Source organism: [Flexibacter] sp. ATCC 35208, from assembly GCF_001975825.1.
Lineage (GTDB): Bacteria > Bacteroidota > Bacteroidia > Chitinophagales > Chitinophagaceae > Chitinophaga.
In genome coordinates this window covers 1-57,671 of sequence record NZ_MTKN01000006.1, presented here as the reverse complement: position 1 = coordinate 57,671, position 57,671 = coordinate 1, and the positions used below count along the sequence as shown (strand labels likewise).

43 protein-coding genes (1 of these 43 running past the window's edge) are annotated in these 57,671 nt (G+C 39.7%); 28 read left to right on the top strand and 15 right to left on the bottom strand.

Annotated elements, in window-relative coordinates; translation table 11 throughout:
* Positions 1-1,058, top strand: the 3' end of a protein-coding gene (locus BW716_RS06070; protein ID WP_083721638.1) for a glycoside hydrolase family 2 protein. Its footprint begins 1,342 nt before the window's first position; only the last 1,058 of its 2,400 coding nucleotides appear in the window; its start codon lies beyond the left edge, outside the window; it ends in the stop codon at positions 1,056-1,058.
* Between the two features lie 696 nt (positions 1,059-1,754).
* On the opposite strand, the gene BW716_RS06065 is transcribed toward BW716_RS06070, so the two are convergent.
* The gene (locus tag BW716_RS06065; RefSeq protein WP_179091009.1) at positions 1,755-2,918 is read right to left on the bottom strand and encodes a FecR family protein; all 1,164 of its coding nucleotides are present in this window, start codon (positions 2,916-2,918) and stop codon (positions 1,755-1,757) included.
* Positions 2,919-3,026: 108 nt separating this feature from the next.
* The gene (locus BW716_RS06060; protein WP_179091008.1) at positions 3,027-3,554 is read right to left on the bottom strand and encodes an RNA polymerase sigma factor; all 528 of its coding nucleotides are present in this window, start codon (positions 3,552-3,554) and stop codon (positions 3,027-3,029) included.
* A gap of 884 nt (positions 3,555-4,438) precedes the next feature.
* Between BW716_RS06060 and BW716_RS06055 the strand changes: the two genes are divergently transcribed.
* The 3 genes from BW716_RS06055 (at position 4,439) to BW716_RS06045 (ending at position 7,409) form a co-directional block, all read left to right on the top strand.
* Positions 4,439-5,290, top strand: coding sequence for a helix-turn-helix transcriptional regulator (locus BW716_RS06055; RefSeq protein ID WP_179091007.1), 852 nt, complete (start codon positions 4,439-4,441; stop codon positions 5,288-5,290).
* Positions 5,291-5,587: 297 nt separating this feature from the next.
* Positions 5,588-6,031 carry a MauE/DoxX family redox-associated membrane protein gene (locus BW716_RS06050; protein ID WP_083721634.1) on the top strand — a complete coding sequence of 148 codons (444 nt, stop codon included), beginning with the start codon at positions 5,588-5,590 and terminating at the stop codon, positions 6,029-6,031.
* Positions 6,032-6,362: 331 nt separating this feature from the next.
* A complete protein-coding gene (locus BW716_RS06045; RefSeq protein WP_083721633.1) occupies positions 6,363-7,409 on the top strand; it encodes a hypothetical protein in 1,047 nt (348 codons plus the stop codon).
* A 38-nt stretch (positions 7,410-7,447) separates the two neighbouring features.
* Here the strand turns inward: BW716_RS06045 and BW716_RS06040 are convergent, their stop codons facing one another.
* Both BW716_RS06040 and BW716_RS06035 read right to left on the bottom strand, forming a co-directional pair.
* Positions 7,448-8,821 carry a RagB/SusD family nutrient uptake outer membrane protein gene (locus tag BW716_RS06040; protein ID WP_083721632.1) on the bottom strand — a complete coding sequence of 458 codons (1,374 nt, stop codon included), beginning with the start codon at positions 8,819-8,821 and terminating at the stop codon, positions 7,448-7,450.
* Positions 8,822-8,836: 15 nt separating this feature from the next.
* Positions 8,837-12,127, bottom strand: a complete 3,291-nt coding sequence (locus tag BW716_RS06035; RefSeq protein WP_083721631.1) for a SusC/RagA family TonB-linked outer membrane protein — start codon at positions 12,125-12,127, stop codon at positions 8,837-8,839.
* 593 nt (positions 12,128-12,720) lie between these two features.
* Between BW716_RS06035 and BW716_RS06030 the strand changes: the two genes are divergently transcribed.
* The 4 genes from BW716_RS06030 (at position 12,721) to BW716_RS06015 (ending at position 20,829) form a co-directional block, all read left to right on the top strand.
* Positions 12,721-13,164, top strand: a complete 444-nt coding sequence (locus tag BW716_RS06030) for a hypothetical protein (protein ID WP_083721630.1) — start codon at positions 12,721-12,723, stop codon at positions 13,162-13,164.
* Between the two features lie 10 nt (positions 13,165-13,174).
* Entirely contained in the window at positions 13,175-18,745 is a 5,571-nt protein-coding gene (locus BW716_RS06025; RefSeq protein WP_083721629.1) for a DEAD/DEAH box helicase family protein, read from the top strand.
* 456 nt (positions 18,746-19,201) lie between these two features.
* A complete protein-coding gene (locus BW716_RS06020) occupies positions 19,202-19,801 on the top strand; it encodes a DUF6088 family protein (protein WP_143708739.1) in 600 nt (199 codons plus the stop codon).
* Positions 19,756-20,829, top strand: a complete 1,074-nt coding sequence (locus tag BW716_RS06015; protein ID WP_083721627.1) for a nucleotidyl transferase AbiEii/AbiGii toxin family protein — start codon at positions 19,756-19,758, stop codon at positions 20,827-20,829. Before BW716_RS06020 ends, BW716_RS06015 begins: the two co-directional genes overlap by 46 nt.
* A 77-nt stretch (positions 20,830-20,906) precedes the next feature.
* Here the strand turns inward: BW716_RS06015 and BW716_RS06010 are convergent, their stop codons facing one another.
* The 3 genes from BW716_RS06010 to BW716_RS06000 form a co-directional block, all read right to left on the bottom strand.
* The gene (locus tag BW716_RS06010; RefSeq protein WP_083721626.1) at positions 20,907-21,299 is read right to left on the bottom strand and encodes a hypothetical protein; all 393 of its coding nucleotides are present in this window, start codon (positions 21,297-21,299) and stop codon (positions 20,907-20,909) included.
* 501 nt (positions 21,300-21,800) lie between these two features.
* Positions 21,801-23,636: a C1 family peptidase gene (locus tag BW716_RS06005; protein WP_143708738.1), complete on the bottom strand. Its 1,836-nt coding sequence runs from the start codon at positions 23,634-23,636 to the stop codon at positions 21,801-21,803.
* A 182-nt stretch (positions 23,637-23,818) separates the two neighbouring features.
* On the bottom strand, positions 23,819-24,700 hold the full coding sequence (locus BW716_RS06000) for a hypothetical protein (RefSeq protein ID WP_143708737.1): 882 nt from the start codon (positions 24,698-24,700) through the stop codon (positions 23,819-23,821).
* A 420-nt stretch (positions 24,701-25,120) separates the two neighbouring features.
* Here BW716_RS06000 and BW716_RS05995 point away from each other — a divergent pair, with 420 nt between their 5' ends.
* From BW716_RS05995 to BW716_RS05980, 4 genes are all read left to right on the top strand, one after another.
* Positions 25,121-25,960 (top strand): hypothetical protein, encoded by an 840-nt coding sequence (locus BW716_RS05995; protein WP_083721623.1) that lies wholly within the window; start codon positions 25,121-25,123, stop codon positions 25,958-25,960.
* A gap of 70 nt (positions 25,961-26,030) precedes the next feature.
* Positions 26,031-26,879, top strand: a complete 849-nt coding sequence (locus BW716_RS05990; protein ID WP_083721622.1) for a hypothetical protein — start codon at positions 26,031-26,033, stop codon at positions 26,877-26,879.
* 34 nt (positions 26,880-26,913) lie between these two features.
* On the top strand, positions 26,914-27,756 hold the full coding sequence (locus BW716_RS05985; protein ID WP_083721621.1) for a hypothetical protein: 843 nt from the start codon (positions 26,914-26,916) through the stop codon (positions 27,754-27,756).
* A gap of 45 nt (positions 27,757-27,801) precedes the next feature.
* Positions 27,802-28,653, top strand: coding sequence for a hypothetical protein (locus BW716_RS05980; protein WP_083721620.1), 852 nt, complete (start codon positions 27,802-27,804; stop codon positions 28,651-28,653).
* On the opposite strand, the gene BW716_RS05975 is transcribed toward BW716_RS05980, so the two are convergent.
* Positions 28,613-28,897: a hypothetical protein gene (locus BW716_RS05975; protein WP_143708736.1), complete on the bottom strand. Its 285-nt coding sequence runs from the start codon at positions 28,895-28,897 to the stop codon at positions 28,613-28,615. The two genes, BW716_RS05980 and BW716_RS05975, sit on opposite strands and share 41 nt — an antisense overlap.
* A gap of 314 nt (positions 28,898-29,211) precedes the next feature.
* Here BW716_RS05975 and BW716_RS05970 point away from each other — a divergent pair, with 314 nt between their 5' ends.
* The 10 genes from BW716_RS05970 (at position 29,212) to BW716_RS05925 (ending at position 39,902) form a co-directional block, all read left to right on the top strand.
* Positions 29,212-29,904: a hypothetical protein gene (locus BW716_RS05970; protein WP_143708735.1), complete on the top strand. Its 693-nt coding sequence runs from the start codon at positions 29,212-29,214 to the stop codon at positions 29,902-29,904.
* 1,158 nt (positions 29,905-31,062) lie between these two features.
* A complete protein-coding gene (locus tag BW716_RS05965; protein WP_143708734.1) occupies positions 31,063-32,277 on the top strand; it encodes a hypothetical protein in 1,215 nt (404 codons plus the stop codon).
* A gap of 12 nt (positions 32,278-32,289) precedes the next feature.
* Positions 32,290-33,642: a hypothetical protein gene (locus tag BW716_RS05960; RefSeq protein ID WP_083721616.1), complete on the top strand. Its 1,353-nt coding sequence runs from the start codon at positions 32,290-32,292 to the stop codon at positions 33,640-33,642.
* A gap of 36 nt (positions 33,643-33,678) precedes the next feature.
* A complete protein-coding gene (locus BW716_RS05955; RefSeq protein WP_083721615.1) occupies positions 33,679-34,275 on the top strand; it encodes a hypothetical protein in 597 nt (198 codons plus the stop codon).
* A 183-nt stretch (positions 34,276-34,458) separates the two neighbouring features.
* Positions 34,459-35,169 (top strand): hypothetical protein, encoded by a 711-nt coding sequence (locus BW716_RS05950; RefSeq protein WP_143708733.1) that lies wholly within the window; start codon positions 34,459-34,461, stop codon positions 35,167-35,169.
* Positions 35,170-35,214: 45 nt separating this feature from the next.
* Entirely contained in the window at positions 35,215-35,769 is a 555-nt protein-coding gene (locus BW716_RS05945; protein ID WP_083721613.1) for a hypothetical protein, read from the top strand.
* 40 nt (positions 35,770-35,809) lie between these two features.
* Positions 35,810-37,480 (top strand): DEAD/DEAH box helicase, encoded by a 1,671-nt coding sequence (locus BW716_RS05940; protein WP_083721612.1) that lies wholly within the window; start codon positions 35,810-35,812, stop codon positions 37,478-37,480.
* 46 nt (positions 37,481-37,526) lie between these two features.
* Positions 37,527-37,949: a hypothetical protein gene (locus BW716_RS05935; protein WP_083721611.1), complete on the top strand. Its 423-nt coding sequence runs from the start codon at positions 37,527-37,529 to the stop codon at positions 37,947-37,949.
* Positions 37,933-39,243, top strand: a complete 1,311-nt coding sequence (locus tag BW716_RS05930) for a DUF3440 domain-containing protein (RefSeq protein ID WP_083721610.1) — start codon at positions 37,933-37,935, stop codon at positions 39,241-39,243. The genes BW716_RS05935 and BW716_RS05930 overlap by 17 nt, the downstream gene beginning before the upstream one ends.
* Positions 39,240-39,902 carry a ParB N-terminal domain-containing protein gene (locus BW716_RS05925; protein WP_083721609.1) on the top strand — a complete coding sequence of 221 codons (663 nt, stop codon included), beginning with the start codon at positions 39,240-39,242 and terminating at the stop codon, positions 39,900-39,902. The genes BW716_RS05930 and BW716_RS05925 overlap by 4 nt, the downstream gene beginning before the upstream one ends.
* Positions 39,903-40,192: 290 nt before the next feature.
* On the opposite strand, the gene BW716_RS05920 is transcribed toward BW716_RS05925, so the two are convergent.
* Entirely contained in the window at positions 40,193-40,636 is a 444-nt protein-coding gene (locus BW716_RS05920) for a hypothetical protein (protein WP_083721608.1), read from the bottom strand.
* Between the two features lie 1,230 nt (positions 40,637-41,866).
* On the opposite strand from BW716_RS05920, the gene BW716_RS05910 reads away from it, so the two are divergent.
* A complete protein-coding gene (locus BW716_RS05910) occupies positions 41,867-43,204 on the top strand; it encodes a HAMP domain-containing sensor histidine kinase (protein ID WP_083721606.1) in 1,338 nt (445 codons plus the stop codon).
* On the opposite strand, the gene BW716_RS05905 is transcribed toward BW716_RS05910, so the two are convergent.
* The gene (locus BW716_RS05905; RefSeq protein ID WP_083721605.1) at positions 43,197-44,312 is read right to left on the bottom strand and encodes a terpene synthase family protein; all 1,116 of its coding nucleotides are present in this window, start codon (positions 44,310-44,312) and stop codon (positions 43,197-43,199) included. The genes BW716_RS05910 and BW716_RS05905 overlap by 8 nt on opposite strands.
* Positions 44,313-44,454: 142 nt before the next feature.
* On the opposite strand from BW716_RS05905, the gene BW716_RS05900 reads away from it, so the two are divergent.
* Positions 44,455-45,051: a response regulator transcription factor gene (locus BW716_RS05900; RefSeq protein WP_083721604.1), complete on the top strand. Its 597-nt coding sequence runs from the start codon at positions 44,455-44,457 to the stop codon at positions 45,049-45,051.
* 551 nt (positions 45,052-45,602) lie between these two features.
* On the opposite strand, the gene BW716_RS05895 is transcribed toward BW716_RS05900, so the two are convergent.
* Together BW716_RS05895 and BW716_RS38930 are read right to left on the bottom strand one after the other, a co-directional pair.
* Positions 45,603-46,868: an MFS transporter gene (locus tag BW716_RS05895; RefSeq protein ID WP_083721603.1), complete on the bottom strand. Its 1,266-nt coding sequence runs from the start codon at positions 46,866-46,868 to the stop codon at positions 45,603-45,605.
* Between the two features lie 303 nt (positions 46,869-47,171).
* Positions 47,172-47,297: a DNA cytosine methyltransferase gene (locus BW716_RS38930; RefSeq protein ID WP_143708732.1), complete on the bottom strand. Its 126-nt coding sequence runs from the start codon at positions 47,295-47,297 to the stop codon at positions 47,172-47,174.
* A 580-nt stretch (positions 47,298-47,877) separates the two neighbouring features.
* Between BW716_RS38930 and BW716_RS05885 the strand changes: the two genes are divergently transcribed.
* The 3 genes from BW716_RS05885 to BW716_RS05875 all read left to right on the top strand — a co-directional run bounded on the left by BW716_RS05885 (position 47,878) and on the right by BW716_RS05875 (position 50,509).
* Positions 47,878-48,729 carry a hypothetical protein gene (locus BW716_RS05885; protein WP_083721601.1) on the top strand — a complete coding sequence of 284 codons (852 nt, stop codon included), beginning with the start codon at positions 47,878-47,880 and terminating at the stop codon, positions 48,727-48,729.
* Positions 48,730-49,067: 338 nt separating this feature from the next.
* A complete protein-coding gene (locus tag BW716_RS05880) occupies positions 49,068-49,883 on the top strand; it encodes a DNA adenine methylase (RefSeq protein ID WP_220388717.1) in 816 nt (271 codons plus the stop codon).
* A 227-nt stretch (positions 49,884-50,110) separates the two neighbouring features.
* Complete coding sequence (locus BW716_RS05875; RefSeq protein WP_083721599.1) at positions 50,111-50,509, top strand: hypothetical protein; 399 nt, start codon at positions 50,111-50,113, stop codon at positions 50,507-50,509.
* A gap of 411 nt (positions 50,510-50,920) precedes the next feature.
* On the opposite strand, the gene BW716_RS05870 is transcribed toward BW716_RS05875, so the two are convergent.
* On the bottom strand, positions 50,921-51,613 hold the full coding sequence (locus BW716_RS05870) for a hypothetical protein (protein ID WP_083721598.1): 693 nt from the start codon (positions 51,611-51,613) through the stop codon (positions 50,921-50,923).
* 590 nt (positions 51,614-52,203) lie between these two features.
* On the opposite strand from BW716_RS05870, the gene BW716_RS05865 reads away from it, so the two are divergent.
* Positions 52,204-53,049, top strand: coding sequence for a phage integrase SAM-like domain-containing protein (locus BW716_RS05865; RefSeq protein ID WP_083721597.1), 846 nt, complete (start codon positions 52,204-52,206; stop codon positions 53,047-53,049).
* Positions 53,050-53,291: 242 nt separating this feature from the next.
* Here BW716_RS05865 and BW716_RS05860 read toward each other — a convergent pair whose 3' ends face one another.
* Both BW716_RS05860 and BW716_RS05855 read right to left on the bottom strand, forming a co-directional pair.
* Positions 53,292-53,618, bottom strand: a complete 327-nt coding sequence (locus tag BW716_RS05860; protein WP_083721596.1) for a hypothetical protein — start codon at positions 53,616-53,618, stop codon at positions 53,292-53,294.
* Positions 53,618-57,671 (bottom strand): RHS repeat-associated core domain-containing protein (locus tag BW716_RS05855; RefSeq protein WP_143708731.1); only part of this gene is annotated, 4,054 nt, incomplete at its 5' end. The genes BW716_RS05860 and BW716_RS05855, both read right to left, overlap by 1 nt.

Below are 57,671 nucleotides of genomic sequence, written 5' to 3'. Positions count from 1 at the left end.
CATATGATCCTACCCGCCTGGTCAATGCCCACTCTGGTGAATACATTTTCATAGACGGCAAGGAAACTAAAACCGGTAAAGAAAACTGGGTCAGTAGCGATATTGCCGATGTACACTCATATCCTGATCCAATGAACGCTCCTGGTGACGGTGGTAAAGTCCGTATCCTGGGAGAGTTTGGTGGTATTGGCGTATCCATACCCGGTCATCAGTGGAACGAGCTTCAGGGTTGGGGCTATGTACAGGCGACACCTGCACAGCTCAAAACGAAATATAAGATCATGTACCAGCATGTAAAGATGCTGGAAACCGAAGGACTTGCTGGTTCAATTTACACGGAGCCATTCGATGTGGAAGGCGAAGAAAACGGGCTGATGACCTACGACCGAGAAATCATTAAGATTCCATTTGCCGATCTTCGCGCCATACATGCTGAGCTGGTGCCTACCTCCACAGCCCTTCCTACAGTATCAGCTAACACGCCTGATCTTTCCGATCCAGCAGAATCATATAGCCTGGACCTGGAGCGCTACAAGCAGGGAGAACGCAATCCTGCCTTCCTGCGTGCGCTGTCCATTACAGCCCTCCGGGTTGGAGATAAAGCCGGGGCTGCCAGGATCTCCAACGCCTACATAGCATCACTACATCCGCCTTATTCCAAAGAACTGTTTGACTATGTTTTTCAGTTTACCAATGGGGTGCGTGATAGTGCAGGTTATGCTCTTATCACCAGTCAGGTGCCGGCAATTAATGCCCTTTATGGTATACGGTATGGAGAGAATAAAATATTTAACCTCCTGTATAACGAACATGTAGCACCTGCTTTCGCACGCCGGGATAATACACCGGATTGGAATTTAATTGAACGACGCTTACAGCCTTTTGGTGAAACCGGGCAGGAAGTTTACCTGCGTTCTAAGGTTATCTACCTTTTCAATAAAAAGAACTGGAAGGAGTATAAGCCACTTGCATCAACCTACCTCGATAAATATGGCGCTCATTTAAGCGGCGATGATCGTAAAACACTCACAGAGGCGTTAAAAAATGTTACGGAGTAGGAACACTTTATTCAATGGGGCTGATTAACTTCTTCCCCATTGATTTTTACAACAAGTACCTTGCCCACGCCGTGGTGGACTTAACCCAAATGCTTCAGATTCCTGTTTGAAATTAATTCCAGTCCTCGCCCACTCCTTCGTGACCATAACTATTTATATCCGCAAAAAATCGAAGAGTACATAATTCAAGGATAAGCGCTGTCAACGGTTGTTAACATCGGCCTTCTCCTTTAAAACCGAGTACAGAAATGACCTTATTCATTTCCTCCATAACCTTTAAAAGCGCTCACTACTCCCACTGCAGATAGCACTTTTAAAAGTGCGTGCACCTGAAGTGGTGCACGCGAGGAAGCAAGAGGCGAGGGCTTCTCCCGTTAACTATTAAGACCATCTAATATTGACGACCTTACCATTTTGGCCCCCTGCGGATCCGAAATAAAAGATCAAAAACACATCTGAACCTAGAATTTATATTATCCGATAACATTTAAATTGATTTGACATGCTTATGTAAACCCATTAAACCAAGGACCTACTTTACGCATTTGTTAAGATTAAAGAAGCACCTTAGTTTAAATGCAATTTCTTTAACTGGCTTTACAAACTTTTTAAACAACAATAATTCAAAAGCTTTAAGGCAGCAGAGAATCAGGCTCACCTAATAGACGTTTTCATAGGATAGCGGATATTAACCAGTTAATCATAGAATACCACTTTCTTTCCCTCCTGTCGGCACCTAATTCCCCCTTCTCTTAAAATCTGAAGGACAGTCGCAATATCATAGGACCTTGAAATTTTTCCGGAAAAAGTTCTATTAAATCTTGGAGGTATCTCATAGGAGATCTCATACCATCTGGCAAGTTCCGGCATAATACTTCGCAGGTTTGCTTTACGAAAATCAAAAAGTTGTTGCCGCCAGGCGACTACCTGGGATGTATCCACTCCATTGAGTACCCGCCAACGGGCACCTTCTATTAATAGCGCCTGGCCAGGTAAAAGCAGATGTTGTTGTCTATCACCTTCCACTTTCAATTTTCCACGCAGTAAAGTGGTGTGAACAGACCGCTCGCCATTATAAGCCCGTACATTGAATCGTGTGCCTACTACTGCTATGGTGAGTTTCTCTACAACAACAAGGAATGGCTTATCGGACTCTGCCACATCAAAATAGCCCTCTCCACTTAAGCCAACACCTCGCCTTTCTTCGCTAAAGTGAGACGGAAACTGCAATCGGGAGTACGCATTTAACCAGATAACTGAACCATCGGCCAGTGCGACGCTGTATTGAGTTCCACGCGGTGTAACAAGGGTATGAATAAGATTGCCGTCTCCTGTTCGTCGAATATTACCAGACAACGATAAACGCCTATTTTTCAAATCTACCGTACCTCCAATCTGACGTAGGTGGTCGTTTTGACCAGCCAGGCTATCAAGAATAAGGATCGATCCGTCTGCAAAGGCTACATAAGGTTGCCGGATGGTATCGGACACGGACGGTATAGTTACTACAGTTGGAGTTATGGTATGGGGTGATTTATTGACCAACTGATACCATAGTAATCCTCCAATGAGCATACCAATCACTATTGCTGCAATCTTCCAAAAACGTAACCCTGTAGGCCTTTTATACATTGGTATGACAGATTCCTGCTCTCCAGTGATCAATCCACTTCGGACAAGACTAATAAATTTTTGATAGTGTTCTTCAGCAAAACCATTATCTACCTCATCAGTTCTAAACTCCTGAAGTTGAGACTGTAAATAATCACTCAGTATTTGCTGAAATAAAGGCTCGTTAAGGGCTTCAAGAAACCGATGCAACGCACGACCTGATAGCCGTCCATCAATATAGGCCTCCATAAGCCGGTGAAATTTATTAGTTGTCATCTTCTTCTATGCGCCCCTTCTTTTAAATAGACACTCTTCCCATTATCAAGGGAGGGGTGTGAATGAAAAAAATAAATTTATTTATAAAACCAAGTATGACCGTAATGCACTTAACGAGCTTTTTAGTGCCTGGACGGACCGTTTCAGCAGGTCTTTCACAGAGGTTTTGGAAATATCCATGACCTCACCTATTTCCTTATAGCTCAATCCCTGTTGACGTGAAAGGCGCCAGGCTTGTTGTTGCCTAACGGGCAAGTCCTGCACTGCTTTTTCCAGTAGGTTGAATTCTTGCCGGGCAATTATCTGCTCTTCCAAATTATCAGTTTCTTCCTGAAAGCGTTCTTTTATAAAAGTGTGGTATTTAGATGTAACACTGTTTCGTCTAAATTCATTGAGCACAGCATTCCTGGCCATTGTAACCAGGTATCCTTCTATATTATCAGGTAAGATTGTATCCCAGTGTTCTAATAGTTTTAAGAAAACATTTTGCGCAACATCCTCAGACTTTTCATGTTGCCGTAGTAATGAATATGCAGTCGCATACACACGTGGGAAATACTTTAAATAAAGCTCCTTAAAAGCCGGATCCAGTAATGAGGGAGAATTCACGTATACTGGTTTGGTTGTACAATAAATGTACATCTAAAATAGGCTCTACATGTTAAGTAGAGCAACTTTTAATTAACCTAAAAATCTTAATTCAATAAAAAATATTTCATGTCTATTTTTCAGTTTTTCAATTATTTATTTCATGCCAAAAAGAATAATTTGAACAGTAAATAACCGTCACTACCGGTTATGGTAATTGAGCAGGAAATTGATTGGAGATAACAAGTAACTACCCCAGGACGATGGAAAGATTAAAATAATGTCGCAAGTCACTTCAAAATTTATCAATCATGAAACTAAAAGTCTCCTTTCAACAATTTGTTACGGTTTCCTATCAGATCTTGCGCTCAAATTGGTTTGTGCTTGTAACTCAAACCATTATTACTTTATTAAAAATCAATATATATCAGAATGCTAAAACACCAGAATAAACCAATAGTCATATGATACTTGAGGTGTTCTGACAGGCATTTCACTTAAACCGGGCCCGGTGTTTTTGTGTATAAAATGAACCTGTCAAAAGTGAATATCAGGGTTGGTTCTATAAACTAAATAATAGAATCCACACTTATTTGCTGAATGGTCGAAAAAAGTCAATTTACTAACTCCTTAAAACATACGATATTGATTTAATTTTCATAATTTTATACCAGCTGTTGTCATAGAATTTTCACCTCATTTTACCTAACCATACCTTCCACCGGTGGTTATTTTGTTATCGTCAAAAGTGAATTTCTATGAGCTGTGTATTGCCTTCCGAAATTTATCTATCCAAAAAGGCGCCTGCCGCCATGTGGGGTAAAGTTTTACCCAAAGAGCTCACGAATTATTGGGTTCCAAATCACCTGACATATTACCTTGGATTAAACCGATGCGGGCACATAATGGCAAAACCATTACACCAACCGCAGGCATTTGCCTGGACCAATCATTTTTTAACCGAAAAGAAACCTTGCAGGTGCTTCGTTAAATCAGATGACAGGTATATTATATTCTACTACGTATTGAAAGGACGCATGGAATATCGCAACACAACAGAGCAGTACGTTGCAGTTGAAACCAACATGAATATGATATCAGCGATTAATCATGAGTTGATTATTAAAGAAAACAGTGAGATATTCTTTTTATTTATTCCATCTGAAATCCTTGAATGTTATAAGCAAACCTTTCCTATAATTACTTCTCTTTTGATAAGAGAACAAAACGATCTAACAAAGCTGATAGATTGCGACATAAAAGATGACGGTCGGGTTCGCCAACTGGTGGGTAAACAAATTAGAAATGGCGACATTGAAATAAACAGCGACCCAAACATTATGGAGCAGCTTCTATTAGCGGCATTAATTCAATTGTTCTCCCTATCAGAACAGAATGGCTTTATGCACTATGAGCCTGCTATACATGCTGTCCGGTCTACTATACTGAATCATATCTATGAGAGAAAACCACCTTCCCTTGAAAAGCTATCACGAATGGCAGGGTTAAATACACGAAAACTGGAAAGTGTATTTAAGCAGTATAACAATACTACCATGCTGGAATTCTACCAGGTAGCACGGATGGAAGCGATCTACCGTAGCCTTTTTGATTATAGGAAATCGCTTCAGGATATTGCAGCCACTTTCAACTATGAGGACTATCCGACATTTTCTGCCGCAGTTAAACGTCGGTGGGGAAAAAGTCCAAGGGAGCTTCGTAATAGTCTACCCGTTATGTCTAAATTACGATTATGACACCAGATTAAAACAACCACTGTTCTTAAATTTCATGACGCTCGTTCACAAGTATATGTGTGTTCGCTCCTAACTACGATCAATGAATGGAAATATAACTTTGGTTATTGAAAGTGGTTTGAATTGAGAGGATGAATTATTCCAAATCTGCAATAGAAGACAACAATGATTTTTACTTCTATGCATCGAGATCCAATTTGAGAGCAAATTTTAATTTTTTCTTCAATTACACTTGCTCTCTAACGGAATAGGTTCTCTCCATCATTAAGCCACCATTTGTTGATTTATTCTTGCCTTATGAAAAGGGATCGCTTTGTATTTATCCTCGCAATTCTTTTGCAGGTGCTATTCCTATACGCAGCAGTGAGCAAAGTATCGGATATGGAAAAATTCAGAACAGAAATTGGGCAATCTCCTTTGCTCACATACTTTGTTGGGTTGTTTTCAATAGCTGTGCCAGCTTTTGAATTTATCATCGTCGCTCTCTTATACTTTGGTTCTACCAGGCTGTTGGGCCTGTACTTGAGTTTATTCTTGATGACGGCATTCACCACATACATCATTGTCATTATGCGGTTTGCTTCCTACGTTCCATGTTCATGCGGTGGAATACTCTCAAACATGAACTGGAGCCAACATTTGACATTCAACTTTATTTATACAGGAATTGCGCTTTTAGGAGTAATCCTTGGTGAAGCAAATCACATAAAATCTTTCAAACAGGTAAATTCTGCAAACTAATGCAGACATAATTATCATCAAAATCCAAATTTTATGAAGTTCCAAAAAAGTATCATGATCGCCTTGTTAATGGCGACATCCTTCATGGCCATTTTTGTAAAGGCTAATAGTAAAAGACAACTGGCTGTTTATGGGAAACTTGGCGGACAATGTCAAGCATTATGCTCAAATAGCATAAATAATGTTTGTTCAGTGGTATCAGATGACGGAAATTATTATAGTAATTCTATATGCAGTACTGCGTATACTGGGATCCGGTATGCTCTCCCAAGTAATTAATACTTATCAGAGGGGGCCGGATTATTGGCCCTCTCATTAATTCTTTCCCTAAATGAAAACGGTGCTTAAAATTATTGTTACCTTACTTGCGGGCTTAGGGACTGTTGGATTTCTACAACAATATGCTCAGCAAAAAGAAGGACAACCAAACGGCTTTACTAGAAGAGTTTTTAGCATACAGCTAAATTCTCCAAATACAAAGAAGTTAGATGCAAATTCATTATATATAATTGGTCTTAGCAAAGACTCCATCTATCTGGGAAACCATCGTCAATCTGGACAAATTCTTATTTCGTCCTATAAGCTAAATACCATAGAAACTTTTTGGTTGGATGTTCCTAATAATATTCAGTTTGGGTGGGGAGCTGCAAGAATTTACAAAAATGATAAAGGCTTTTTTTTGGTGGAAGGGATCACTCCCCGTATTATTCAATTCTCCTGGATAGGAACAACAGGAATTGTTGTCAATCCAGGAAACAACCATTTTGATCTTTTTGTTCCCTTAGATAGTCAATACGTTTACCGAACATATAACACTATAACGCACAGTAACCAAATAGCATACGCCAATTTCGGTGAAAGGGGAATAGCCAGTCCTACACTATTGGTTAATCAACAAGACGGTGTATTTTCTACGGATGGGACTTTATTATATGATAATATAACTCGACGATTCGTTTATGTCTACTCGTATCGAAATCAGTTAATAGCCTTTAATACAATGCTTAGTGATGTTATTCGGGGTCATACAATCGATACCAATTCCATTGCAAAAATTCAATTCCATGAAGTAAAAAGTGAACAAAGCATGATATTTTCCGCCCCCCCAGTGAAACCTAATAGACACGCATGCGCTTGCAACGGATATTTATATATTTATAGTGGATTAAAAGCGGATAATGAAAAAGGAAGAGTAGCTATACAATCATCACCAATCGACGTCTATAGAATTGCCGATTTTGCTTATATGGGCAGTTTCTACGTTCCAAACTATGATGGAAAGGGTATAAGAGATTTTGCAATTGACCGTGACAAATTGGTAGCACTCCGAGGTAATGAAATCACTATATACAAGATTCCTGCATTACCCAAACCTTAGACACGGTTAAAGCCCTTCTAACTAAAAACTATCCTCCCTCAATACCCTGGGTTTTGAGTAAGACGAGGATTTAGGACTATCTCCGATATGGGAATTGGATAAAGGACATCAGTTGGCTGCCAAAGAGATCCTTTAATTGAACCCAAGACAAGGTTGGCGTTACCAATTCTTTTTAAATCGAACCAACGATTTCCCCATTCAGTAAAAAGCTCAACCCGCCTTTCCTGAAAAATAGTGCCCAGGATATTAGCAGAGTTACTGGATAAAGGCAGCAATCCTGACCTTTGGCGAACGATGTTTAAATCAGCCCAAGCGCTGTCAAAAATACCAAGTCGTGCATATGCTTCTGATCGAGATAAATACAATTCACTTAGACGAAGTATCATAAGGTATTCGCCAACAGTGCTATCCGGCAACATTTTATACTTGTAGGGAAAATAGAAGGAATCGTTATCCACTTTAATAATGCCGATCCAATTAATCATTCGCAGATCATTGGGTTCAAAAGATGATATTAACTGACGGCTACACGCTACATTTCTAGGCGCATTTTGAAGAATAAATACGGGGGCATCAAAAGTATTGTACCTTGGTAAAATCGGCTGAAGCTGTAATATAGCTTCCTTACTATTTTTTAAAAAAACATCCCTTAAACTCGAACATAATTGGTACTGATCCTTTCGGTTAATTACTACGGAAGATTTTTCTATACATTGCCTCCAGTTACCTGTATACAAATATATACGAGAAAGTAAAGCATTTGCAGCTGATCTGTTAGCGCGTATTCTCTCTGATCCTGATGGGTATTCATCAGAAAGAGATTGGCTGGCTTTATTCAGGTCATTTTCTATTTGGTTATACACGATATCGATTGCACTTCTGTAGAGGGTATCATTTTCCTGATATCGGGTTGTGAGTGATAATGGAACTGGTCCATACATATTAATTAGATAAAAAAAACAATAAGCCCTTAAAAATAATGCTTCGCCCAATAATTGCCCCTTAACAGATGAAGAGATGTTTTTAGAATTGACGATTCCTTCCATCACGGTATTACATTGATAAATGGATCGATAAAATTGTTGCCACATCAATTTATTAATCGAATTTGTAGGGCTAATATCATTCAGATAATATTGTGCTTGGATTTGCGATGCAGAGTAGTTATCCAATTCGTCTGCGCTTAATCCCGCCAATAACGAAATACTCCAAACGCCTGACGGAAAAGAGATGCTATTAGAAACCAAATTTGTATAGATTCCTATTAACGCATTTGTTGCCAAAGAATCAGAGGAAAAAATGATATTATCCGTTAACTGCCCCTCTGGAGTTTTCACATGCAGAAACTTTTTGCAACTTTGAAAAAGTGCAAATAATAGAACTAATAGGATATACTTATTTATACATTTCATAGCAGCTCTTTTATTCTAAAAGTTCATTTCCACTCCCATCAACAGGACTCTAACAACTGGAATTCCAAAATTTGTTTGAATTTCCGGATCTTCCCCGTTATAACTACTTAGGGTAAAAAGATTTTGTACTTGTAACATAAATTTTATCTTCGGTAGTGTGGTAGTGATTAAATGTTGTTTTTTCAGAAGATATGATAAAGAGATATTTTTTAAGCGTAAAAATGAAGCATCACTGATTCCAGCATCGCTTGCCAGATACACCCCATAGGCATTATATGCATCAGATCCGCCCTGCTGTGTAAAACGTTGCACATTAGTGTTCATTCCCTTCTGCCGCCAACGGGTCATAACATACTTAGGCTGATTAGCAGACGTTCCAGGTACAAGGGTCGTAAGTCCTCTATTATTATATATATAATTGAAACCATTTTGTTTTACTAATTGAATAAATAAGCTTACTGAAAATTGTTTATATGAAAATTCATTCAAAATTCCACCAAACACGGATTTACTAACATTTTTATACGAAGTCAAATCATTTGGAAAAGATATCTGCCCGTCTTTATCAGTATCTTCAAATGTATAAGCACCTGTATTTTTATCCACCCCGGTAAAATGGAAGGCTTTCGTTGAATAAACGCTTTTCCCAATAGTGTATACAGTCGCATAATCGCTGGCAGCAAGTTTAGGAAACGATGTTAATCTATTACGAGGGAGAGTAACATTTGCAGATATCGTCCATGTAAAGAGTCGCTTTCTAACATTTATTGTAGTTAATTCGAACTCAATGGCAGTATTCTTAATAACAGCAGGTAGATTTCCTTGCAATGAAGGGAAACCAGTAACGGACGACAAGGGATACCTGACTAATTGATTGAATGTTGTTGCGCGGTAATAATTAATACTAAATTGTATGCGGTCTTTCATCAGTGTTCCCTCAAAACCGAAATTTATCTTCCTACTGCTTTCCCAGCCATAGTCACTATTGTATAATCTTGTAGGAGATAACCCGACTATTCCACTGTAAGTATAAATTAATGGTGACCAGGCACTTAAATACTTGTAATCCCCAATCTGATCATTTCCTACGTTGCCATAGCTTATTTTTAGCTTTCCAAAATTCAATAGTTTTCTTTTCTTAAACTTAAACCATGGTTCTTCAGTGAATAACCAGGCTAATCCAAATGCTCCGAATGTTCCAAACTGTCTTTCTGGGGCGAATCGACTACTCCCGTCTCTCCGACCAGTAACTTCGGCAATATACCTGTTATAGAAGTCATACCTTAAACGCATATAAAAACCCATATACTTGTATTCAGTATACATTTTGTCTACTGTAGTAATGCTGGCAGCACCGTCTGTAGTTTCTAACGCTGCCGGATCAGTGTAACCTGTTGCATACAGCAACTCTGAACTGCGGTTAATTCCCTGTAGAGTAGCACCTAAAAAAAATGTCATCTTACCGGGTCCCAAATATTTGACGTATTCAAATTGTGGTTCAATAATCCATGAAGTCACCCGACTTTTACCAAATGTGCTGTAACTCGTGGTCAAACCTAGCGTAGGATCAATTGTTGATACTGGAACTGGTGTAATTTCATTTATATTAGTTGAAGTTAAACCAAGGTTCGTTTTCAACCTGACTCCCTTCCACGGGCTATATGTCACTCCTGTATTAACAATTAAATTACTCCCATGAGCTTTATACAATTGATGAAGGGCTGCGAACGGATTTCTATAACCAGATGCCCAGTTATAACTGCCATCCGGATTATACCCTGGCGGTGCATTTGGTTGAAGACGTAAAGCGATCGATGTAGGATCTTCATATGGCAAAGTCTTATCATCGATAGTCCCTAATAAAGAACAATTCAACGCTATTTTACGTTTCCCCCATGTAGTACTAATATTTGAATTAATAAAACCTTTTTTATTATAAAAATTACCAGGAAATGTGGTTGTTTCCTTTCTATAACTTCCGGCTGCGTAATAGGTTATCGCCTTACTTCCGCCCGACACCGATAGTCTATCCTGCATAATATAACCCGTCTTGCCTATCAACTCTTTCTGCCAGTCTACGTTGCGAATCGTATCCCATGACAATAAATCATCATCAACGTTCGGATCGGGCTGCACTTGATCGTTAGCAAACGCCTCTCTGCGCATCATCAGGTACTCCGCGGTATTAAGTAATTTCATACGAGTTCCAATCTTACCAATACCCAATTCACTAGTAGCAGACATCTGATTTCTTCCAACACCGCCTCTTTTAGTTGAAATAAGGATAACACCATTAGCCCCTCTGGAGCCATAAATTGCAGTCGCATCGGCATCTTTTAAAACCGAAATATTCTCAATATCGAGTGGATGGATATAAGATAACGGACTACCTTGAGGAACGATACTACTACCTGTTTGTATCAATGGGTTAGAAGAAAATGGGACTTCATCAACAACAAATAAAGGAGTATTATTACTTTCAACACTACTTTGGCCTCCAATATTCACTATAATACCACCATCTGACAATCCGGTTGTTTGCTGAATGTATAATCCTGGAATACGTCCTTGCAAAGCTAACAAGGGATTAGTAACCGGCTGAATATCTATTTGCCCACTGCTTAATGTTCCTACTGATCCAGGATTAGATCGCCTGGAAGTCGTACCGTATCCAATTACAACCGGTTCATCCAATTGCTGAACTGTCCGGTGTATTTCAATCTGCAGGAACTTGTTATCGACAGTATTCACCTCCCGAATTTCATAACCCACACAGGAAACAACCAGTATCGTATCACCGGGATTTGCAGTCAATAAGAACGCTCCCCTGGTATTAGTGATAACACCTTTCAGAGAACCTTTAAGTTGAACAGACGCACTTTCCACCGGTTGTCCGTCCGATACTACTATGCCCTGAATTACCTGCTTTTTTGAAATGACCGGACCGGATTTAACAACAATCGTTTGTCCGATGACTTTATAAGTCACTGGTTGATTTCGGAAGACAAACCCTAACAACTGGTCAAGTGGGATATCGCTTACCTCTATATCTACTCTCCTGGATTTATCGACTGCCCCATCTTCCATCCAAAATGTATAACCGGTCTGCGATTCTATTTGTTGGAGCACAACTGATAGCGTTAACTGCTTTCCAGAAATAGTTATTCTTCCCTGCCCCCAAACACTCTGATTGGTAATAAATATGATAGATAGAACTAATAATACCTTTATCGAAAGGAGACTTTTTTTTCTTGAAGAGAACAATTTCGTTTTGAAGAGAATAAGATTTTTGCAGTCAGGAATCATAAATTTAGTTTTGTTCCTGACCAACAATGATTCATCTCGTTGTCGTCAAAAAGCGGATACTTCTGACATAAGTGTCCGCTATTTTTTTGTGGGTAGTAAGAATTGGTTAACAAAAGTCGTCTATGAATTTACGACAGATTTAGTCAAACAATATAGCTTCGACAACTAACTTTTGAATTTTTATATAGCCTATTGACTTATAATTAAGTTAAGAATAAATAGAATTACTTATAAACCGGAATAATGAGGATTTGTTAGTGAACGAATGGAAGAAGGCTGATTTTTATTGGCCTTTTAATTGTCCCCAGTTATATGACAGCTTTGCCAATACAATATAGAAGATTGCGCTATTACAATTTGCAGTATCATAGATAAATAAATCTCTTTCCTTTAATGCTCCCGGTTATAACCCGGTGGGATGCGTATTCGATCAGGCTTACGATCAGTGCATGCTGACTAAGATAACGCAAACTTTCTCCCACCTCCGGCAATGTCCCATTATTATAATTACCCCTTTAGCAATTTCGTATAAAAAGGTATTGACTTACCAGCTATCCATAAGTAGCTGATTAATTACATAAAAAAATAATCTCATGGAACAATTACTTAAACAAGAATTATACAACTTCCTGGTTGACAATAATCCGGATATGATTGTCAGGCTTCAACAAGAACAAGGTGTCAACAATTATCTGGATACCAAGGTCAATAGCATCTCATCCTTTCTAAATGAGTTACTGGAAGAAAACCTTCCTGCCGATGAGATCGAGGCGCAATGTATGGCGGTGCTCACTGGCGAATTGCGGCCTTCTAAATACTTATACATTAAGAATTTACTGGAGACTGATTTTGAAAAGTATTATCTGCAATGGCGAGAAGCAGGGATCCTCACGTATGAAATCATCAATCTGATAACCCACTGTAATGAGGTATTTGATCAGTTTGGATTCTCCGAGCAAAATGAAGAAGACCGCCTTATTTCCTACGCGGTCCTCGAACGGATCAATGACTACATATTGACTTCCGAACACCTTTAAAATTGATGTCATGGCCTTTAATGTGGAAGAGAGGCTGGTGGCAAATATTGCTGCCTGCCGTGTGGCGCTGGCTTGTGAAAAAGGGCATGTGCCTACCTATGAGGAGGTTTTATTATTAAAAAACTATCGCGGGTTTGGTGGTATAAAGCAAATATTGTTTCCTGCAGGTGATGAGGAGGAGTGGCGCAAAATGGGAGCTTCCCAAAATGACATGCGTCACTACGGCCGGATAATGGAATTTCATCACCTCTTAAAAGAACATTTCTCTGAACATGAGTACAATCAAACCATTGAGCTTTTAAAAAACAGTACCCTTACTGCTTTTTATACGCCTTCCATAATTCCCTCAGTTTTATTTAATACCCTCAATGATCTCAATATTGCGCCCAAACGACTATATGAACCCAGTAGTGGTGCCGGTGTTTTTATTACCGAGGCTGTTCATGCCTTTCCCTCTCTTTTAAGTATCAACGGCGTAGAGAAGGATATGATGACTGGTCTTGTATTAAAGGGGATTGCCAAAACACTTCCTGTACTTACCAGGGTCAATATTTCTCCCTTTGAAGAGACAAGCAACCAGGAATCAGGATATGACCTTATCTGCAGCAATATCCCATTTGGTGACTTTTCAGTATTCGATCCGGCTTTTAGCGGAACTCTGCTAACTGATAAGATACACAACTATTTCTTTGCTAAAGGTTTAGAAAAAATAGATGCGGGCGGGTTGATGGCTTTTCTTACGACAGATGCTTTTTTAAATACGCCCTCCAATCAACCTGCCAGGCAATACCTGTTTTCTAAATCCAATTTTATCAGCCTGGCTGTTATGCCCGATAACCTCATGAAAGATGAGGCAAATACCGAGGCTCCCTCCCATTTGCTGATCGTGCAAAAAGTCGCTGGAGAGAAAACCTTGTCGGACCTCGAACACAAGCTTATCAATACTGTAAAGCTTAATAATGAATTCGGGGATTACCCGCTTAACCAATATATACATGAAAACCCTTCAGTTATTATTGGCAATGAAGTTATCCCCGGAAAAAATCAATACGGCAAAGCCCATATGACCGTCTGGCAGAATGGCCCGCTTGATCAAATCGGCGAACCCTTAAGAAAAATTCTGTTCCATGACATCGCCCATCATTTTGACAGCAAGGCATTTGAAAGCATCCGGCAGGAACCGGTGCCCCCTGCTATAAAGCGTAGTAACGCTTTCACGCTTAAGCCACTCCCACCTGCAAAATCCAATATCTCGGTTACCCAGTTGGGCTTATTTGATGTTGCGCCCGTCACCGAAAGCAACCGGGCGGGGGATTATTTAACGGCTGGTGATAACCGTTTTATTAAGCCCGCCACAGCCCGGGTTATCTCTACTATCAAAATCGAAGAAATCCCCGACCATGAGGTCTTCCTGTTGATTACCGCCAAAGCTAAATCCAGTGACAAGTACTTATATCACCTTATCAGTAATGTCAATGAAATGAAGGTTTCAGATGCCTGGCTTACCCCTGCCATGCTAAATGATCAGCTACAAAAGGTAAGTGAGCACCTAAATACTTTCGACTATACCTACATATATACCGGAGATGAAAACCTGAAGTCATCTTTTGGAATAGGTGTTTCCCAGGAAAATCTATTACGGTCCCTTCCACCCTATAGCATGGAAAATATGCTGGTCGTTCATAAAGACAGGCTGGGGCAGCTTACTGATTATGATTCAAAGAGAGGTACCGGCCAGTTTACACCATTTGATATTAAAGGTACCCAGGCATCCTTTCTTAAGGCATACTGCCTGGTCAGGGATCTTTACCTGCAATTGTATGGGATGGAAAATGAGCAGGAGAACCTGGCTGGTGGTGCTGCCATACGGGAGAGATTGAATGAGCAGTATGATGGACTGGTCAAAAGATTTGGAACACTTAACAAACCGGACAACCGCAAACTCCTGCTCAATGACAAAGGTTTCGGCGCGCGCATGCTGGCATCCCTGGAGCGCAAGCAGGACGAACAGTATGTAAAAAGCGATATCCTCCTTGCGCCTTTAAAAAAGCATGTGGAGGACCTGCACACCAGTGATCCATTGGAGGCATTGGCCCGGTGCCTTAATGACAAAGGCCAGGTAGATATTGCCTATATCGCCCGAATAATTGATCAGCAGCAGGAGGCTACCATTGCGGCCCTGGGTGAGCATATCTATATCAACCCCACTTCACAGTCCTGGGAGACTTCAGACAAATATTTAAGCGGTAATGTGGTTGAAAAGCTGGCGATCATTCAGGCAGCGGTGGCCGTACATCCTGACAATTTCCAGTTTAAACGCAGTCTTGAAGCATTAACAAAAGTACAACCGGAACCTATCCCCTTTGAGTTGCTGGATTTTAATTTAGGAGAACGGTGGATACCGTTAGATTTCTATAACCGATTTGCCACAAAACTCTTCGATACAAATGCAGTTGTTCATTATACTGGTTCTGTGGATAGCTTTAAGGTAGTAGCGGGTAGGGAAAACAATAAGGTCAGGGTAGAATATGCGGTGACCCCTAAACAGGGGCACACCATGTATGGCAATACATTGCTGGAACATGCGCTGGAAAATACTGGCCCCTTTTTCACTTATGAAGTAGAAGGACTAACCGGAAAAACCAGGGTACCGGACAATGAGGCCATCCAGCTTGCCCACCAGAAAATTGAGAATATCCGGGTTCAATTTGGTTCCTGGCTACTTGAACTTTCCAATGAAGATAAACAACGGCTTGAAAGAATATATAACAATACATATAACTGTTATGTACTCAGGAAATACAATGGCTCCCACTTAAAATTTCCTGGATTGGATCTGCAGCGGTTAGGGTATGATAAGATATATGATAGCCAGAAGGGCGCTATCTGGAGAATAATTCAAAACAGGGGCGCCTTAATAGATCATGAGGTAGGAGGTGGTAAAACTTTTATCATGGTGGGGGCTGCCTGGGAAATGAAAAGGCTGGGGATCGTTAATAAACCGATGATACTTGCTTTAAAGAGCAATGTTGCCCAGATAGCTGACACTTTTAAAAAAGCCTACCCCAAAGCAAAGGTGCTCTTCCCCGGGAAAAACGACTTCACTCCCGCTCAACGGCAGCGCATTTTTGCTGAGATAAAAAATAATGACTGGGATTGCATTATCCTAACCCATGATCAGTTTATTAAAATCCCACAATCCTTAAATATCCAACAGCAGATTTTTGGTGAAGAGTTGCGCAATGTCGCGCTGGATTTAGATGAAATAAAAAAACAGGGAGGCGAAATTAGCAGGCGCTTACTGAAAGGGCTTGAAATACGCAAGCAAAACCTCGCAGCAAAAATGAAAGTAATTGCTGCGGCTATCAAAGACAAAAAGGACGAAGATATCAGCTTTGAGGAAATGGGTGTTGATCATCTTTTTGTGGATGAAAGCCATCGTTTTAAAAATCTCACCTTTACCACCCGGCATGACCGGGTAGCAGGGCTTGGTAATATGGCGGGCTCACAAAAGGCGTTGAATATGCTTTTCGCTGTCAGAACACTACAGCAAAGATTTGACGCGGACCTTTGTGTTACCTTCCTTTCCGGCACTCCTATTTCCAACAGCCTGACGGAGATGTATCTGATCTTCAAATACCTACGCCCTAATGAAATGAAACGCCAGCAGATAGCCAATTTTGATAGCTGGGCAGCGGTGTTTGCTCGTAAGTCCACCGATTTTGAATTTTCTGTTACCAATCAGATTATTTCCAAGGAACGGTACCGGTATTTTATTAAGGTACCTGAAATGTGCGTGTTTTACAATGACATCACTGACTATAAGACTGCCGATGACATCAATCTGGACAGGCCGAAGATGGTGGAACAGTTAGTCAATTTGAAACCTACTAAAGATCAGGAAGCCTTCATACAGGCGCTCATGCAGTTTGCCTCCACAGGGGATGCGACCCTTTTGGGCCGGGCACCACTTACGGAAGATGAGGATAAAGGGAGAATGCTCATTGCCACCAATTATGCGAAGAAAATGACTGCTGATATGCGGTTAATAAATCCGGTACTTTATAGTGATGACCCTGGTAATAAAGTAAGCGCCTGTGGGGCAAAAGTGGCAGAATTCTACCATTTGTCCGCTGAACATAAAGGCACACAGGTAATATTTTGTGATATTGGTACTCCCAAGCCTGATGCATTTAACATATACCAGGCATTGAAAGATAAGCTCATGTACGAATATAACATTCCTGCCGAACAGGTAACATTTATCCATGACTGGAATGATAATAATAAGGCAAAGCTTTTTGATATGTTGAATTGCGGGGACAAGCGAATATTGGAAGGGAGCACCGAAAAGGCGGGAACAGGCAACAACTATCAGGAGCGAATAGTTGCTATGCACCATTTGGACATACCATGGAAACCTTCTGAGCTGGAACAGCGTAACGGTCGCGGTCAGAGAAAAGGAAATCTTGTTGCAAAACACCATTACGGCAATAAGGTATATTCGTTCATTTATGGCGTTGAACAAACGTTGGACAACTACAAATTTAACCTTCTTAAGATCAAACAAACCTACATATCGCAGATCAAAAATAATTCACTTAGTGTAAGGACCATTGACGAGGGAGCCTTTGATGAACAAAACGGAATGAACCTCTCTGAGTATATCGCTATTTTATCCGGTGATACCTCATTACTGGAAAAAAGCCAGATGGAGAAAAAAATAGCCTCCCTGGAAAGCTTACGGACCGCTTATCTGCGGGAAAAAAGCTATTCGCGGATTACATTAGAGAGATATCAGAAAGATAAGGGGTATTACCAGGACCAGTTAGCAAACTATAGTAAAGATCATAGCGCTTATAAAGACCAGTTGTTTATGACCAAGGAAGGAACAAAGGGCAATCCTATTCAGCTGCTGGGCCTCCGGGAAGCCGATAGCGAAAAAATTGGTGATCACCTGCTTTCCCTTTACCGGGATGTTTCCATGGGCAAGCCAGGCAACAATAAGATTGGTAGCCTATATGGGTTTGATCTTTACTTTAATAAAAACTGGCACGAATCCATCACAGGTGATGGCACGACTATTTTATCAAATCACAGTAAGTACTATGTGCATAGCCCTGCAACCGGTCTTGAATATTCATATAATAATGGCCAGCCAATTTTTGAAAATCCAAAACTCACCGCAAGGATTTTTCTTAATGCCTTGGACATGATTGAGGGGCATAAAGAAAAATACGAAAAGCACATTGGTGATATTGAACGTGATACACCTCTATTAACGGCCTTTCTGGAAAAACCATTTGAAAAGGAAGAAGAGTTAAAACAACTTAAGGAAAGCCTGGCAAAACTTGAACGGGAAATTCAGGCAAGATTAAAAGCTACTCAAATGGAAGCGGTAGGAGCCGGTGAAGGGTCTTCCGCTATTGGTCAGCCTGTTAATGAGGTCGCTCCTGTAGTTGCCGAGCCTGGCATTGAATACAATGCTGGCAGTAAAAAGGAAGGCTTTGAAAGAAAAATCCTGCCCAACAAGCGAATTATTACAAGCTCTGGCAAGGGAGGTCAGGGACTGGGGAGATAGGTTTTGATTTTCGTCTGATTTTCCAAACTCAAAAAGCCTTAAAACAATTGAATTTCAATCAATTAGACACTAATAGCCAATTTTAAAACAACTGGGCCTTGCGAACCATAGGAGGTTCGCAAGGTACGCTTTTTTTAGGACATGCTTTTTGCAAGCACCTTTTTAAGGTTCAATGGTTTAAATAAAACAGATATTATTTTAGGTTTAAATTAATAGATTAAAAATTATTCAATATTATTAAATTGATTTTTAATTATTTAAATCAATATTTCACACAGGTAAAGTTTCAATCATGATACCTTTTTTCTAAAAAATGGTATCTAATATGATGCTCAAATTGATACCTTTTTTATCAAAATAGGTATCAGGGCTATCAAAATAATCGGTAAATTTGCGTAACATTTTTGCTATACTAATTTGCGAGTCTAAACCAATCCTGGAGGTATTATAATGGAAATGTCCCTGAAACAAAAGGTGGCACAAAAGATTAAACGATTTCCCAAAGGGTATATCTTTTTCCCTGGCGATTTCCCCGGAGTTGATTATGTAGCCCTCAAAATCATTTTGTCCCGGTTAGTAAAAGATGGAGAAATCGTTCGTTTAGGAAATGGCATTTACCTGAATCCAAAGAGAGATCCGGAGATAGGTATCCTATATCCTGGGATGGATGAAGTAGCGAAAGCTATTGCAAGAAGAGATCAGGTTGAAATAAAACCATCAGGAGAACAGACAATTAATAATGTAGGTTTATCTACTCAGGTTCCAATTAATACTGTTTATATAACAAATGGAACTAGTAAAACAATCAATATAGGTAAGAATAAAATTGTCTTCAAGGGTAAAGCGAATAAGAAATTAAAGTATGGAACAGGAAAGATAGGTTCAATCATAACCGCGATAGAATCTATTGGTCCTAAGTCCATTACCGACAAAGAAAGTAATTTATTGTTATCTTTATTAGATGCCGAGCCCATCGATAAAGTTAAAAAGGCTGCGGTTAAAGCACCAAAATGGATCAACAATCTAATACTGCAACACCTGAAAAACACAGCATAGTTAACTGGCTGCAGGTACCAGCCGATCGCAGAAAGCTACTTATTGAGCAGACAGCAATTAAAGAGGGATTTTCATCATCTGCCGTAGAGAAAGATTGGTGGGTAACTTTAGCCTTATACGCCGTTTTCCAAACAAGATATGCGCCTAATCTGGTCTTTAAGGGGGGCACTTCCCTTAGTAAAGGCTGGGGATTGATTACCCGCTTTTCCGAAGACATTGACCTGGCGATTGACAGATCGGTATTGGGTTTTGGAGATCATAGCCTGGCACCGGGTGATGTAAAGAGGCTGCGCAAAGCAAGTGCAGCCTTTATGGGCGGTGAATTTTTAGAAGTCCTGCAGCAGAAAATGGACGAATTAGGCGTAAAACGTAGTGAATTACGCATATGGGCAGAGGATATAACATCCAGTGACGCCGACCCCAGGAATATCTTTTTGGAATATGATACTTTCTTTCCGGTAAATGGGTATCTAAAAAGCAGGGTTACCATCGAGATCGGCGCAAGAAGTTTAAGAGAACCTTATACCATGCGCCCTATCACCTCCTTGATAAGTAGTAATTTCCCCGGTACACAATATGGGGCCCCTGCATTTGAAATCCCAACCGTGAACCCGGAAAGGACCTTTTTAGAAAAGCTCATGTTGCTCCATGAAGAATTTTTAAAAGAAAAGCCACGCCACTACCGGTTGTCACGACACCTATATGATATTCACGCTGTCATGGATAGCCAACATGGGGAAGTAGCGGCAAATAACCATGAATTGCTTACTACCATTCTAACGCACCGGAAGACATTTAATCCTATCAAAGGTGTTGAATATGATACATTAACAATAGGGCAGATCAACTTCATCCCCCCGGCTGCATTAATAGATAACTGGGAGGCCGATTATAAGGAAATGTTTGACGCGATGTTAGGTAGCGGTGCACCTACTTTTACAGTTGTTACCGAAAGATTAAACGTCCTGAAAGCAAGGCTGACTGAAATAGATGAAAAGCGGAAAGTTGCAGAAAGGAAGCCGGAATAGCATTCATAAAAAGGCTTAATACCACACAGGACTGTCATCATAACAGCCCTGTGTGGTATAAGCGCAAAGTATGGATATTAATTTTTCCGGTGTACCCGCCACTGCTCACTTTCAAAAAAGCATTCATAAAGCGCCAGTTGCCTTCCTTGAATATCTTTTTCATATTCAGTAACTCTCACCTGTCTGAATAGCTGGGCGTAGCCGTTAATATCTTTTCTTCCCATATTCTCAACAATAAGAGGATCTATTTCATGCCTGCGCTTCTGATACACCTTATACCATTCCAGCCGGTTGACCACATTTTCTGAAACATCATAGTTATAGATATCCGAAATAATGTAACAAGGCAGACCTCCAATACTTTGCCCGTCAGAATAAACAGTTACACTATTTAATCTTACAAATTCAAGATAGCTGACAGGGATTTTCAGGAGTCCCTGTACCTTTTTGATTTCATGAGATAAATTCATGCACTAAGTATTAAATAAGTTTTACGGTTTTTAATTATAACAAATTGATCATTCAGCAAGTTTAAAAAAAGAGTAAATCCTTAATATATCATCGTTAATGCTGTTTAGAAAAATTTCACTAATCTATAAAACTCCCATTTCCATTTTGCCATGGAAAATTTCAAATATAATTTCATGTAGTTAAAGCATGAGCCTCCAGTATAATTCGGTTATCCAGTAGGCATAAAAAAGGGACTGATCCCAAAAGGTCCGTGAATGCACGGACACTTGTGAAAACAATCTGATCCATCACCAACCTGAGAAGCGATACCCATCGACGTATTTACCGTTTAAAACTATTAAGCAATAGTATATTAGAATTCAGTAGGCGATGAAAGTAAAGATTTCAAACTACTTTATGATGAACGTTAAGGTTTTGCGATATAAGTATAGAATGAGCAGAGATATCATCTTATAAACTAACTAAATAGTTTTAATCAGTTAATACATTTTACTAAGAATTTATTTGTAATGGGGCTTACTAAATAAATTAGTAAACACCCGGCGCACTAAGCTCGGATGTTGTACCATATAAACAGGCATTTTACAAGCAAAAACCGGGATCTTACCATTTGTTTTGATCCGAACGTCTTCACCCTCCAGGCGCAACGTAATGGTTGCTAGTGGGTACCGCTTGTTTTGTCGTAAGACGAACGTCACCCCTTTTGCTAACCGATTACGCATGTTGTTTGACATAGCTGAATCGACGTGCAAAGTACCTTCCAATGAGTATAGGTTATAAATACCGTAAATAAGTACCGGAGGCACTACATTTCCTTTTGCATCTACAGAATCATACATCGCAGTAGTGTCCTCCTTACTAAACCAGTATTTCCCAATATCTAAGTTATCATATTGCCAGCCGCACTTAGTTACCCGTAAATGACTGTTGCTGTTGAGGAATGACCGCAGCGAGTCATCCATATCAGCAGACATCGCTGCCAGGAAGTTGTTGACTCTAAAGTCAAATGGTGATTTGATGGTTGTATCCCCGCTGTAGCTGTAGGTGGAGATTGAAGGGAGACTTGGATATATCAAGCTAGAATCAGTCCCGGAAAGAGTGGCCTGATTCGTGACGTCATTGTTTTCGTCTAACTGATCACCTAAACCTATGTTAGGTTTGTGGCCGATGTAGAACATGGCTCTTTTCTCTTCCCTGCCTTGACGAATAAATGTATTGGAAAACAGTAGTTCCAAATCTTCTTTGGTTGAGCCTAAACGATAGAACTGCTCATCTACCCTTTCTGCAGAAAGGGATATGTCAAATTCGATCGCTTTCTTAAACACATTTTTTCCTTTGAAAGTAAAGTCTTTCAGATAAAGGGAAAATGTTTTGCCACGTAAAGTGAAATATTTCTGCTGGTTGAGCGTCAGCAAAATGTTGGGTACCAATACTTGGTCAGTATGGGCATCCGATATACTGAAGTTAACAGTACCTGCACGTCTATCGATCCGGCTGCAAAACACCTTAAAGCCATTAAATTTCCTGTAATATCCTTGCTTCAGCCAGCTCGTTTTGGTTGAACCCACCTTTAGGTCAAGGTCCGTTGCCCCCACTGACTTTTGGGATTTCAGCAGATTGTCATCGAACGAGCACACATATGCGTCGTAGATAACCTTGTCCCGCAGAAGGTCATAACTAAGCCAGAGAAAGCCATTGTCCCCCTTTTCAAAACCTCTTGAGTCCAACACTTTGAAGCATCTTATACTATCAGCATAACCAACTATCAGCATCGCATGCCGGTTATTGGCCTGCCCTACGATGGGCGGGCCCTTTTTGGCCCAAATCGCCGCTCCCTCCCTATTGTTGCTGGCATTTTTGTACAGTTGATCGATCATTACAGAGATGCAGATTGGATAGCCAGGCTTGTCTGCCAGCAGACACTTAAACACGTTGAGGTCTAGGTCTGGCCTTTGAAAAGTGATGATCCGGTTTTGCCTGCCGTCCTTAATAGCTTTAGAGTCCGGATAATTGATGCTAAGACAGCCTGCGGTACCGGCGGGGTTGTACCTGCAGGATAGCCAAGGAACACTCCCGTAATCCCTGGCTATTAAAAAAGCATCTATAAAACTGATGCCATCGACACACTGTTCACTGCGTGGATAGGGATATTTAGATTTTGCGATGTTGAAGATAAAAGCGGGACTATAAAAACTATTAAAGTCAAGCACCCTGTTAAGGTCATAGGTTTTGTTCCTGGACTGGCTTCGGAGAATTGTAAGCGCACCTGCTACGGCAAAAGCGGTACAGGCTCCCTGCTGTCCCTGATTGCACACAGCCGGCAAAAAACGGCTCATATCGGCCGATTTGGGCGGATTAACCACATTAGACGAAAGAACTATCGCGCCGGGCGTAACGTTCCTGTTGATATCATCAGGACAAGGATCATTCAAACCGGTCACCAATGTGTCTTGGGCATTGCTTCGCAACCCTGCCAGTATTACTAGCAGGCAAACTATGTATTTCTGAACCATATTACTTAGTCAAGCTTTGTGCCTTTTAATACACTTCCAAAAATATAGAACTGACCGGTAGAGGAAACTTTCACCACACTTTTTGAGTTGCTCGACAGGTTGAGCTTAAAGGACAGCTGATTGTTTGCTGAATCGGGATTAGCGATATTGAGCACTTTAGAAGGATCTAATTCGGCTTTAACGGCAGTACTTAGTGCTTTGTTGGTGTATACTTCTGCACTGAACCCGGTGATCTTTACAACCTTAGTAATGACAACATTGTTTTTATCGAGCAAAGACTTTTTGTAACCTGCAATTTTGGGATTGGTGGCATTCTCATTGAGGTAATCAATCAGATCATCAGTCCGGATCTCATCTATCTGCCATTTACCACCTGTTACTTTCACACTATCATACTTGGTGATGGCTGTTCCTAATGAATCAGACATCTGATTGATGGCAGCGGAGAGAAAAAAGTTAAGTGACATATCTTTGATCTTTGTCAAATCGCAGTTATCAACTGGAGTACCCACCGTTATGAATTTGGACAGTTCGGTCGGAGGAACAATGTAGGTCAGTTCTCTACGTGTGAGTGTCTTGTCTTTTGATAAAATAGTCCCCAAGTACTTCAGGTTGGATGGGCCAAGGTATACAATTTTTTTGCGGAATGTTTTGTCCTTGAAACAGGCAAACAACGCGTTTTCCCAGCTTTCCCAGGTATCTCCCGTTGCAGCAGTCCCTTGTATCAGATTAATGGATGTGTCTGCTGCCAGTGAAAGAATAGAATCGTTGATTTCCTGTAACACGGTTTCTTCAGGGTCAACCAAGACGATCTTCTCCGGTTTTGGTTGACAGGAACAATAACAAATGATCGAAATGAAGGTAACAAAACCAAGGCGGAATTGCATGAGCAGTAGTTTTAGAGGTTAAAGTTGAAATTTACTGTATTTTTTCGTTACAAAAATACATTTTGCTGTGGCTGCCAATCATAAAGCAAACGACACAAGCATAATAGACCAAATTTAATATCCGCGGGGTTGAACCCTTCTCACAAAAATCATTTACTGACAAGCCATTGTTTCAAACACTGTAATTAACGATTTGAATTGTCTGCCATCCCCCTAATAATTCGCTAATGGCTTTTGGTTCTTATTATAACAAATTGATCATTCACCAAGTTTAGAAACAAAGTCAAAATCCTAATATATCATCGCTAATGATGTTTATAAAAATTTCCCTAATCCGTTAAACTCCCATTTTAATTTTTTCCAGAAACTTAATTTTCAACCGGATTACAGTTCTTGTTCACTACTTATTAATCTGGCTAAATGAAAATCGTACTCAATGAAATAGGGGATCATAATATGATGCAGGTATTCATAAGAGGGAAGGTATTCAATATTGATCATCACACCGGTGATATTGAACCGCAAGATAAAAGCTGCCTGCCGGTAAATGCAACAGAGTTAAATTATAGAGACGGCAAGTTCTACGCGATCTATGATGAATCAGAAAAAGCACTGTATAGGGATGGGGAAATTAAAGATTATCTGAACCAACACCGGATTTCTATTCCCAAAAGTATTCTCCTGGGTCCAATCAGTGACAATGAAATGCTTAATGACATAAATCGAAAATGTTTTGAATGTGAAGCCAATCTTGTTGTAGTAAATGAGACTATAAGAAACAGAATTTTAGGAATACTGCCAGTGGTTGATATAATGGGAGATAAATTTCATCTGGATATGTGCGCAGATATGTTAAGACTTGTTAAGGATGATACATATTCCATCGCTTTAAAGGATTTTTCAAATGATGGAGAATTTACCTATGCCTGGTATGATAAGCCGACCAAATCATTAGCCAAATTTGATTATCACACAATTGTAGATACTCCCAAAGACGTATACCTGATTCGCCTCAATAGCTGGTTTGCGGTTGATCCGATAGGCTATGCGATGAAGGAAATTGCAGATGGCAAATTAAAAAACAATAACGTAACAGAATATATCAATGTAACAATGATGGATACCAATCCTACTGCCGTATCAACTCCTGTTGCACGCACATCATTGGCTGATGTTATTTTCAACAATCGTATTCAAAAAAAACTCCCCCCGGAAAATGGCAGGAAAATGATAACTGAAGTTCCCAAAAAGCATATATAAAAATTATACGGACCGCTGTTATTCCTCCCTGGGATAAAAACTGATTGCAACAATCCGTAAATAGAAAAAAATGAAAATAGAACTTGATGAGATAGGAGATCCTAACAGGATGCAGGTTTTCATTAACGGAAAAGTTTTTAATATAGACCACGGTACCGGTGATGTGTATCCTCAGGACAAAAGCGCTCCCCCTGTAAAAATAAAGGATATGGGAGATGAGCATACATTATATGAGCATGCCTTCTATAATGATGTAACGAATACCCTGCACAATAACAGCAATAATGTAGATAGCCAGCATGATCTTATGATATTGTTTCCTAAAAAGTTACTTCATGGGCCAGTAACCAACAATGCTATTCTTAACAACATCAATCACCAGTGCTTTAAAGATAATGCAAAGCTTGTTGTTGTAAATGAAGCGATTAAAAATCGAATTGAAGGAAAGTTACCGGAGGTTAATATAATGGGAGACAAATTTTATTTAGATGTATGTTCAGAGGAATTAAGATTAGTAAATGATAATAACCATAAAATCCTATTAAATGAATTCAAAAATGAGGATGGATCCATGTATGGCTGGTATGATCAATCTCAAAAGAAATTAGTTACCCTTAACCTATCGATGGATTTTCAGACGTTACGGCATATTCATCACATTTTTTTCACCCAACCCTGGTTAAACATTGATCCAATAGGTTATGCAGAAAAAGACATTGCTAATGGGACATTAAAAACTAATAATATAACAGAATACATTAATCAGGTAATGATGGAAATTAAACCAATTGTATTACATATTCCCATCGCCCAGTCACGACTGGCGCAAAAAGCTTTCGATAACCTGGTTCAGAATAAAACACCACCCGAAAAAACAAGGAAAATCCCGGCCCGCAAACCTAAGGGGCGTAAAAGATAATGCTTAGTTCTTATAATTTTTTGAATAACAAACTATGAAAATAGAACTTAGTGAAATAGGAGATGCTGATATGGCTCAATTATTTATTGACGGCATACCTTTTAACATCGAGCACAAAGGCGGTAAAATATATCCGCAAAGTGCCCCTGATGCTGTGTTAACCTTCAAAGGAGAAAAACCGGTAGGCGGTTATTACCATGCGGTATACAACAGGGTTCATGAGTGTATTCGTAAAGGTCTTATTGAAGATCCCGAAATGGACATGAAAATCAAACTGCCTGAAATACTGTTTAGCGGGCCGATCAGGGATAATAACGAAATAAACGAAATAAACGAAAAGTGCTTCAGAGACGGCGCAGGCGTAGTAATAGTAAATGAAACCATCAGAAACCGGCTAAAAGGAATATTACCGGTTGTTGATATAGCCGGAGATAAATACCTGCTGAACCTCAATTTAAATCAACTGGTATTAGCCAGTAATCCTGAACACATAATTTCCACGGAGCAGTTTCTAAATAAAGATGACCGGTTATATGCCTGGTATAATAAGGCAAGCGGGCAAATAGTCAATCTTGATTCCAGGACGTTACTCAGAACGCCTCCTCACATTTACCTGGTGGAGCTACCATCCTGGCTCAGTATTGATCCGCTCTCTGAGGCCTGGAGAAAAGATTTTAGAACGACCTGGTTATACGATAAACAAACATTATTTCTAAATACGGTGATGATGGAGCCCAATCCTACTGCCAAATCCATTCATATTTCCCAGACAGAAATGGCAAGTGTCATTAAATCAAACCGTATCAAAAATAATTTACCTCCGGAAAGTAAGCTGGTAATATCTTCTAAAATTCCTAAAAAAGGGCGTAGGCATTAATATAACAGGCTTATATCACACTTGATATAATAATATCTCTTGTATATGGAAAGCAATAACATACATACCGGACTTAGTGAAATAGGAGATGCTCATGCTGCTCAATTATTGGTTTATGGCGTAGTTTTTAATCTGGAACATGAAACTGGCAGGATATATCCACAATACAATCCTGACAATGCCATTTCTTTCAAAGGAGAAAAACCGGTTGATGGCTATTACCATGCTATTTATGACAGGGCGAAACAGGCGATTTATAAAGGTGATATTCAAGACCACTTTTTGCAAATAAATGTCAAATTTCCAGAGATACTGTTCAAGGGCCCTATAAAGGAAAATAATGTACTAACTGAAATTAATCAGGAAAGCTTTGAAGACAATGCTGGCTTTGTAATCGTAAATAATACCATTAAGAACCGGTTAGCCGGATTGCTGCCACAAGTGGATATAATGGGAGATAAATATATTTTGGATTTAACCCTAAATCAGCTTTGGTCGATAAGTGATGATAAGCATATACTTTCAATTGAAAAATTCCGTGAAAACAATGATAAGGTATATGCATGGTATGATAAAGCAAATAAAAAAGTAGTTGACATTGATGCAAGAGGAATACTAAGCACACCAAAAAATATTTACCTGGTGGAGCTACCATCCTGGTTCAGAATTGACCCGGTTTCGCCGGTGTGGAGAAAACAATTTGAAGGCACCAGGCTTCATGAAAAAGAAACCATGTTTCTAAATACGGTGATGATGGAGCCCAATCCCACCGCAAATGCAACCCATATTTCCCAAACTGAAATGGTGAATGCAATCAAAATGAATCGAATAAGAAAAGGTTTACCTCCGGAAAGGATTAGAAAGACGCCCAAATGGACCAAAGGAAAAAAGTTGTAATCAAACCATTATTAGGCAGCGCCTCGCGGCTTGGCATCCCGAATGCATAGTAGTTGGTCGCGGTCAGGATAATAGGATCAAAATGGTCTACTACATTCTGATTCTCGGTAGACATCACTGGATTTTTGCGGTCACTTACCGTCGCCAGTACATTACGTACCTGATCGGTGATCTCGAACGCTTTTGTTCCCCGGTCATATCCGTTGCCATCGTAATATTGCATGCCGCCAGGGCAATCATCCACCGATGTTTAAAATATGTAAAGCAACCAAATATTTCCTAACTACCACTTAGTGGTATATGCGATCAAGCTATTACCTGGATGTGGTTAGATAAACGATGAACCTATTCTACAGACCCTATCTGCAGGTGTTGGGATATTTTTTTTTCTTATTCAAAATCAACCCAGTACACTAGCTCTGGCAAAATTTTCTAAAAAAAAATTTGTATATAACATTTTAGTTGTAGTTTTATACCGCTTCAGCCACTTGTTGGCATCCTCAAGTCACTAGTCTTCTTTTCTGTCAGACCTCGATTGTCATCAATCATTTTATCGTCATGAACCGATTCCTTAGAGGTCATCACTATGTCGGCAATTTGTCGCCGTCATTATCCATTCTGTCTCGTCAACCATCAGGTAGATTCCTGGCAAAGCTGGGAACTTTGTGTAGTTTTTTGCAGTATAAAGAACAGGGGCTTACTGCTAAAAACTTACAAGATTCCACACACCCAGGAGCCAATGCTGTTGTAGAGCAGGAGCATATAAGTCTGGATGAGCGACTGGTTAGCACCGTTAGTTATAATAAAGAGCTTGAATTTGAGCTGGAGAATCTTCAGGCTATCCTGTACCAGTCAAAAGGCGCCCGTTTTTATTCCAAGACCGTGGACAATATTAGATTGCAGATATTAGTGAATGATAATTTGGTAAAGCATAAGGTAGGCATTCATATTTTCGCGGCCAGCGTGGGGAGAACTCCGCTGGCCTCTGCTGTATTGGATACCATAAGAGAGGTTTATACACTGGAATGTATTAATATGGATTCACGCTATATGATTGACCTGTTGTTAATTGGCATCATAGCTGAAGTGATTAATTTTTCCCGTAGCAATGGCGCTCAGGCCATCGTTGGATCTTTTCCCTGTGTTGGTGAAGTTTATGAAATCATCCAAAGAAAGCAATTCTTTGAACAGGAAGGATTTTTGACGGATCACGCAATGGGCGTGTTTAATGTAATATTAAAATGCAGTTGAGGGTGGGTGATAGTTGGTAGGTAGGAGTAAATGAAAACCGGCTCAGGGTATTATGCTCTGTTTGGTGTTTATAATAGTCCTGCCACCCTATGAAGATGTGTTAATTATCACTATGTACAAAGCGGTATTTTCTTCGGCTTTGTAATATTTACTAGCCGTTTTAACTTAAAACCGGCAGGTCCGTTCGGTGGGGGTAATACAATAGACACTTCGATCATCCCGGGATAGGTTGATGTTGTGAAAAGAGGCTCTCCGCCTCCTTGTTAAACCTGCCGGTTTTTTGTTAGAGCTACTTAAGCGGATACGCTTTGGCAAAATAGTGATATTTCGATTATTATATTTTATCTGTTGAGTCCAGGTAATATCGAACCGGCAGGTCCATCAAGTTTTTAAGGCGATTGCGCATCAATCGCCGTTGGGTTGGGATGGAAGAGGTGGTAGCCGTTGGGCTGAATCTCACCTGCCGGGTTTTTAAACCTTATTGCTAAATGTCAACAATTAGAAACCATGCTAACGAGAACCTTTTCTAAGCAACATTCGCTACGTGCATTCAATACTATGACCAATGTTTTATGCAATGACAGTTTAAGTTACGCTATTGCCAGCGGATCCTCCATGGCAAATGTTATTTCTCCACGCGCTATAATAGTCGAATCAGTTTAATGGACCTGGATTAATATGACCGTCGAATCTATAGGAGGATATCGAAGGTCTTATTAATTTATGGCCAGCATCGATTTACGTTGCACGGGGTGTTGATAAGGCTTTTAGCCTTTGATATATTTTGGTCAGGGACAGTTATTTTTGAAAAACAGTACTCTCTTAGAAATAGCTTGAAAAATGTTTTGTCAAATGTGTGACTTCGGATTTCATATCGGGATACCAGTATATACTATAGATAAAACTAATTATTGGTTAGCGGTTCGCAGCCCATTCCTATGGAGAGCGATAAGCCTTCAATAGGCCGCTAATGTTCTATTACGGCAAATTGTGGCTAACTGGATGTAAGGTCACGATATCAGTTAGCGGTCCACATGAATCATCAATCTAAAAAGGTGAGGTTCCTTAACACCTCTTTTATGTGCTGCCAGCCAGCCACATGCCTTCTTGTGCCTATAACCTGTAAGGTTTAGCTGCAGGGTAGTTATTAAAACACGTTTGAAAAACACAATTATGAAATGGAAATTAACCCTTGTCCTGGTGCTGATGGTTTCTGTGGTTAGTATGTATGGCCAGCCTTCTTTCAAGAGAGGATATGTCGTATTGAAAAATGCTGATACCTTACGTGGTTTCATTTATTTCAACTATTACAAGGGGCCATTGTTTGATGTACGTTTCAGAAGACGTGCCGAGGCCGCAGATAGCAATCTCAAGTCCGATGACATTTGTTTTCTTTGGATTAAGGGGCAAGGGAAGTTTATTAGCGCTCCTACATTGTTGGTGTCAAACGATTTTCATGCAGAAGGAGAAGTTGTTTATTTGAATTATGTTCCGGTTATGGTGATCTTAAAGGAGCTGGTTAAAGGCGCTAATTATTCTTTGTATAAAATGGAAACCCGCAATCCTCGGTATTTTATTCGATATGAGGAGGGCTTAAGAAATGTTGAACAGCTTATCAATATAGAAATCCCAGGCTATGAGGTAGTGCAAAATTTCAGAAAGCAGTTATCTACCTTGATTCCAGTAGAAGATTCTTATCGGCAGGTAATTGACGAATTACCCTATGATGAGGATGAACTAAAAAAGGTTTTTTGTTACCTAAATAAAGGAGATAGCCCCATTGTTAAGTCAAACTCGCAACTGCGCAGATGGAATGTCGGCGCCGGGGGCATTGTTTTGTATTCTTATATGGGCGTGAGGTCAGTCTCAACAGAAAAATTGAGCCCTATATTGGGTATATCTTTATCTGCCGGCTATACCACTCCCTGGCCATTTTTTGGCGGAACGGAACGGCTAATTACCGGGTTTAATTCAATGCAGTTTTTTGGGAAGGCCAGGTATCCCCCTATCAACCAGCATTCGGATTCTTCAAGTGGTAAAACCCACAATATCTATATCAGTTCACTATCGTTCATACTATCCTACAGGATATTAGATAAGTTCAACTACCGCTTATATACGGGAGTTGAACCATACATCCAGGTCGCCGTTTTTTCTCCTACGAAATCCTCTATTAATGACAGGGAGATATGGGATCACATCCCCCGCAGAACTGTCAGTGGGACAATGATTGGAGGAAATGTAATCGTCAGGTTTGAGTTGCCCAGAGCCAGTGTCGTTGGATCCGGTACACTGGTAAATGGTAGCTCATTAGAGAGCAGCGGCACCATCCAACTGAGAAAGTGGTCCATGATGTTTTTATATAATTTTTAAACCTATTATCACATGAAATCACTTGCCATATTTTCGGCCTTACTAATTTCACATTATTCCTATGCCCAGCGCATATTTGAGCCGGGCTATGTAATCTTAAATACAGGTGATTCCCTTTCGGGGTACTTAAGCTATAATGGGGCACCGGCTAAGTTTTTCGAGTTAGAGTATAAAAATGGGGGCAATAGAAGGTTGAGACTTTTGCCTTTTGCTGATGTGGTTCGTTTCCAGGTAGGTGACAGGTATTATAATAAACAAACAGTGGAAATTTTCGAGCCGCTTATCAATCCTCACAATAAAACTATCTCACGCCATAAGCATCAGATAGAGTGCTTTTTACTCAGGGTAGCTGCTGGACCGATCGTTGACCTATATGCCTATAATGGAGAAAAGCAGCGATTCTTCATTTATGCTAAAAAAAAGGGCGATAGCTTAATAGCTCAACCTGCTTTTAAACAGTTGTTATATTGGGTGCCCGAAGATTATGACGCTAATAATGCTATCCCTGACATTGATTACAGCCGGTTCTGGCATACGGAAGATAAATGGGTTAGAAGGGAAAGGAAATCGCTTTGGTTTTATGGCTATCTGCATCAATTGTTTTTTTTAACCGATAGCCTGGACTATGAACCGTTTCAGTTTTTGCCATATACTGAAACCTATTTAAGATGGATTGTTACCTACATCAACACCAAGGTAATACCTAAGGAGCCGGTAATATTTCCAAGGTATAGAGTAAAGTTATTTGTGGGTGCCGGCATGGGCTATAACCGGTTTCGGCTCTATTGTGCCCACAATGAAACAATCAATACCAGCTTCCAGCGGAAGGTATATCCTGTAGTTACGATGGGTGTGGATTTACAGGCCCGGGAGGACTTTTCCTCTCTTTTAACAAGGTTTTATTTGTCTTTGTCCCGATTTCAAACCGGGAAGGGTGTTTTGAAGGCAGGACTCTATACCGGCAAATACACGTTTGATTTTGATGCCACCGTTGCTAATATTAGTGTCTCCCCTAACTGGCGGGTTGATGATAATTGGGGGCCATTCTCATTATATGCAGGTCCATATTTAAGTCTGGACGCGGTATTCGTAAATGTCAGGGAAATGAAAAACGAGCCGGATAGTTTTATTTCTAACGTATTTAGTCCCAATTTTTTTAGGGGGTTAGTAACCTTCGGTGCCCATGTCATGTTGCGAGCAGAAAAGTTCTCGATAACGCTGCATGCTCCGCTGGTGTCCTCTAGGGGTACCTTTGTCTCACCGGACTTTGTGGCCTCCAACAAACAGGGAGTAATCGCATTTAGCTGGAATGTCTTTGACTCCTGGTCCTCCAAAAGAACTCATTCAGGTAGATTGAAATTTTAAGTATCAAATTTTTACTTAATCCTAAATAAGAACCTTATGTTGAAAGAGTTAACCAGAAAAGACTTTAAGAATAAATATCCCGGAGACTATGAAGATATGCTGATGAAAATGGATTTAGAATCGCTTAATCGTATGGAGCTTCAACTCGGAGGTATTTTACTACTAAAGATTTTTTCAACGGGTGATAAGCGGTTTTACGTGTGTGTAGTGGACGATTCAGATAATATCGATGACATTGGTGATTTCCCTGAATTGAGAGGCACAACAGGAGAGTTGAAAAAATATATTTTATCGATTAATGCCTGCCACGTTGGTGAGCCCGAAGAAGAGTTCGATGGCAGTCAGGCTGGGCTTGAGAAGGGAGAAAAGGAAATGGACGACTATATTGAATATGACATAATTAAAAAAAACAGACGGGCATATTTGCTTTTTCGGTCGATGCAAAAAAATATTTATTCTGAGCCTCTTATTCTTGTCTTTATTCATGCGGTTACCCTGTTGACTGATATCGATGATATATCTATCCGTGTTTGTGCAGAAGATGAGCTTTTTGTTCGCCTGCTACGCGAGAAGGGTTATTCAATTGGCAGAACCACTGGAGACATGTGTACGGTTACAAAGCGGTTAAGATAGTGTTAGACAGGCTTACCTCTGACAAATAAGAAACCTAATCATTAACCTTAATTCTTAAAACATGATCCTATACTATTCTACTTCCTGATTAATATACTTCCATTATTGATAGGCGCTGTATTTGACATTTTAATTTTTCACTGTTCGGTCATGTTTAATTGGCCGGATACTAATCCTATTGTCATGAGCAAGTCTGTACGTAAATTGGAGTATATCTTGGGCCCCAAAACATTTAACGAGGTGCAAGTGGGGAATATTACATATACCAGAAAACAAATTGTTGAATATTACAAAAGTATTGGACCAACTGAAGGTTCATTAAACGATAAGATTGCCAAGTACCTTTCTACTGTGGCTATGAAGAAAGTACTGCATATGCCGATATATGAAAACCAGGCGGAATTAGACAAGGTATTTTTTACGGAAGTCCTTAAGTTATCCTTACCATTTTCTATTCCATGGGTTAATGACTGGAAAGAGGTTTATCAGCAGTTCACTGCTTCCAGGATACCTTTCCGTGACCTGATCCTGAAGAGAGTAACATATCAGTATCGACGCAACTACAAGCTGGCAGAAAAAGAAGTAAAGAATATAAGGTCATTTTTTTATACGATGAATATGACCTGCGCTGTAAGGATGGTAGATAATTTTGAGGCGCATGTATTAAGTCAATCACTATGCAGCTACCGTTTTATGGCCAAACAAAATCCGCCTGCCCTGGATGCAGTTAAGCCAGCAGCTCTTTTAGACAATGGTGAGGAAAAGAGGAAGCTGAAGTTCGCTGGTAGATACGCTGTTGCTCCAAAGAGTGCGCGGGTGGTGCCTATAAGTGATGACAAGACCGCGTTAAAAATGGCCACTGATGGCAGTTGGCCTTCCTTTAAAAGTTTCTAGGATACTCCATTCCTATTTCTCAAAAACCATTTCAATCTTATTTCTATGTACACTAAAATTTCAGTTCAAAAAATTAATGATAAACTAAAAGTCTATACACCATATAATGAGCATTTTGTTTCCAAAGCGCATTTGCTGCGTGGTCGATGGCAAGATAAAGCCTGGTGGTTTGATGAAGCCGCAATAGTGCCACTTAGGGAATTGCTGATTAGCTTATGGAATACTACGGGGGAATCCCCTTATGAAGCTTGTGATTTATTAATTAAGAACTATTCAGATAGTGCCAGGCTTAAGCCGGTATATCTGTTTAACTGGATGATCGCCAAGGCCAACAGCGCGATCGGTAATATATTAGTTGGCAGTGGCGTGTATCTTATGGATGGCACCTTTGAAGTTGGTGGTGATTTTAACAACTGGGAAACCGTTGTTAAAAACGCCACTTTTGAAATAAGGGAGTTTCCTGTTCCTGCCCTTAAACTGCCCGACGTAAGGAGGGCTATTGCTGAAGGGTGGTGTGAGGTATTGACTACCAGGACGAGGAAGGAAGGCGGTGAAGATATTGAAGTGCATCCTACCCGAATACTTTTAATGGAGGGCTAACGCGGTACCCGGTTATAAATGCTTTTTAAAACGTTTTTAAATGATCTTAGAAACGCTTCAAAAACGCTTGATCGGCGCAAAGTTAGTTGACACGGAAATCTATAATGGTCGGGGCCGTCAGATCCAGCGCCTGTATATCAGGTATGGTATAAATAACCGTTGTTATAAGTCAATGTGTTGGTTTGAAGTTGTAAACGATAGGCTTACTGTCTTTGTGCGGGTGGAGACAAAAAATGGTAAAAAAAGCCAGGGCTTTGATACTAATCTCGCACACCGCTATAAGGCAGATATAGAATCTCAGTTTTATGAGATCATTAATGATTGTGAATGGGAGCGGCGACAGGTACCATTGCATGTGCGGCTACGCGATGATGTGCCACCCATTTCTGATGATCATTGCAAACTACATCAGCTGGGGGCATTGCGCTTTATGTGTTCCATGAAGGTGTCCGCACTTTTTGCTGATGCAGGAGTGGGGAAAACCAAGCCTGTTATTCATTTATGTGAAAGCCGGTATGTGGCAGGACAGATTAATAAGGTCATAGTCTTCTGCCCGGTGTCTACCATTACCAACTTTGAGCGCGAACTGACCTTGTGGCGCTCTGTACCTGGGCTTACCTGGAAGATAGTAGGCACCGAAAGCATGAGCATTAGCGCCAAGACCCTGTTTGATGCGCTGGATTTTGTTGACTCAGAGACCCAGGTCATCATCGATGAAAGCCATCAGGTGAAGGCCCCTTTTGCCAAGCGGTCCAAAAGGCTGCTGCTTTGTGCCTCCAAAACAAGTTATAAGGTGATCATTACCGGTACACCTACTGAGCATTTGAAGGATCTATACATGCAATTTGCAATGCTGTCAGATCTGATAACGGAATGTAACAACTATTACAAATTCGAGGAGCAGTATCTGCTGATGGGCGGCCCGGCACGTGATGAGGTGATTGGGTATAAGAACCTGGATTATCTTATGGGCCTTTTGGAACCCTACACTTATCAGCTTAAGTTAAATGAATGCCTGGATATTCCTGCAAAGAGCTTTTCTGACCTGGAATGTCATCTGACAGATAAACAGGATGAATATTACCAATACCAGAAAGATTCGCTCTTAAAGTTGCTGGCCCGTGATGAAGATATTGCATCGCATACCATTTTTGGTTATTTGAGCCGCATGCAGATGATTGTCTGTGGCTTTTATAAAAATAATCTTTCTGGGCAAATAGAGGATTTAGGTACAGAAAAGCTGGGTATGTTAAGTGAGACAGGATATGACAAAGGGCAGACCATCTTTTATTGTAAATACCTCTATGAGGTAGAGATGCTGGCTAAATTTCTGGGCCCCGAAAACTGCGCAGTCTTTACCGGGCGCAATAAAAAGAAGCGCTATGAGGAAAAAGATCTATTTGAGCACAGGAAGAAAAAATATTTTGTTGCCACCAGAAGTAGTGGTGGAGTGGGATTAAATGGGCTACAGGGATGCCAGCGGCTGGTGTTTTTCTCCGGCTCTTATAAATCCATCGAGCGTCGCCAGTGCATTGCCAGGATCGAGCGGTTCGGGCAGGATAAGCCCATGGAGATATGGGAAATTTATACCATTGCCGGTATTGATTCGAAAATGCGTAAATGTGTTGCCAGAAAAGAAGACCTGGCCGATGAAATCAGAGAACGGCTGTATGACAAGACGCTACTAAAACAGTTCGTACTGGAACTTTAGGTCCAGGTCTTGCATTAATTTATTAATAACTGTCAAATTGATAATTATGAAAGTTCGGCGCATCGCTGGTAGCTCCGCTGAAGTGATTAGGCTTATTGGCCCATATGCTATGGATCCTCATTTGATTCGGCAGCGGGGCAACCTGCCAATTATTACAAAAGATACATATATCTGGCACGTGCTAAAAGATGGAAAAAAAGTGAAGGCTTTTGTGGCTATGGAAATTCTCTTGGGCGGCAATATAAAGTTGCAGTCCTTTGTGGAGGTTGAGGCAAATAAACAGGACCTTAGGTTGCTGATCAAAGATGTCATTGAATATTTTAGGAAGACGGAACGACATAAATTAACGGCTTCTGTTCTTAAGGATTTTGTTGATATTTTTGTAGCTGAAAATTTTGAAGTTGTAAAACATAAAAAAAACTGGACCGACCTAGCCTATATTCACTATCAATATGAAGCAGCAGGGTGATCTTAATGTTTACGAAGCGTTTCAGCTCCGTATGGATTTCCTATTCAAGGAGTTTGATAACATTTATATCTCCTTTTCCGGTGGCAAAGATTCCGGAGTCCTCTTGCATCTGGTTATGGATTATATGATGCGGAAAGGGATTACTAAGAAAATAGGACTCTTTCATCAGGATTTTGAAGCGCAGTACTCCCACACTACCGATTATGTAACGGCAATGTACGAGAAGTTCCTTTCACGCGTCGAGCCCTATTGGTTTTGTGTCCCCATGGCAACCCGCACAGCGGTAGGTAATTATGAGATGTATTGGTACCCGTGGGATGAGGAAAAATCTGATGCCTGGATCCGTTCTATACCGAAGAAGCCCTACGTGTATAGCCTTTCCAATAATCCCATGAGCACCTATAAATATAGGATGACCTATAGAGAACATGCAGAGCAATTTGGCCGCTGGTATGGTCAGAAGCATGGCGGGGGCAAAACCATCGGGCTTTTGGGCCTACGAATGGACGAAAGCCTGCGCAGGTATAATGGTGTTGTCAATAAACGTTATGATTATAAGGGGAAAAAGTGGATCACGAATGTCATTGCCGACCAGGCGTGGACCGCATCTCCTATTTATGACTGGCGGGTGGAGGATGTATGGATTGCCAATAGCCGTTTCCGCTATCCTTACAATAAGCTATATGACATGTTCTATCTCGCTGGTATTAATATCAAAGAAATGCGTGTTGCCAGCCCATTTTCCGATGAGGCCAAGCATAGTTTAAACCTATATCGTGTGATAGAGCCGGATACATGGGCCAAATTAGTTGGTCGTGTCAAGGGGGCTAATTTTGCCGCAATTTATGGAAAGACTAAAGCGTTGGGATATCGTGATCTCACATTGCCCGAAGGGCACACATGGAAATCTTATACCAAGTTTCTTCTGGCGACGTTGCCAGATGATATCAGAAATAATTATGTGGAAATATTTAAAACCAGCATCAAGTTCTGGGCTCGTACAGGCGGGGGATTTTCGGACGAGATTATTAAAGAAATTGAAGAATGCGGATATCAAATTCGACGGAATGGTGTCAGCAATTATACCAAGGATGGTAAGGCTAAGATTATCTTTTATGGCGTTCCTGACAATACAGACGATGTAAAGAGTACCGTTGATATACCTTCCTGGAAGCGGATGGCTTTCTGTATTTTAAAAAATGATCACCTCTGTGCATTTATGGGTTTTGGTCCTACCAAGTACCAGCAAGATAATAGAAGAGCTATTAGAGAAAAGTATAAAAACAGCCTATGACGGAGTTAATAGAAGAAAAAGTAAAAGAATTATGCGCTCTTATTACCGCATTGGATGGTGAGGACAATAAGATTGATACACTAAATTTGGTAAGGCGCCATTTACATAAAATCAGCCCCTTAAATCACCACCCGGTGGACCTTGTTGAATGGGAGAAAGTCGAAAACGTCAGACCAAATGATTATAATCCCAATCATGTGGCTCCTCCGGAGAGCAAATTATTATATCTTTCTATTCTTGAGGATGGTTACACAATGTCAATTGTAGGAGCCAGGGAGATAGAGGATGATACAAGAGTTATAGTTGATGGGTTTCACCGCCATCAGGTAGTGCGTGATTTCAAAAAAATTAGTAATAGTACTTTTGGCAGGGTGCCAATCACCAATGTTAGAGAAGGGAAAGAAGGAAGAGCAGACAGAATAGCTGCGACGATCCGTCATAACCGTGCCAGAGGGGTGCATGCCATTGATGATATGATTGAGGTTGTGAGGATATTAAAAGTAGAATGTGGAGCCTCCAATGACTGGATTGTAAAGCATATTGGTATGGATCCTGATGAGGTGCTACGACTGTCCCAGTTAAGTGGTATAGCTGCACTTTTCGCAAACAAAGATTTTTCAAAAGAAAGAGATTTCGATGAGGCCACCGACCAGGATTAAAAGTAGTATCCGTTACTCTTCCCTACCGGGTCTGGTTGTATGGGCAACCTTATCATACTTGATGCTTCCGGGATGCTCTTTTTATAATCCTGCACAACTTTCCCTTCTATAAAGATTGCCCAAACGCACTGCAGCGCATATTTCTTGAGTGAGTCGGTAAAATGTACAGTGTTGATGTATTTATAATCCGCATTCCAAAAGGTACCAAAGGTAATTATGGCGCGGCCTTTCTGCTTTGCGGTTGTTTTGTTGCCTTGATTTGTATATCCCTGTTAGAACTTATTAGCAAATTACCTATTGCGGTTTTTACTTTTACCTTTGAGAGGAGACAATTGTCTTCGGGTTTTGTTTGTCAGATCTTTTACTTCAAACAATTCCATTGCCTTGCTGGCATGAGGTAACATGGAGTTTTCGCATAGTTTAACAGTAGCAGCTTGATGATTAAAACCTACATCAAGTCTGGTAATTGATAAATCTACTTTTTCCGGATCAAAACTATAATGTAAATTAAACGATACGCAGTCTCTATCATTATTATAAAAACCAACAGTTCGGAGTTGAAATTCAAAAGGTCCGTCATCAACTAATGAATCTCTCAGGCATATTCCAAGCTGACGTTGTAATTCTTTTAATAAATATCCTGCCTTATCAGGGCTATTTAAGGATTTCTCGTCATATCCCTTGGATGTAAGGAGGTGTTCCTGTTCATTTAGTAATTGATAAACCAAACTCATAACATACTATTTTATGTAACGATACCTGTAAATCTTTCAATAGTTTAATGCCACCATCAAAGGCGTTTTAAAAATCCTTTTGACATTATGCTCACTCAGGATCTATTAATCCCAGAGGAAAGGGTATAGATGTTCCTGATTTTTTTTAAAAACCCTGTAATTATTTCGGTTTACCATTTCAAAAATTTGCTTTCCCCTCATACCGGTAACTATCCCCATGGTGTAATTTACCGGTTCCCCTGGCAGGGGGGCTGGATTTCTTTTATTGGATACAACTCAGTTTCTTCTGCTCGGAAGCCATCAACTTATCTTTTTCCCCTGATGAAATAATGAGAAGGGTATGCATATTTTCAAGTGACATCTTCAGTCATTTTTTATGAACAAAAGTATTATTTCAGGTAAAGGTATTTTGTGTGTTTTCCGTAGCTGGGATTTTTTTTGCTGTTTTATGTTAGTTGAAGACCATTTACATAAAAGAGAGATACTTCTAAATTATTGGATCATTGCTATGATAAGCAATATAATACATGTCCTTTTGACACAGTTTTAGGGGTTATTCGTTAAAGCTATATAATAAAAAAACCCCCACCGAAGCGGGGGCGCTACCAATTTAGAGCCCTAATCCAACAGTCACTAGTCCAGCATTGCTGCCGACCAGTTAGCGCAAACATAGATTGTAATTACTAGAAGGGTTGTCATAAATTTATGACGATGATAGGTCAATCTTGAGCCCAATATAGGTTATTTATAGACCCAAACTATAAACAAAAATGGCCTATTTCATTGATTTTCCCATACTTACATGCACTTTTGACGCATGAGCCAGGGGAAAAAATTGGTAGATAAAAATCTGGAAAAGATTAAACTCACAAGTACTTTACTTCAAAAAGGGGAAATAACCACCTTTAAATCTCTGTTTATATACAGTAATAGGACTTATGTTTCCAATAAACTGGGGATGAATTACAAACGCCTGGGGCGGCTGTCCAATAACCCCGATCCCCTAAGGGTTAGGGAGATCCGTGCTATAGCCAGGTTATATAAGGTTTCACCTCAACTCATTAGCAATGTAATTTTGAATCAACTTGAAGGAAATTTAACGAAGCCCAAAAAATAATGTTTTTTTTTCGCCGGGATTAAGATTTTTTACAAAGATTTGTGGTCGGCTATCGCCGTCCCTGTTGGATCTTAAGGGGGCAGGAGTTCCTGCAATCAAATCATTAAACCTTTATGATGATCCGAAGTCTTTTTAAATTTCTAAAGTTTGCTGGTGCCAGTGAGTTACCTGAATATGAAATCAAGAAAAGCATATGTACGGGTGTCAACGTTCTTTGTATCTGTGTTATCGTGCTTAATGCTATAACTGGCCCTATTTTTTACACTTTAAGCGGTGATATTTTAATCTTCATTGGCGCTTATCTGGAAGCAATAGTTGTATTCGGGGTCATCTGGCTTAATAAAATGAAGAAATATACGATAGCCAATTTCGTCTTCTATCTAATTATAAGTTTATCCACATTTTATTTTTCTGCTGTACTGGGTAGGGTTTCAGAGTCGCAATTGATGATCCTCTTTCTATTTGGGCTTATCTTCTTCTTATTTAATGACAGGAAATTGCGTCTGTATTGTATAGTGCTTAATATCCTTTTACTAATTGCTATAGAATTAAATGGTGATTTGCATTTTATACCGGCGGCTAAGTTTCCTGTGTTTGTTGAACACATTATTCGATGGCTGGTATATGTAGTTGTAATCAGTCTTACTTTAATGATTTTTAATCTGTATGATAGAAACACTATCCTACTAATATCTTTACATAGCTATTCCAAGACGATTAGTGCTTCTCTCAATAGTGAAGAAGAATCGAACAGGGTGAAAAATCTGTTATTTCAACACATTTCACATGATTTACGAGGTCCCTACTTCGGTGTTTTGACTCGTTGTTATTATTTACAAAGTAAGAGATTACAGGAACAACCCATAACTGTATCTGATATTGAAAAGCTGGTAGATGTAGCTAACCATTATAAATATATGCTGGAGCATTTCATGGAAATGTCCAGGTTTAAAAATGCCGACTTCAATAAAATTGAAATTGCATCGATAGATTTAAGAGCTGAATTGGCGAAGATCATAGAAATGCATAAATACCCGGCTTCACAAAATAAGCTAACGGTTAGCCTAATTGTCTCCCCAGATTTCCCCACCTTTATCCTAACTGATAAAATAAAAATTTGCCGGATAATACATAATCTTTTGAGCAATGCCATTAAATTTACCAGACCTAATACACGGATCACAATTGCGGCAGAAGTACGCAGTGATAAATGGGTATTAATAATTAAAGACCAGGGGCATGGCATTTCTAATAAAACGGTTGAACAATTATTCCAACCCTATGTAACAGAAAAAAGCCCCGCAAATCCTGAAGGTGTTGGGTTAGGGCTTTTCATAACCAAACACCTTGTGACGATTTTAGGGGCAGAGATATCAGTTGCTAGCAAATTAAATGAAGGCACTATGTTTGAAATCGTATTTCCATACGAGAGGCGGCTTTCACCTATATAATTATGGCCTCTTTTTTTCTTGTTTCTTCCCAAAGTGAATATGTTCTTTTATAGCGTTGCGTATATGTCTGCCAAGTCCAGCATGCCTGTAAAACTGACTTTAAGCCGTTGAGATATTTATTTATTTGGTTCTTTGAAACTTCCGAAATATTACTGACATTTAGTCTATCACGGATTTGAGTGAGACTATTTTCGTAGTCATTTAACAAGTTACTGATTATATGCCCTGCAACTTCAATGGCCTCGTCTAAACGCATCCGAAAGTTGTTTATTAAAACCACAAATATCAGGTTAGAGTCACTCTGCCTATCGATAACTTCTTTTTCAAAGGAAAAGAAATCATTAGTAAGTGCTCCTACGTAGGAAACTATTTCATTTAGTTTTCGCATATCGTCAGCGAGTCCTATGCTTTCAAGCAACTCCCAGTCCAAAAAATTAGAATGGGCAAATTCTATTAAAGTGACTGTGTGAGGCATTCCGGAAATTTCGACACGAATGCGGATGTAATCCTCTATAGATTGCATGTTGCCATTTCTAACTATGTCATATGGCTGGTGGGCAATATCTATGTGGTTCAGATACTGTTTTAGGAATTTATTAAACCATTGAGAAGGAGATAAATCAGAGATTTGTTTTAGCACTTCAATATTAGCAATTTCTGCCGCAGAGGCGTTGGGGTATAATTTGAGATCGGTTGTTAAGGTAGCCAGGCGATCTCGAATTTCATAGAGCTCTTTCATTTCCTGACTTGAAGGTTTCACGTCACGGCCCATTTTATCGTTTAGGTAAAAATCTACTGCATAGTTTTTTGATAGCAGTAGAATATTTTCCTGTGGAGCATTCGGGAACAAAAACATGCAACAGGTAATGTATGCATCCGCATCTGGCAATAAAATTTGATATCGTTCACCAAAGCTGGCTGTACTGTTTTTTATAATTGTATCTGTGTGGGGAGCAAAATCATTGCAATATTCATCAAATTGGAATTTTCCGCAATTGAATATTGAATGTAATGAAAATGAGCGCTTTGCATTCAATAACTCTTCATATTGAAGTTTAACGCGATTTAAGGCTTGGGGAACATCAATGGACAATTTGTGTATTTGCATACAGATAAGGTTGAATGAATTAATGTTTTGATTGGTATAGAAATTTACGAAGGAATAATAATTAAAAATCCACATTAGAGGTAGATATATATAATCAGTAAGTGTTTCTATTTATCCAATTTTATAATTAAATTTTGTTGAGATGAAATCTGTGCTGCTTGTTGATGATCATAGTATAGTTCATAAAGGATTGAAGACCATAATTTCAGACATGCTGGGCTATAATGATGTAGATGAGGTGGAGAGTTGTAGTGCCTTGATGGCTGCCTTAAATAAAAAGGAATACACCCACCTGATCTTAGATATGATGTTGCCAGATGGGCACTGCCTGGAGGTGCTTCCCAATATCTGGAATCTGTATTCTGGTTTAATAATTGCCATATTCAGCCAACAAACACCTGGCCCCTACCTTGGTTTCCTTGAGAACTATGGTGTAAAAAAATATATCACAAAATCCTCTCCGCATCAGTTTGTAGTCAGGGGAATTACTGATTTTTTAAATGATGGTAAGTGTAAGATTTATGATGGTCCATCAAATGAAACTCCATTTGACAATCTCTCACAGCGAGAACTTGAGGTGCTACATTATTTATTACTGGGTCTAAAACCTAGAGAAATTCAAAACCGGTTAGCGGTGAGTCCACAAACAGTATTTACCCATACCCAACGCATATATAAGAAAACTAATACAGATAATATAATTGACTTAAAGCAGCTTGCTGGAGCATGGGGGATATAAAAAATTATTCCTTCCGATCCCTTATTACATATTATTTTCTGAGTTGATTATCCATTTGTGATCGAATTCACCTCTATACAATTTCCTTATATGCATGCAGCTTTGCATCCTGTGTTTATCAGAATCTACTCCCAGCCAGGTCATACATAAAACGTATACTAGATACTAAAATTTAACCTATTCAATACATGTTTGATTACACATCAGGAATCCGATATTAAAAGCACTACATTATCATTAATTTTTTTTTTAAATATTCATTTTCACAATAATTCCATTCTTCGCTATAAAATGTAGAACATTCAAAACCTTATAATAGATTTTTTTTCGTACCTACGACAATCTCCCATCTTTCCAATATTGACAAAATGATATTGTGGCCCAAGGTCTGAAACCTACAACTACATAGATCACAGGAATTTCTGTATTGTGGCTGCGTTGGCGACCTTGCCGGTTACAGCAGGACCATTGGTGATCATCGGCAATATAGCTGCCTGCTTGTCCATTACAAATGGAGCGGTGTTATTCATTTTATGTTAGTCTATTTATGGTTATAAAATTTTTTCTACGATAGCGCTTCCTGCTGCCACACTTTTATTCAATCGTTCCTGTTTGAGATATCGGGAAAATATCAGCATGGTGATAATAGATATGCCACCCATAATCAGCATGGTAAAGGGGGCAGTTATTTTTTGAGAAACGGTTCCGACCAGTAAGCTGCCCAATGGCAGCATACCAAAGTAGGCCATGGCAATAAAGCTCATCACCCTGCCACGCATATGTGTGGCTGCTTCCATTTGTACAATGGTGATACTGGCGGTCATTGGTGTAAGCGATGAGAACCCGATGATAACAGCGAAAGGTAAGCTCCAGTAGAAGGAGGTACAACGGGAGAAACCTATCATCCCAACACCCAGTATCCCTATACCGATCAGCAATATATTGGTCAGGTCAGTACCTTTTTTCAACGCTGCTAGGAAAAAACTGGCTGCAATGGCACCAAGTCCCCCGGCACTGGCAAGATAGCCGTAAGTACGTACATTGCCTATGAAGATCTCTTTCGCAAAAATGGGCATCAGGGTATCATAAGGGAGTAACAGTAATGCCATTGCCATGATGCAAAGGATAATGATCATAATGCGGGGTGTTTGCCGCAAATACAGGAATCCTTCTGATAATTCTGTCACCACTTTTTTTTTATTGGCAGGTGGTATGAAAGCAGGCAGCTTCATTAATAAAAGGGAGGTGATCACCGCCAGGAAGCTTAGTGCATTCAAGGCAAAACAGATATGTGCGCCAAATGATTGTAACACAATCCCAGAGAGGGTGGGGCCTATCAACCGGGCTATATTCACCATAGCAGAATTCAGCGCCACTGCATTGGATATATTCTCCTTGTTACTCACCAGCTCATGTACCATCGGCTGTCTGGCGGGGTTATCGAATGCATTCACGATACCCAGTACCACACTTAATGATAATATTTCCCATATTACGTATTGATTAGTGAAAATGAGTATGGCCAGAAATATGGATTGTACCAGTGAAGCGGTTTGCGTAATCAGTAATATCTTGCGGCGCTGATATCGGTCGGAAACGATTCCGCCTAATAATGAAAACAGAAAAGAAGGGAATTGCTGCGCAAATACTGCCAATCCCAGCATATAGGCAGAATGGGTGATGGAATAAATAACCCAGCTTACGGCGGTGTGTTGCATCCAGGTGCCGATCTGTGAAATGGACTGTCCACAGAAGAATAATGCGTAGTTAGTATCTCGGAATGCCCGGAAAGCATCTCTTTTCTCGGCTTGTTTCATAAATAATATGCTCCTTTTACATTTCGATAAAATATGCCTAAACAAATCTGTAATTACAGAATAACTTCCCTGAGAAGATCCCCTTCCCACTGTCTGCTACTACTGGTATTAGCAAAAGCCCCGCATGTTCCATCGACATCAGTGAGGTTGAATACTTTTCACCAGTCATCATTGTTGAACTTTTTCTCGGTTGTTTGATATCCCAACTGTCCGAACTGGTGGGCATAGGCAACAAACCAGAGTCGAAATCGCAGGTGAGGTCCGCCAACGGCACAAGCCAGTAATACCGGCTGATGTGACTTTTTAGCCTGAATCTTCCAGGTCAGCCTGAATTTGTCCGTGCACCAACCCTCTGTTCCAATTAAGTAGGCCAGAAACATTTTCTGCCACGACCCAATTAGGTTGAATCTGTCTAATGATTCTAAGCATCTCCGGGCCATCCACTGTGCTGCCAGGTCAAACCCGCCAGGCCCAGAAAAAAAGATATCTATGAACCCTACCTTACTTCAAATTTCTTATTCACCCAATACTTTTCCCTATGAAAAGTATCGCTGTAAATATGAAAAGGACATGTCATGAAAAATGGGAGAATCAGGGATATAGGTTATAATTTTATGGGAACCGTTCAGATATTAATCTGAATGTAAAAAAATCAAAGAATGACTTTAAAGAAAATAAGTAGTACTCTAATGAAATATTTAGTACCTCTTTTCTTCCCATATCTGAAGAAATTCTGCTATCTCTTTAGCCAAAAAGATGTTGCAGTTAATGTACAACTCTAAAAATATCACTTCATGTGACTTAGATTAATTGTCTTAAATCATTTAAGCAACTCTCTATTAACAGGTGAAAAAATAATCTCTCTCTGGAAAAAAGAGGTCTAATTATTCCGCCATTCAAATCCCAAAAATGTAAATGGTTATAGATAAAACTCCAACCTCCGATAAACTCCCGTTTTCCATCAATTTAAAAAATGATGTTGCAGTCTTTATCAACAATCTATCATTTTATGCCAATTGAACTAAATGAAATAGGAGATCCTAATAAAGCTCAATTATTTATTGAAGGAAAGCCTTTTGATCTGGAACATCAAACAGGTCTTATGTATCCCCAAGGGGCAATCCAAAATGCAATAAGCCTAAAAAACATAAAATCAGTCGAAGGTTACTTTCCTTTAATTTATAACCATAAGATAGATTCTCTTCGTCCAGGAGTTCTTACAGAAACAATCTATGAGCATGAAATCAAATTACCTACAATCCTATCTTTGGGTCCGATTAAGGATAACGAGGTATTAAATAATATTAATAGAGATAGCTTTGAAAATGATCTGGGTTTTGTAGTTGTCAATGAAACAATAAGAAATCGTTTATTAGGAAAGATGCCGGAGATTGATATTATGGGTGATAAATATATCCTGAACATGCGGGATGAAATGCTGGTATCAACAAAGGATTTTCAAAAACAATTTTCTTTCAAGGAGTTTTACAGGGATGATGAATTAGGCATCGTACAAGGCTGGTACGACTTTAAGAAAAAAGAAATTGAAAATATTGAGCAGGAATATATTACCCATACTCCCAAAAATCTCTATTTAGTTGAGTTACCAGTCTGGCATAAAATGGACCCGATAGGGGCAGCAAGAAGACATTATCAAATCGGTCAACTAGAGGTTCTAAATGATACGGAATATATCAACTCATTTATGATGGAGCCCAATCCGGTTGCTAAATCCACTCACGTTTCTAAAACTGATTTGGCCAAAACAATCGCTAAAAACCGAAAAGCAAGAAAATTACCTCCGGAAAAAAAAGTACAGGTGGCCAAACCTGCATCAGCCAAAAAGGGGAAAAAAATGTAAACCGGCTGAATAATGCGCTCTGTAACTACAGGATTTATTTGTAAAAATTCCTTATTAAAATTATGGATAAACTTGAAAGCGAATAGAGGTTGGCGCTTTTGGGAGTAAATTTCAACCAACCGTATCAGGTAGATGAGAAGTGGTTGCAGCCAAGAATAACAGAAAGGCATTATTATCCATCTTTACGCGCTGCTTTTTCTCATCTGGTAAACATAAATTTAAATCAGTTAGAACCGCTTACTAAATCATCACAACATGAAATCACCTATCAATCAGTAACTATTTATGAAGGTTCAACAAACGGGTACTTTCAATGAGGATGTAGAAATATGAGAGGTATGAAAACAATGATCACGTACTATGGGGGCAAACAGAGACTTACCCCAATTATTATTCTGCTAATTCCAGAACACATTTTGTATGCAGAACCCTTCGTTGGCGGGGCTGCCGTCTTCTTTGCCAAGGCACCATCTAATGCTGAGGTTCTCAATGATACCAATGGTGAATTGATTAACTTCTACTACGTTGTAAAAGAAAAATTCGATTTATTATATGCCATGGTAAGTAAAACACTTCATTCACGAAGGCAATTCGACCATGCTGTATTAATTTATAATTATCCCGATTTATTTTCTGATGTGCAAAGAGCCTGGGCAGTTTGGGTGTTAAGCAACCAGGCATTTAGTTCTAAGTTTGATAGCACCTGGGGATATGACATATTGGTAAATAATTCTGCAAGAAAAATTTCATTCAATAAACTTGAATTCACTAGTCAATATAGCAAAAGGCTGGAACGTGTTCAATTAGAAAATTGTGATGCACTTTATATTATTAAGTCACGAGACAGTGTTGATTCATTCTTCTATTGTGATCCGCCTTACTTTAATTCAAATCTTGGACATTACAAGGGATATACTGAATCAGACTATTTATTGCTTCTTGAAACATTAGCTCACATTGAAGGGAAATTTCTACTAAGTTCATATCCCTCAACTGCATTACAGGAGTTCGTCGAGCGATACGGGTGGCATCAAATACAAATAGAAAAAACTGTAATCGTTAATAATAGGAACGGGAAAACTAAGCCTAAAACAGAGGTATTAACAGCTAATTATAAATTACCGGAAAAACCAGGGGAAATTAAACTATTCTAAAAGGGGTGCCTGGCTGTCCATAGACTTGACCGGTAAAATTCAAATCCAAAGCTACATATCAGTACTTACAGTTTCTGCAACAATGGGCAATAAATAATAAGGGCATTCCCATTATCATTGCAACAGATAAAAACTTATACAAAGATCTGCTGAAACAATCAAACAGTACTCAACAGCGTTTTGCTTCTATTCCATGCTTTGTAAGAAATGACAATGTGAAGCCGGGAATGCTCAGACGTCAATGTACTTCCGAATACAAGATTGCAGTCGTAGATAAGGTGATCCGATCCTTGTATGGGCTTCGGCCATATCAACGCCGGCCACTTACTTCCATCTGGAAAGGAATTACAACTGATGAGATTGATCGGATGTCGCAGCCTACATCTAGCTGGAAAATACATACTTATCCATTCACAGGTTACGCATGGAGTAAAAATTCCTACGAGCGGTTAAAATGTTTCAATGATACGGCACAGGTAAACTACGCTATCAGAGACAGTACGAATAAAGGAATAAAAAAGCAATGCTATATCCATCGTAGTCTACAGCCATTGGAACAGGTAGTATTTAATAAACAGGATGAATTGTGGGAAAACGAATGCTCCGGGAATTGCCATACATTATGAAGATACTTGCATATCTATTATCTGAATCGGATATAATAATAACAAGCATTTGCTTGCGCACAGTCGTTGTCCTATAGTAAACGCCTGGGAATGAATTTGCCCCATCCCAGGGGCACCGAATATCAACAAACATTTGCTGGGTGAGGAACGCCTTCAACTGCTCCAGTACAGCTGCGAAGTCAGCGTTCTGCAGTTAGCAGAGCGCAATTAAGAGAAAGTCTGCTTTGGGTATAGGTTCTTGAATATTCACCTTATCGAAACCATTCACAGACCATATCCACAAGCAATCCATACGCGCAACCTTTATTGACATTTTTGTTCTAAATGGTAACCAGACCATTTGATATCCCTAAAATCAATATTAGATCATCCGCTATAGCATCTCAACCGATTATTAACCAGGATTATACATTATTCGATTGCGAGTCTTTCTATCAGTTGCAAGTCCCACATGTCTCTCTTACTGAATTTAAATGAAGGTAATTTCCTGAGTGCATCTTCCCGGAGATCTACCCCCGCTATGATGCCCATGTCCAGAGAGGCACTCACTTCCAGGAAGGCAATGAAGTCTTCTATATCGTTAATAGTTTCTTCATTTTTTAATCCTGCTAGTAGCTCTTTCACTTCCTCACTGGTGATCCAACCTGTTACGCCCATTCCTTCAACGGTGAAGATGCCTGGGTAAATCATGCTTAATTCACCAAGGATCTCATAGCTCAGACCATTGCTGTTGATTCCCGGCATGCGATGTAAAGCAGCATGTTTTCCTAATCGGAAGTATGGCGCATAGTCTGCGCAATGAGAGAATACGACATACTCAAAGAAGGCAGACAGGTGATAAGTCCATGGAAGGGTAGACAGAAATGGATACCATTCCTTGTGGATCACCTCCATAAATGGAAGATAATCCAGCCGGTAGCCTTTAAGCTGGTTAAAGACGGCTACAAGTTCTGCTAATGGAATATCGCATATTCCTTTAGTACAAGTTTGTTCATACATGATATAATACGCCTGAATATCTCCCTGCTGACCTTTGAGCAGCGGAACAGTGTCAGTATAGAAGCGCTTATCATCAAATAGGTGTAGGGTATGCCATTGGCCCATAGTTCATTATTTTATAGTCGTTCAACTACATTTTTAGCCATAATATATAATTCCTCTTAAAAAGTTATCCACCGAAATTGACCAATTTCAATGAAGAGTGAAAAATTTGGCATGGTGTTGATAATCGGCGATAAAAATGCGTAAGTAGATAAACCTATAAATTTAGCTCTAAAACTCGAATAATAGGTCCTTTTTGCTGTTTTACACCTTGTTTTACACCATTCTCACAACTAACTGATTATCATACATGATTCAAACCACATTCAGGCAACCCGAAAAAACGAATCTTTTTTTAAACCGCTGAAGAATTCATTCTCAGCGGTTTATTTTTTTTAGATTGTAACCTCTCAAAAAGTCGAATCTTGAACTTTTCGATGCTTTATTACTAGTTCTTTTTTGTATCTATTTAATTATCAAACTCCTTCTCGCATTCTGCTCTTTTGATGACCTTACTTTTTCATCTCATTAGCCTTGTATTGTTTTACACTTTTTTTTACACTTTATAGGCAATCTAATAATAGAATCACTTAATCAAAATCTATCCTTTTTGACGAAATTTGTACTGCATTAGCGCAAGAAAGGAGGCCTTTATGGAAATACCTGATTTTCGTCCCGTACATAATTGGCGAAATCATATTAACCAAAACGGGCGCTATAAAATTCATATCCGAATACGTATTGGAAAAAGTTGTCGTTACCACGACGTAAAGCTGCCTCAAAAAGTGACGGTAGACGAATGGAGTGGGAAAGAGAATGCCTGGGTTAAACCAAGTCATCCTTACCACTTTGAAATTAATAATGCTATTGATAACACACTCACATTATTGCGTGAACTAAATAAAAGGTACTACACTGCTAAACGACAGTTGACCTTTGCAATCATCCTTAAGGAGCTTCAAAAGGAAGCTTGTTCATCCATATTAAACACCTACTTCAACCAAATCATCATCGATCCTCCAGAAGCGCTTCAACCAGCTACCATTGGTCGCTATAAATCTGCGCTTATTGCTCTGAATAAGTTTCGTCATGAGTTATTTTTCTATGACTTAAATGAAAAATTGCTTTTGGAGCTTTGTAAGTTTTTGAAAAAAGAAATGCACCTTAAAGCATCTACGATCTTTGGCTATTTCAATGCTTATAGAAAAGTAATTCATTGGGCACAGTTGTATGGATATCTAAGTCCTTTACAGGAGGACGCAATCTTTTCAAACATTCATATTTCCAGAGGGAAGACGCTTAAAGATCACCTGTATGTGAATGAAATAAAAGCATGGAAGGAATTTACATTCAATGACGCCAACCAAAAACTGGGTAAGGTTCGGGATATATTTTTGTTGCAGGTTTACACAGGATTTTATTACAGTGATCTTAAAGCCCTTCAGAAATCCGAATTACACAAGGGCAACAAAAGAATAGAACTCTTTATAACCCGCTGAATGATTGATTTTCAGCGGGTTATTTTTTTAAGTTATCTCAGAAAGTCAAACATTCATTTTTTGATACTTTATTATCACTCCTTCTTTATATCTATTTATTTAGTGTATTGATTTACACAATACTAAGTTCCGTTTTTTTTATCCGTTTTAACTTGCCAAATTAGAATTAATAGATCCTTTTATATTTTTCAGAAAAAAGGATCTATTAATAATTTTGTTGCTTTTTTAGGCACCTCCTTCAGTTATTGGGACTCCCGAATCTTTTTTAAAGCCTTATCTAATAATTTATAATCATCCGGAGAAATTTTCCCATCAACCACCTTGCCTATCCATTTGTCGTAAACAGCCTTTACAAATACAAGACCTTCTTCCGTCAAATCAGATGCCATGATCCGGGTATCATCTGTCACCTCCTGATCAGCTGCAAGTATTGGATTATTTAACAACCCTTTTGCTGCCATGTAATCAATAATACTTCGGAAATACTTATAAACTATAGTATTATCAAACTCATAATTTCTAGGTCTCTGAGTTTGCCAACTAGCTTTATCAATTGTAAAATCTTTCATTATTTACGTCTACTAAATTGTGTTACAATATCTTGAACCGGATATAATATACCTTTGTAACCAGGGGCTTTAATATATGTACCACCAGCTTCTCTAATTCGTTCTTCTTTTAAAGCCTGAGGACCTTTGTTAGCTGTAAGACTGGTTACTTCGACTAAATTACTCACTTTATCATTCATTACAACACTAAAATCAATTCTCCTTCCCGTTCCTGTAATAGGATCTTTTACAATCTTCCCATTTGCATCACGCAAATATCGCTCCCTCCAAACCTTTGCATCAGGATTTTGTTTTTTCAGACTTTCAAATTCAGCATCTTCTCTTGCATCACCATCCACCTTATTTTTTATTTTTTCCGCTAATACAACTGTTGAAGGATTAATTTTCAGGCTTGCCGCGTTGGCAACAACAGCCTCTCCGCTACTAGCAAAAGCTGTTCGGGGAGATGTACCCGTACCACCAGATACACCATGTAATAATGTTGTTATTAGGGTCGCATTATCATAATAACCAGCGTAATCATCATTTATTCCAATACTCTCCGCTGATCTATTCAAAAGGCCAAAACTATAATTGCTAAGATTTCCATTTACAGAACCTGCTAATGTGGACATCGTTGCATTATATGCCACGCCTTGCCTATATCTTCCGGCCTCTGTCCAACCAGTAAGTCTACCTTCCTGTACAAATTGACACGCATCGCAAAATGCGGCTTGCATGTATTCCCACGTATTCGTAGGAGCATGATCTGGCAAACTAAGCCAACCAGGCCAATCAGGCCACATTCCAAGCGCATCTATAAAAGTAACTGGGTTATTAGCCCCAAAAATATAAGGAGAATTATTTGGATAGTTCTTGGTTAATGGGTCAATAGACAAAAATTTCCCTACTCGAGAATCATATGCCCGAGCTTCAAAGGCAATCTGATTCCCCTCTCCCTTCACCTCATTATCATTCTCTTTCCCATTAAACCCATACCTATACCCTCCAGCATTATAGCTTCTACCAGGCTGTATCATTCCGAAAGGGTAATAATCCTGCGCAGACACTACATCTGCATTGTAATAATCTACCGTTGTACCATTTCCACTTACCTGTATTTTACGATCCGACACCGTAGCCAGAACATTCCCCAAATGGTTCGTTAATTCAAAGAACTTCTTACCCCTCCTAAAAATAATATTTTTCCCCGTACCTAGTCCCGTAATATTCGTTGTTGCCCCAGCTGTCGTATCCTCTACATTGACAGTCATCGTGGCCATGCCCAACCGGCTGCTTCCATACAAATGTGCCTCCGTCTGGCTTAAATCTCCACTGTTGATTGCTGTATCACCATAATTGTAAACACTCAGCACATTTCCGCCTGCATCACGTACATACCAGGTTTGAAGGCTATCTACCGTCTTGCTGATCCGATTTCCCCCCGCATCATAACTATAAGAAATTACCTTTCCATTATGCTTATATATACGCGCAATCTTACCATACATAGTCCATTTAATACTATCAACTCCGGCCCTGACATCGGAGAGTACATTACCTATACTATCATAAGCATAATTCCCGGCATCCTGATTATCTATATCATTCCCATAATAAGAAGAATCTACAGCATCTGTTACATAGCTCAGCTTATTGGTACCCGGACGATAATTATATACAAGGCTATCCATCGCCAATGGTGAACCTGCAAAAGTGTTATTCCCATGCCGTACATACGTCTGGATATTACCATTCCCATCATAGCTGATCGTTTCTTTAAAATCAGAAAGTGTTGCAAACGAATTGTTCCATGCATTCGTTAAACTGTCAAATCCCTTACAAGCCACCATCCCTTTGAGGCGATTAAGCACATCATATGAATATGTATACTCTAAGGGCTTACCTAGTAATGGAATATTCTGACTAATAGCAGCTATATTCCCATTAAACAACACCTTTATACCGATTCCCGTAGCAAATGGGGTAACAGCAGAATTAATTGGTGTATAATCCCTCTTACCATAGTAATGAATACCAAATCCATACACATCCTTCGCAACCTGGCTACCACTGGATCCGTCACCTCCCATATCAAAAACTGGTGTAACGGCTGTGCTATTCACCCCTTTCAGCCAACCCTGCAATGTATATGCATAGTCAACACCCTGCACCTGCTGCTGCCCTAATACGGTACGTGAAAGTGGTCCATGCTTATAATATTCATAATAGGCTTCATTCTCCCAATAAATACTATCATGACTGGTCTCAACATTCGTCAACCTGTTCTCCGCATCATAACTATAACGATGATAAAATGCATCCTTCTCTCCTGGCTGATAACCTACCCAATTCACTTTTCCACTTATAAGATCATACTTATACTGAATCTTTTTAAATCGGTTATACAACCGCGACATGGTCCCGCCCTTATAATCCTGCAACAGCGTACCCACATTCCCATGTATGTCATAACTATAAAATGTTGCCGTAGCAAAATTCATCGAATCCTGCGCCCCGGATGTATTAAAATACGAGGACCAGGAAACACGGTTTCTCAGGTTCTCCTGCGTCAAATAGGTACCCGATATCGGGGTATACAATGTATCATAAATAGTTTGGACAATCTGGGTACGAGTCCCTCTGGCAGCACTCATCCACGCAGAAAGACCTGCCTCACTCCGGCTGACATCATTCGTCATCGCTGTCGAACTCGTAATCTCCCCTACCTCGCTAATACGTCCTAATCCATCATAGCTGGTATAACTATATGCATTTACACCTATCTGCTTCGCATTCTGAGAAATAACCAACCGTCCTAAACGGTCATACCAGAAATTAGACACTCCTCCATCCGGCGTCCGCTGTGATATCACCTGGTTCAGCGTATTATACCGATACTCCGTCGCCTGCGTATGTGCAGGCACATAAGTGCTACCTGATGCCCGTGCTGCTGCCAACGCAGCCCGCCAGGAAGCGGCCCGGTTGATCACAACACCTGAAGGCGGTACCGTCCTCACCAGGTTACCCGCCTGATCATAATAGTACAAAGTATAATGATACTCACTTGTGGCATAAGACATCGTAAACAACTCACGCTCTCCCCCAGCGAACGCTGTATCCCTGTATAATTTATCAAAACTGTTCCTTAATGAATCTCGATACGAATGGTATTTTTCATATGCTAACGTATATGCAAAGAAAGCCGTGTCTGAACAATTGGTAATGGAATCATTGACCGTACCAAAAATAGCCGTGGACTTACCACACAACAGATCTCCATCGTAAGAAGTATAACTAACATACTCGCATATATCAGTCGTACTACTACAAGCTCTCTGAATAATACTATTCAGCTGCGCCTTTGTATAAGACCAGCCCATCTGCTCATTTACATATGCAGTAAACTCTTCACAACGGCTGGCTGTATAGGTGACATTTATATACGGTGGCTCAACATCATAATCTATAGTCGTACTGTTGTTCCAGAATATAATGGACTTCAGGTCCTTACTCTCTGTATCCTCATCACTTAACCTAAGCCGCATGCCATAATTCGTACCGTTCAGATAGGCACTGAACAGATCTTTCACCAGGTTCGTACACTCCTGATCTGTATAATCACTATTACTATATCCTATTGGGAAAGGACCAATGGTAACCCTGTTCACTTCTGTTACCGCTGGCTGATTTGCCCAGGTAGTACTATCCACTGTCACCGGCCCTAATAAACGTTCAAAATATCCATATAATTCACTGGACGTAGAGTTCCTATGTGCACTGTCAGGATTCGAATTATACAATTCTATCTGCTCAGGCTTAGCAAATAAATTCAACGTCGCGTTAGTGATGCTGGCATCCCTTGCCAATACGCTCAAATTAAATATCGCATTGTCACGAAGGTTATAATAAATACTTGATCCATTCCAGGAGGTAGATCCCACCACAGCAGCCAGAGAATATACGGATGTAGACGCAGGCGTGAATGAGTAAATATGCTTTACCGTTGACAATGGCACCTGCTTTGTCAACGTCAGCGTATCTCCGTCTGCCGCCGGATGCGAGGCCAGGAAA

Bases quoted from the DNA above. Each gene is read 5' to 3' on its own strand.
- BW716_RS05880 (WP_220388717.1), top strand. From the start codon at position 49,068: ATGAAAACAATGATCACGTACTATGGGGGCAAACAGAGACTTACCCCA.
- BW716_RS06045 (WP_083721633.1), top strand. From the start codon at position 6,363: ATGAAAACGGTGCTTAAAATTATTGTTACCTTACTTGCGGGCTTAGGG.
- BW716_RS05905 (WP_083721605.1), bottom strand. From the start codon at position 44,312: ATGCAAATACACAAATTGTCCATTGATGTTCCCCAAGCCTTAAATCGC.
- BW716_RS06065 (WP_179091009.1), bottom strand. From the start codon at position 2,918: ATGGAGGCCTATATTGATGGACGGCTATCAGGTCGTGCGTTGCATCGG.
- BW716_RS05870 (WP_083721598.1), bottom strand. From the start codon at position 51,613: ATGGGCCAATGGCATACCCTACACCTATTTGATGATAAGCGCTTCTAT.
- BW716_RS05910 (WP_083721606.1), top strand. From the start codon at position 41,867: ATGATGATCCGAAGTCTTTTTAAATTTCTAAAGTTTGCTGGTGCCAGT.
- BW716_RS06040 (WP_083721632.1), bottom strand. From the start codon at position 8,821: ATGAAATGTATAAATAAGTATATCCTATTAGTTCTATTATTTGCACTT.
- BW716_RS05990 (WP_083721622.1), top strand. From the start codon at position 26,031: ATGAAAATAGAACTTGATGAGATAGGAGATCCTAACAGGATGCAGGTT.
- BW716_RS05980 (WP_083721620.1), top strand. From the start codon at position 27,802: ATGGAAAGCAATAACATACATACCGGACTTAGTGAAATAGGAGATGCT.
- BW716_RS06005 (WP_143708738.1), bottom strand. From the start codon at position 23,636: ATGAGCCGTTTTTTGCCGGCTGTGTGCAATCAGGGACAGCAGGGAGCC.
- BW716_RS05945 (WP_083721613.1), top strand. From the start codon at position 35,215: ATGTACACTAAAATTTCAGTTCAAAAAATTAATGATAAACTAAAAGTC.
- BW716_RS05895 (WP_083721603.1), bottom strand. From the start codon at position 46,868: ATGAAACAAGCCGAGAAAAGAGATGCTTTCCGGGCATTCCGAGATACT.
- BW716_RS05920 (WP_083721608.1), bottom strand. From the start codon at position 40,636: ATGAGTTTGGTTTATCAATTACTAAATGAACAGGAACACCTCCTTACA.
- BW716_RS05925 (WP_083721609.1), top strand. From the start codon at position 39,240: ATGACGGAGTTAATAGAAGAAAAAGTAAAAGAATTATGCGCTCTTATT.
- BW716_RS05985 (WP_083721621.1), top strand. From the start codon at position 26,914: ATGAAAATAGAACTTAGTGAAATAGGAGATGCTGATATGGCTCAATTA.
- BW716_RS05930 (WP_083721610.1), top strand. From the start codon at position 37,933: ATGAAGCAGCAGGGTGATCTTAATGTTTACGAAGCGTTTCAGCTCCGT.
- BW716_RS05995 (WP_083721623.1), top strand. From the start codon at position 25,121: ATGAAAATCGTACTCAATGAAATAGGGGATCATAATATGATGCAGGTA.
- BW716_RS06020 (WP_143708739.1), top strand. From the start codon at position 19,202: ATGTCCCTGAAACAAAAGGTGGCACAAAAGATTAAACGATTTCCCAAA.
- BW716_RS05885 (WP_083721601.1), top strand. From the start codon at position 47,878: ATGCCAATTGAACTAAATGAAATAGGAGATCCTAATAAAGCTCAATTA.
- BW716_RS06015 (WP_083721627.1), top strand. From the start codon at position 19,756: ATGGATCAACAATCTAATACTGCAACACCTGAAAAACACAGCATAGTT.
- BW716_RS06025 (WP_083721629.1), top strand. From the start codon at position 13,175: ATGGCCTTTAATGTGGAAGAGAGGCTGGTGGCAAATATTGCTGCCTGC.
- BW716_RS05900 (WP_083721604.1), top strand. From the start codon at position 44,455: ATGAAATCTGTGCTGCTTGTTGATGATCATAGTATAGTTCATAAAGGA.
- BW716_RS06030 (WP_083721630.1), top strand. From the start codon at position 12,721: ATGGAACAATTACTTAAACAAGAATTATACAACTTCCTGGTTGACAAT.
- BW716_RS38930 (WP_143708732.1), bottom strand. From the start codon at position 47,297: ATGCTTAGAATCATTAGACAGATTCAACCTAATTGGGTCGTGGCAGAA.
- BW716_RS05865 (WP_083721597.1), top strand. From the start codon at position 52,204: ATGGAAATACCTGATTTTCGTCCCGTACATAATTGGCGAAATCATATT.
- BW716_RS05875 (WP_083721599.1), top strand. From the start codon at position 50,111: ATGCTCAGACGTCAATGTACTTCCGAATACAAGATTGCAGTCGTAGAT.
- BW716_RS06050 (WP_083721634.1), top strand. From the start codon at position 5,588: ATGAAAAGGGATCGCTTTGTATTTATCCTCGCAATTCTTTTGCAGGTG.
- BW716_RS05955 (WP_083721615.1), top strand. From the start codon at position 33,679: ATGTTGAAAGAGTTAACCAGAAAAGACTTTAAGAATAAATATCCCGGA.
- BW716_RS05950 (WP_143708733.1), top strand. From the start codon at position 34,459: ATGAGCAAGTCTGTACGTAAATTGGAGTATATCTTGGGCCCCAAAACA.
- BW716_RS05960 (WP_083721616.1), top strand. From the start codon at position 32,290: ATGAAATCACTTGCCATATTTTCGGCCTTACTAATTTCACATTATTCC.
- BW716_RS05940 (WP_083721612.1), top strand. From the start codon at position 35,810: ATGATCTTAGAAACGCTTCAAAAACGCTTGATCGGCGCAAAGTTAGTT.
- BW716_RS06035 (WP_083721631.1), bottom strand. From the start codon at position 12,127: ATGATTCCTGACTGCAAAAATCTTATTCTCTTCAAAACGAAATTGTTC.
- BW716_RS05970 (WP_143708735.1), top strand. From the start codon at position 29,212: ATGAACCGATTCCTTAGAGGTCATCACTATGTCGGCAATTTGTCGCCG.
- BW716_RS05935 (WP_083721611.1), top strand. From the start codon at position 37,527: ATGAAAGTTCGGCGCATCGCTGGTAGCTCCGCTGAAGTGATTAGGCTT.
- BW716_RS06055 (WP_179091007.1), top strand. From the start codon at position 4,439: ATGGCAAAACCATTACACCAACCGCAGGCATTTGCCTGGACCAATCAT.
- BW716_RS06010 (WP_083721626.1), bottom strand. From the start codon at position 21,299: ATGAATTTATCTCATGAAATCAAAAAGGTACAGGGACTCCTGAAAATC.
- BW716_RS05860 (WP_083721596.1), bottom strand. From the start codon at position 53,618: ATGAAAGATTTTACAATTGATAAAGCTAGTTGGCAAACTCAGAGACCT.
- BW716_RS06000 (WP_143708737.1), bottom strand. From the start codon at position 24,700: ATGCAATTCCGCCTTGGTTTTGTTACCTTCATTTCGATCATTTGTTAT.